Origin of the sequence: Mesorhizobium sp. M1066, from assembly GCF_040318635.1 — a bacterium.
Lineage (GTDB): Bacteria > Pseudomonadota > Alphaproteobacteria > Rhizobiales > Rhizobiaceae > Mesorhizobium.
Window position 1 is genome coordinate 1 of the sequence record NZ_JAMYMR010000041.1, and the last position, 46,929, is coordinate 46,929.

Sequence of the window (46,929 nt, forward strand, 5' to 3'; positions counted from 1 at the left end):
GAGCACAAGAAGCTCGCTCTACGCCAAGCCGCATGACCAGCTTCATGATCGCCCATTTTGCAGAACTTGACGCACACAACCCGGGACGGATGAGAAGCCTGGGCGATTGGCGCAGGCTTCTCATCGTTGTCAGCGAGACGCCGCGCAGATCTCCCGCACACAGTCGCGCAACCAGCGTTGCGCCGGATCGGCATCCAGGCGCGGGTGCCACAGCATGGAGATGGTGACCCCAGCGGTGGCAACAGGCAGGGCAAAACTGTGCATGCCGGCGCGTGCGCCCTCGGTGTGCCGCTCCGGAACGCTGGCGATCAGGTCCGATGTGCGGGCCATGGCAAGGGCTGCCGAGAAACCGGAAACCATGCACACGACTGTCCGCTGCAGCCCGAGCCGGTTCAGAGCCTCGTCGATCGGCCCTTTCTCGCGGCCACGCCGTGAAACGCTGATGTGCCGGCCTGCGGCATAGCGCTCTGGCGTCACCGCACCCTCGCTCAACGGATGGCCCATTCGCACGGCGCCGATGAAGCGGTCGCGAAGCAATGCCTGGATGCGCACCTCCGGTCCGGTCTCGCCAGCGACGCCTATGTCCAGGTCGATCGCCGCATCGCGCAGCGACATGACGTCTCTATCGGACTTCGGTGCAAAGCGGAGCCGCACGCCGGGCGCATCGGCCTGGATGCGGGCGACGAGACGAGGTGCGAACTCTTCGACGAAGCTCTCATTGGTGCGCAGCGTGAAGACCCTGTCCAGGCTCCGGAGATCAAGCAAGGTGGCAGGACGCAGCAGCGCCTCCGCATCCTGGACGACACGACCAGCCTGTTGTCGCAGTTCTTCCGCACGCGGCGTCGCCACCAGGCCTCGACCGGCGCGAACCAGCAGCGGATCGCCCGTAGCCTGGCGCAGCCGCGCCAGCGTCCGGCTCATCGCCGAGGGGCTGAGGCGCAGGCGGCTGGCGGCACGCGCCACGCTGCCTTCGGTCAGCAGGACGTCGAGAGCGAACAGTAAGTTGAGATCGGGCGATGTCATCGGCAGATCATGGCATGATATGGCGCCGAACGCACGAATAAGATGCAAATGCTGCGCCTTCCGCCACATTGGCCAAGGAACTAGATCTCCAGCAGTTCCGGTTGTGGGACTGATGGAAGGAGATCGCCGTGGCAATCGCTGAGCAAAATCGGAATGAGTACGTGTCGGCGCAGCCACAAACCCAATCTGCCCGATGGGCGCTGGCAAGCCTGTCGCTCGCCACGCTGCTGTCGTCGCTGGGAACCAGCATTGCCAGCGTCGGGCTGCCGTCGCTGATGCAGAATTTCGGCGCGACGTTCCAGGCCGTGCAATGGGTTGTTCTGGCCTATCTCCTCGCCATCACCACACTGATCGTCAGCGCCGGTCGGCTGGCCGACATGTTCGGGCGCCGACCGTTGCTGCTTGGCGGCATCGCGCTGTTCACGTCCGCATCGGTGTTCTGCGGCCTGGCGCCGACACTCTGGCTGCTGATTGCCGCGCGCGCCGTGCAGGGACTTGGCGCAGCGCTGATGATGGCGCTGACGCTGGCCTTCGTCGCCGAAACCGTGACCAAAGTCAGAATCGGCGGCGCCATGGGCCTGCTCGGCGCAATGTCCGCGATCGGCACGACACTTGGTCCCTCGCTCGGCGGCCTTTTGATCGCCGGTTTTGGCTGGCGCGCGATCTTCCTCGTCAATGTCCCGCTGGGTGTGCTCACCTTCGCTCTCGCTTGGCAGGCCTTGCCGGCACACAGCAAGACAGCGCAGCAGGTCGACCGAGGCACATTCGATGTCGCGGGCACCGCCTTGCTGGCCTTGACGCTGGCCGCCTATGCACTGGCCATGACGCTTGGCAAAGGCAATTTCGGCGCACTCAACATCAGCCTGCTGATCGCTGCCGGCACCGGCGTTCTTCTGTTCGCCGCCGTGCAGGCGAGGGTGAACAACCCCTTGATCCAGCTTGCCAGCTTCCGAGATCTTCAGCTGAGCGCCAGCCTGGCCATGACCCTGATCATCGCCACGGTGATGATGGCGACCCTTGTGGTTGCCCCGTTCTACCTGTCACGCGGGTTTGGGCTGGATGCCGCAATGGTCGGCATCGTGCTGTCGACCGGGCCGCTTGTCTCGGCCCTGTCGGCGCTGATGGCCGGGCGCCTGACCGACCGCTTCGGCGCCCACAAGATGATGGTCGCCGGCCTGCTCAGCCTCACGACAGGCACGTTCTTGCTGTCGCTCGCCGTGGTGACGCTCGGTATTGCCGGCTATGTCGTTGCGATCACCGTCACCTGCATCGGCTACGCCCTGTTCCAGACATCCAACAATGCAGCCGTCATGGCCGGCATCAGTGCCGGCCAGCGCGGCGTCGTTTCCGGCCTGCTCAATCTTTCGCGCAATCTCGGGCTGATCACCGGCGCATCGGTGATGGGCGCCATATTCGCCGTCGCATCGGCCAAAGGGCACGTTGGCATTGGTCTTCTGAGTTCAGAGGCCGCCGCCCGGGGAATGCAGGTCACATTTCAGACGGCGACGGTGCTGGCGCTGGCTGCGCTGTTCCTCGCACTGCTCTCGGCCCGCGCCGAGTTCAAGCGGCAGAGGCTGGTGGAAGTATCACAAGACCTCTGATTTGCGCTCCAGGTGAACAGCCTCTCAGGCGCCTGCCCGCTTGCGGCGCTCATAGAGCATGACCAGCGTTTCCGCCATCAAAGCAGGCTTTTCCTCGCCTTCGATCTCGACCGTGTTGGCGGCCTTCATCAGATACTGGCCGGGGCCCCTGTCCTCCATGGACAGCAGCGTGATGCGCAGTCTGATGCGGGCACCGACCCTGACCGGAGCCAGGAAGCGTACCTTGTCGAAGCCATAATTGAAGGCGGCCTGCGTGTTCTCGGGCACGATGCCCATGCCGAGCGCCAGTGCGCCGATGATCGACAGCGTCAGATAGCCATGCGCGATCGTCGTACGGAACGGGCTTTGCCGCCGCGCCCTTTCAGGGTCGACATGAATCCATTGATGGTCGCCGGTGCATTCAGCGAACTGGTCGATGCGGTTCTGGTCGACCGTCGTCCACTCCGACACGCCGAGTTCCAGCCCGGCCATCGTCCTCAACTGCTCGTAGGTAGGCGGCGTTTTAGGCCGTATTTCGTTCATTCCTGGTTTCCCGATCGCTTCCAGAGCCTCCGGACCACGAACTGACGGCCTCTGTCAATTCGCTCTGCGCGAATCCGTTCCGTCGATTTCGGCCGCAATCGTGCCACGCCGCCGGCGCAGTCGCAGGTCAAATCGGGCTTTCCGGGCTTCAGGGCGCTGCCGGCAGCAATGAGCCGGCCCCGGCCACATCCGCTACTTCTTCTCGTAGCCGGCGCGGATTTCCTCCATCGCCTCCTTGATGCGGGTGCGCAGGATGTCGACCGATTCGGCGCCGGATTTCTTGACCAGTTCAGCCACTTCGCCTGCATTCTTCAATGCGACTTCGAAAGACTTTCTGGCAAACTCCGTCTGTTTGGCCATCAGTTCCTGCGGATTGCCCGGCGCCCTGTAGCTTTGCGCCATGTCGGTGACCTCGCGCAGCGTATCCTGCAGCATCTCGCGCTGCCGGGACAACAGCGAGGTCGCGCCGGCGGAACCGGCTCGTGCCGATTTCTCCAGCGCTTCGATGTTCTTGCGATGATGGGCGAGGATCGCCTCGACATCGACATTGGGCACCTTCAGGTCGCGGCCGAACCTGCCGAACATGTCCACGAAGGAATCGGATTCCGGTTGTTTTGCCATGCTCGTCTGCTCCCCTTTGCCGCGGATGCGGGCAACCTCGGATGGAGAATAACACTCGCATTCCGTGAGTCCATTCGGACGCGGTGGAATGAGCACCAGCCTCACCGCGCATCAATTCACGAGGAACAGCCGCTCTACCACATAGAGCACGACACCGGCGAGGCCGCCGATGATCATGCCGTTGAAGCGGATGTATTGGAGGTCCTTGCCGATGTTCATCTCGATCAGCCGCGTCAGCTGCGCAAGATCCCAGCGCTTGACCTGGTCGGCGATGAATGTCGACACGCCGGCCTTCTGGCTCTCCACGAACGACGCCAGCGCCACCACGAACCCCTGGTTCATGTCGGCCCGGATCTGCGCATCGCTGGCAAGATGCCGCCCGACCTCGACGAACATGTTGGCAAGATGCGCGCGAATGACCGAATTCGGCGCCTTGGCGTCCTGCTCGATGAACTGGCTGAGGCTTGCCCACATGTCGCCGGCCAGTCCCCTGACTTCCGGCCGGGCCAGGAAATCGCGCTTCAGCTTCTCGGCACGTTTGGCATATTGCTTCGATGTCCTCAGCTTTTCGATGAAGCCTTGAGCGAAATGGTCGAATTCGGCGCGCATCGGGTGATCGGGATCGGCCCTCACCTCGTCGAGCAGCGAACCGGCCGAGGCGACGATCTTCTTCAGGAGATAGGCGTCGGCGCGGAACAGGTTGAACAGCGACGGCAGTTCCTCGCGGATCTTCTCGCGCATCGTCGCCAGCGCCTGTTCGTCATTGAGGAACCTGCCGATCACCTTGGTGAACTCGTCGAACAGTTTCTGGTGGCGGCGGTCGTCGGTAAGCGCTGACAACAGTTCGGCGGCCAGCGGCGCCAGCGGCACCTTTTCGATCTGTTCGAGCATGCGGCTGGTGACGAAGCCGCGCAGGCCGGATTGCTCGACAGCAGCCAGCGTCTGCGGCACCAGCCGCACGACGAAGCGCGACAGGCCGGCGGCGCGCTCCGCATCGGCCAGCCAGTCGGCGACGAGTGCCGAGAAATCCACCTCGGCGAGCTTTTCGCGCACCGGTTCAGGCGCCAGGAAGTTGACCTCGATGAAGCGGCCGAGATTGTCGGCGATGCGGTTCTGGTTCTCGGGGATGATGGCGGTGTGCGGGATCGGCAGCCCCAGCGGTCGCCTGAACAGCGCCACCACCGCGTACCAGTCGGCGAGGCCGCCGATGGTCGCCGCCTCGGCAAAGGCAGCGACGAAGCCGAGCCAGGGATGGATGTGCTCGAACGACTTGGCGAGCGCAAACACCAGCACGCAAAGCGCCAGTGCGGCCGCCGCGACGAATTTTGTCCGCCGCAACGCGGAAAGCTTGGCATCCGCTTCGGCATCGAAACGGACAGGCGCCAGGGACGAAGCCGATTGTGACATGGGTGAGCCGCTCCTCGTCGATCTCAGGCTATTTAGTGGTTTGACAGCCAAAATACCCGCGACAGCCGGTTTCGCGCCGAATCTTGCTCGGCCGCGCACACAAAGTTGAGGAGAAAATTCATCTATCGCGCGAAGCTAGTCTGGAATTATTCCAAGGTATAGGCCATATTCCGCCGAGGCCAATGTGGCGAATCCGGAAATTCGGGTCAAAGCCGCATCAGCAAAAATTTCCAGATCTGGCGTGGTTGCACCGCACCAGTGCCTTGTGAGGACAAAATGCGGCTTACGCGCCAGACCAACTATGCCATGCGCATCTTGATGTATTGCGCGGCCAATGATGACCGATTGAGCCGCATCCCCGAGATCGCGGCCGCGTATTCGGTGTCGGAGCTTTTCCTGTTCAAGATCCTGCAGCCCCTGGTCGAGCACGGCCTTGTCCAGACCGTGCGAGGCAGGAATGGCGGCGTCAAGCTTGGCCGGGCGGCCGAAGCCATCAGCCTGTTCGATGTCGTGCGCGTGACGGAAGAGAGCTTCGCCATGGCCGAATGCTTCGAGAACGATGCCGCCGAATGCCCGCTGGTCGACAGCTGCGCGCTGAACTCGGCGCTGCGCGAGGCGCTGAACGCGTTCTTCGCGGTGCTGGAGCGCTACACGATCGCGGATCTGGTGGCGGCGCGGCCGAATGTGCGCAACCTGCTCGGCATCGACATGTTGGAGCGCCGCGCCCCGGCTGCCTAGCCCAGCCAGGTACGCGGGCTAAGTTTGCAATAAATTAAGTTGCTGACTGAGGCAGCACGAACGGCATATTGCCGGCCGGCAGCACGCCGACCCTGAGCCGGCAGTCGAACACTTTTTCGATCAGGTCATCGCTCAGCACGTCCTGCGGCGACCCGGTGGCGGCGAGCCGGCCGCGATGCATGACGAAGATCCGGTCGGCATACATGGCCGTCAGATTGAGGTCGTGCAGGATGGCGACCACGCCGCCGCCCCTTCTGGCGAAGTCGCGGGCAATGTTCATGATGATCAGCTGGTGCTTGATGTCCAGACTGGAAACCGGCTCGTCGAGGAACAGAAAGCGCGGCGTGTCGAGCACTGGCGCCCAGACCTGGCACAGCACGCGCGCGAGCTGAACGCGCTGCTGCTCGCCGCCGGAAAGCTCCTGGTAGAAACGGCCGGCAAAGCCGTCGAGATCGACACGCGCCAATGCCCGGTCCGGCAGCCGCGCATCCTCGCCCGGCAAGACGCCCGAGCGGCCGCCGACAAGACCAAGCTTGACCACTTCCCGCACCGTGAACGGGAACGACAGCGTCGTCGCCTGCGGCAGCACCGCGCGATGGACCGCAACCTCTACCGGCTTCATCGTCGAGAGATCTCGGCCGTTGAGGGCAACGCGCCCCGTATAGGCGAGTTCGCCGGAGAGCGCTTTGAGGAAGGTCGTCTTGCCCGAACCATTGGGGCCGACGATGGCGGCGATCTCGCCGGGCCGCGCGTGGAAATCGACACCACTGACGATAGGCTTGCCGGCGATATCAACCGAAACGTCCCTTGCCTCGATCATCCAAGCCTCACAGGTCCCAATTCTCGCAAATCAACCACTGTCACAGATCAACGACGCCGCGCTTGCGCAGCAGGATCCAAAGGAAAAACGGCGCGCCCGCTATCGCGGTAACGATGCCTATCGGCAGTTCGGCCGGCGCAACGATGGTGCGTGCGACCGCATCGGCCAGAAGCAGCAGCGAGGCACCGAGCAGCGCCGACGCCGGCAGCAGATAGCGATTGTCCGGACCAATCAGCAGGCGCAGCAGATGCGGCACCACGATGCCGACGAAGCCGATGCCGCCGCTGACGGCGACGGATGCGCCGACCGCGGCGGAGACGCCGACGATGGCCGTGTATTTCAGCCGCTGCACCGGAATGCCGAGATGGCCGGCGGTCGCCTCGCCCAGCGCCAGCGCGTTGAGGCCGCGTGCCAGGAACGGCATCGCCGCCAGCGCCAGCACGATGATCGGCCCGACGGAAGCAATCTTCGCCCAGGTCGCGCCACCGAGCGATCCGAGTTGCCAGAAGGTCAGGTCGCGCAACTGGCGATCGTCGGCCATGAAGATGAGGATGCCGGTCAGCGCCATGGCGAGCGCCGTCAGCGCGATGCCGGCAAGCAGCATTGTGGCAACCGAGGTTTGCCCCCGCCGCGTCGCGACCTGATAAAGCACCAGCGTGGTGGCGAGCCCGCCACAGAAGGCCGCCAGCGGCAGTGCGAGCGTGCCGAGCAAGACGGTCGCCGGAGCCAATATCGTGGCGCCGAGCACGATGACGGCAACCGCTCCAAGGCTGGACCCGGCCGAAACGCCGATCAGGCCGGGGTCGGCCAGCGGATTGCGGAACAGTCCCTGCATGACCGCGCCGGAGACCGCGAGCGCCGCGCCGACCAGCATGCCGAGGATGATGCGCGGCAGGCGGATGTCATAGACGATCAGGCTGTCGCGGGCGCGCACCGCGGCGTCATCAGGCACTGTGCCGAACAGCCAGCCGCCAATGACGTTGACGGCCGAAGCGTCCGAAGCCCCCGATGCCAGCGACAGAAAAATGGCAGCCGCGAGCCCCAGGCACAGCAGAAGGATGACGATGCGGGCGCGGCCCGACCGGTCGCCTTCGGATACGCTTGTCATCACCGGGCCGGCGATCGATTGATCGACCATGATCCGCCCGTTCAGTCCGTGACCTGCCCGCCATAAAGCGAGACAGCGAGGTCGTGGATGGCATCGGCTGTGCGTGGCCCGAAGCCGAGCAGATAGGCACCGTCGATGCGGATCAGCTTGCGCGCCGTTCCGGCCGGCGTCGAGGCGATAGACGGGTTGCCGAACAGTTCGTCGTCCGACACCGGAGGCCCGGCATTGCTCATTATCAGGATCACGTCCGGTCTAGCGGTTATGATCGCCTCGTCGGACATTTGCTTGTACCCGGAAAAGCCCTCGACCGCGTTGACGCCGCCAGCCAGCTTGACCATACCGTCGGCCGCGGTCTCGCTGCCGGCCGCCAGGATCTTGCCGCCCTGTATCGACAGCACGAACAGGATGCGCTTGCGCTCCTTGATCGACGCCGTCTGCTTCTCGGCTGCCGTAAGCTTGGCATCGAGTTCCCCGGCGAGCACCTCGGCCTTGGCGTCGACGCCGAGCGCCTTGCCGACGATACGGACCTTTTCGAGGATGCCTTCGTGGCTATAGTGTTCGGGCACTTCGATGAACGGGACGCTCGTCTTCTTCAAGACATCGACGGCTTGCTTGGGACCGCTGCCGTGCAGCGCCAGGATGCCGGTCGGGTTGACCGACAGCACCCCCTCCGGCGACAGCGCGCGCATGTAGCCGACATCGGGCAGCTCAAGCGCCGCCTTTGGGTACCGGCTGGTGGAATCGCGAGCCACCAGATGCTTTTCCTCGCCGAGCGCATAGACGATCTCGGTGATCGAGCCGCCAACGGCCACGATTTTCGAAGGATCGGCAAACACGGCCGTGCCTTCCATGGCGCTGGCGGATTGCAGTGCGATAACAGCCATGGAAAGACCGATCACCGGCCCGAAAATAGATCCGCGCACGGTCGACAATCTTGGGAAAAAACGCATCGCATTTTCCTCAGGCTGCGGTCGGGTTTGGGATGCGCGGCAGGTTTTCCGCCAGGAAGCGCCAGTCGTCCCGCTCGCTTTCGCCTTCATGACGCTTGCCGAAGAACTGGATGAACATCTTGCCGTCGACGTCATAGACCTCAAGCGAGGTGACATGACCGTCCTTGGTCGGCTTGCGCACCGCCCAGACCTCCTGGATGTGGTCGGTGCGCAGGTGCAGGTGGAAGGTTTCGTCCAGCACGTTGATCCATGGCCCCATCGGCTTGATGGATTTGATCGGACCGGAATGGATCTGGATGCATCCGCGGTTTCCCACAAAGCACATGATCGGCATCTCGCCCTCCGCAGCGTGATGAAACATGGCACGGACGGCATCATTGTCGAGCTGCCAGGCATAGTCTTGCCCGACCAGGCGCACCGCCTGCCGGCGGCTGAGCTTCAGCGTCTTCAGCATGCCGAAGAACTGGTGCACGTCGGTGAGCCGGCTCCAGCGGTCGCGCAGGTCGTCGAGGTTGGCGGCCGTTTCGTCGCCATGGATCTCGTCATCGGGGAGTGGTCCTGAAATGTCGACCGTCGGCTCCTGATTGGACGATTCGAGCGCGGCAACCAGTTTCTGATAGGCATAGAGGCTGGAGGCCGGACGCAAATGCACCTTGTGCACGGCCTCGCCCGCCGCATCGAAAAACTGCAGGCTGCGGCGGATTTCGTCGCCGTCTCGCTTCTCGACGGCAAAGCCGTGTGCCCAGACCTTCGGGAAGATGCGCAGGTCGATGTTTTCGCCAAGCACCATGGCATTGTGGTTGCCGGTGACGACCTTGTCATAGACGCCGATCTTTTCGTGCACCGCGCTTTCATTGCGGGTCAGCGCCATGACCTCGCCGACGGCTTCGAGACCGGTCAAAAGATCGTTGACGCGTGGCTCGACACGGACGACGCCGTCGCCGCAATGCGCGGCGACCAGTTCGGCTTCCGAAATGCCGAGCTGGGCAGCCAGATCACGCTCGCGCGTCTTCGGATTGTCTGTCCGTGCCCGCCGGATTTCATGCGGGGCGGGTTTTACGCGCTGGTCCATGTTTCGTCCCTGCTGCCTAGAGCAATTCCAGGAAAAGTGTGAAACGGTTTTCCGTCCGGAATTGCGTTAAAACAAAGAGATAGAGTGGTTCGGGGTTCCGTGAAACGGTGAACCGCTCTAGCCTTACTTGTTGAGAATGAGCTTGCCCTGGCGGGTGATCTTCAGCCGGTAGAGCGCGCCGTGATGCTCGATGCCTATCTCATGCTCGCCCTGGAACAGGGTGTTGCTGGACAGGGTTCGTACCGCCAGCGGAACCCGGTCGAAACGGGCGGAGGCATCGTCGGAGCGGCGGACGCGATAGCGAAAATCGTTGGGATTGTGGGTGTTCATCTGGATGGATCCCTTTCCTGTGCCGGGCGTCTGGCTAGGCGTTGCGTAATCCGATTCATTTCTTGACTTGAATAATCATGTTTACTAGTCAGTGCAATACCGGATTAAATGAGTCAACATTTAAGACGCCGGACATGATCAAAAATGCCAGCCAGCCCCGGGCCAGCCAGCATGAAACCTGGACTTTGGAGTTGGGGCATGGGGTTTGTGATTTGGGAATGGCGCGGCCGGTCGGCGGCGAACGGCGCAGCGGCTTTGCTGACAAGCGTGGTGGCGATCGCCTTGTCGGCGCAGCCGGCCAACGCTCAGCAGGCGGCGCAGCCAGCGGACCAGCAGACAGATCAAACGAAGAAGGCCGACGAAGAAAAGGCGGCACAAGCGGGCGCAACGCTGCTCGACAAGATCCTCGTCATCAGCCGCACCGGCGAAACGGCGATCGAATCGCTGGCATCGACCAGCCATGTCGGCCAGGAACAGCTCGACCGCCGCATGGCGACGACGCCGAACGAGATGCTGCTCGGCGTGCCCGGCGTCGCCGCGCAGGCCGACGCCAGGCGTGTCAGCACCAGCATCAACATCCGCGGATTGCAGGATTTCGGCCGCGTCGCGGTGATCGTCGACGGCGCGCGCCAGAATTTCCAGCGCTCAGACCACGGCACGCAGTCGACCTTCTACATCGACCCCGAACTCGTCAAATCCGTCGACGTGATCCGCGGTCCTGTCGCCAACACCTACGGCTCGGGCGCCATCGGCGGCGTTGTCTTCTTCGATACCAAGGACGCCGGGGATTTCCTCAAGCCGGAAGAAACATGGGCCGGCTCCGTCACGGGACGCTATGAGAGCAACGGCAAGGGCTGGACAACAAGCGCATCCGGTGCCTACCGCCTCAACGAGAACTGGGATGTGCTCGGCAACATCGTCTACCGCAACTATGACGACTACAAGGATGGCGGTGGCGACACGGTCAAGGGCACCGGCTTCGATGTGCTGAGCGGTCTGCTCAAGACCACCATCCGCCCGACCGACAACAGCGAACTGAAGCTCGGTTGGGTCGGCTCAAGCGACGGCTGGAACGAGATCAGCGGCGGCGTGCCGGTCAATGACGTCGACCTGAAGTCGAACACCTTCACTGCCCGCTACAACATTACGGATGAGGACAAGAGCTGGCTCGATCTCCATATCAACACCTCCTACAACAAGACCAATCTCGATCTGACCAGCCTCGTGCCTCTCAACCGGTTTGATCCGAGCACCGGCCTTCCAGTTGTTTTGCCGGCTGGCTCGACATCGACATTCGACATCGGCACGACCAGCATCGACATTTGGAACACGTCCAGATTCGAGACCGCGGGAATCGCGCACGAACTGACCTATGGCGGCGACTGGGCCGGCGATAACGTCGAGACCGGCGGCACGGCCGGTGGCGACAGCTTCTATACGCCTTCCGGTAAGCGGAACGTCTCCGGCGCCTATGTCCAGGACAAGCTCACCTGGGAGTGGCTCGAAGTCATCGCCGGGCTGCGTTACGACAATTACAGCCTCAAGGATGACACACACGAAACGTCGGGGGACCGGTTGTCGCCGCGCATCACCGTCGGCGTCTCGCCTTTCGACAGCGCCAGCCTTGCCGGCCTGCAATTCTACGGCACCTATGCGGAAGGATACCGGTCACCCTCCCTGTCGGAAACACTGATCAGCGGTCGCCATCCGGCGGGTGTCACCTTCCCGTTCCTGCCCAATCCCAATCTGCGGCCGGAAACCGGAAAGACCGTCGAATTCGGCGTCAACTACAAGCAGAATGACATCCTCGAAGCCGGCGATGCGCTGCGCATCAAGGCAGCCTATTTCAACAACGATGTCGAAGACTACATCGATGGCGTTACCCTGTCGCGGTTTGACCCGACAGCCGGCTGCCCGAGCGGACCCGGTATCCCGATATGCTTCCAGTACCAGAATTTTGCCAAGGCCAAGATCGACGGCTTCGAACTTGAGGGCGTCTATGATGCCGGATGGGGCTATGCCGGGCTTTCGGCCTCAATCACCAATGGTCATACCATTTCCTACAAGGACGTTCGGGCCGACCTGCTGACAATCCCCTCATCCCAGATCACCGCGCAGCTCGGCTTGCGCTTCCTCGAGGACAAGCTAACCGTGGGCGGCGAAGTGCAATACAATGGCAAGCCAAAGGGCAACCCGATCGCCGAGGACTACACGCTGGTCAATGCTTTTGCCAGCTACCAGGCGACGGACAATTTGAAGATTGATTTCCGCGCCGACAATCTGTTCGATGTCAAATACGCCAACCCGCTCAACCTGACCACGGCCGGCCAGCCGCCGCAGCCGGTCTTCGCGGCCTACGAGCCCGGCGTCACCCTGAAGCTGGCGGCGACGATGCGATTTGGAGGCTGATGACCATGACGAGCTTGATGACATCCCTTCGTCTGCTGACCTCGATGCTGGCGATGTCGCTTGCGATGGTTGCGGCGTGGGCACAAGAGTCCGCGCCGGTCCCCGCACTCACCCTAGAACTCAATGGTGCGCAACCTTCCGACAAGGGTTGCCGCCTGACGTTCGTGGTCAACAACAATCTCGGCGCCGACCTGTCCAAGGCTGCGTTCGAGATCGCCTTGTTCAACGAGGCAGGCGTCGTCGACCGGCTGACCGTGCTCGATTTCAAGGAATTGCCGGCGGGCAAGACCAAGGTGACGCGTTTCGATCTGGCCGGCACCGAGTGCTCGAAAGTCAGCCGCGTGCTGATCAACAGCGCGACCGAATGCACCGGTACCGGCGTCGAACCGAACGCCTGCATGCGCAAGCTGAAGACGGACACCAAGACCGGTATCGCTTTCGGCGTCTGAGGTGGGACTGCATCCCGCATTCACGCGAAACACAGTGGCATGGCCTGTGGCCGGCCACTGCCGACTGCCGTTACGAGCGAACGATCTTGATTGACAATTCTGCTCTTGTCGCTGCAGGTCTCGCGGCGAGACATGCAGGATATCAGTCCCCTCCCCGAAGCCAGCGCCGAGCTGGCGATAGAGCCAACCGAGCCGCTCGCGCTACCGCGGCCATCGGCCTGGAACCGCAAGTGGACGGCGGCGATCGTCGTCTCCTGCCTGCTCCATGCCGCGGTGGCAGCGGCCTTTCTGATCTCCCCTACGGGGATTTCCAGTTTCCAAGATGCCGAGCAGCCGGAAGGCAGTGAACAGTCGGGCACCAACGTGGTCGGCAACGCGCTGGACAAGGACCCGACGGAAATAAACGTTGCACTGGTGCCGAACCCGCAACCCGCCAAACCACAGCCAGCAACGCCACCCAAGCCAACCCCGCCAACAGAGCCTTCGCAACCCGCGAAGGACGCAGCAAAGCCGCTCAAGCCTTTGCCGGAACCTGCCAAACAGCAGACGGTGACGCCCGACATATTGGTGGCCGGCGCCCCTCGCCCCGATGACCAGAGCGTGGCTCCCAAGGCCGAAACGCCGGCGCAGCCGACCGTGCAGGCCGAGAGCGCCGAAGTGCCTGTCGCCGTTCCAGAGCAGCCACCGATCCCCAGCGCCAGGCCAACGTCGGCAGCTGCCCCTTCAAAGACGGCGGATGAGAAGCGCGGCACGGCGAATGGCGAGGACCGGTCGGCGCAAGCAGCCAGCAAGGGCAAAAGGCAAAAAGAGGCAGGCACGGCCGCGGAAGACAACTACCGCGGCGATGTTTTTAGAAAACTCGGCAGCGTCAATCGCACCCTCCCGCCTTCCCTACAGCTGGCGGCACGCAACAATGCGGTTGTCACATTCGTCATAGGCAGGAAGGGCAACATAAACGAGTTGCGCATCCTGGAGACCTCAGGGTCGGCGGCTTTCGATCAGGCGGCGCTTGGCATTGTCCGCAAGGCAGCCCCCTTCCCTCCGATTCCACCACAGGCCGCAAGCGCAAATTTGGAGTTCGAGACCGAAATCGGCCCATTTTGAATGTGCGCAGAACAAACGCTGCAGCCGCCAATCATCAACATCCGCACGAAAGGAACCGCCATGTACATCGCCATGAACCGCTTTGCAGACCGGCTCGGAGAACGACTTCGAAGCCGTCTGGAAGAACCGCGATTCCAGCCTCGCTGAGATGAAGGGTTTTCGGGAATTCCACCTGCTGCGTGGCCCGGTCAACGAGACCGAAGGCTACACGCTGTTTGCGTCGCACACGGTGTGGGCGAGCCACGAGGATTTCATCGCCTGGACCAAGTCGGAGAATTTCCGCGCCGCCCATCGAAATGTCGGCACGACAAAGGTCCACTATCTCGGTCACCCCCAGTTCGAGGGTTTTTCGGTCGTCGAAGGCGCTTAAATACTGGCCGGGATCAAGCTCCGGCCAGCAGGCTCGCATTGCCGCCGGCGGCGGTGGTGTCGACGCAGACAGCCCGTTCATGTGCATAGGCCGCCGGGTTCAGTACCTCGCTGACCAGCGGCACGATCGGGCCGGAGCGGTCGGCGATGACCTTGCGCACGATGCGTGCAGCCTCCGGCGTGCCCGAAAAGGCGACGACATCGACGCGCAGTGAACGTGCTTCGACCGGATCCGGCCGACCATCGATGGCGGCCAGCGGCAAGCCCTTGCCGGTCAATGGGGAAAGGGCAGCCGGTGCGCCGGGCGCCACGGCCAGCACCGCATTGCCGGCGGCGAGCGCCTGGATCGTCTGCGCGAGCAGCGTATCGCCATCGGGACCGAGGCACAGCACCCGTCCGCGTGGCGAGAGCGAGAGCGTGTTGGCCTCGCCGGTCGGCCCGGGCAGGTCGATCTGGCCGAAATCGATGCCGGCGGCCGCACCTATGGCCGCAGCACCCTTGCCGCGCAGATGCTTCCGCAGAATGGCGATCCGGTCCGGACGCGTCGACCAGCCGCCAAGTGTGGGATCAGGCAGATTGTCGGCAAGCTCGGTCGCCGTGACCTTATGGCCATCCTGCAAATGGGTGCCAGCCTCCGGCCCTTTGCGGAACCGGCGGAGGTAGTGCGGGCCGCCGGCCTTCGGCCCGGTGCCTGAAAGCCCCTCGCCACCAAACGGCTGCGAGCCGACCACGGCGCCGATCTGGTTGCGGTTGACATAGATGTTGCCGGCATGAATGCCGTCGACGAAATGCTGGACGCGACCCTCGATCCGGGTGTGCAGGCCGAAGGTCAGGCCATAGCCCTTGCGGTTGATGGCGGCGATGACCGCGTCGATTTCGTCGGCGTCGAAGGTGGCGACATGCAGCACCGGCCCGAACACCTCGCGCTCCATGTCCTCGATGCCCTTGACCCGGAAGACGTGCGGCGGGACGAAGCGCCCCTCCTTGGGTGCTTCGAGCTTGGCGATCAGCCGGCCCTGCAAGCCCATTTTCGTGCAGTACTCGCGGATAGAGCTTTGCGCCTCGTCGTCGATGACAGGGCCGACATCGGTCGAAATCCGCCAGGGATCGCCGATGCTGAGCGCCTCCATGGCGCCCTTCAGCATCTCCAGCATCTTCTTCTCCACGTCCTTCTGCACATAGAGCACGCGCAGTGCCGAGCAACGCTGGCCGGCACTCTGGAATGCCGAGGCGAGGATGTCGCGCACCGCCTGTTCGGGCAGCGCGGTGGAATCAACGATCATGGCGTTGAGGCCGCCCGTCTCGGCGATCAGCATGGCGTTGGGCGCGGCCGTCTCGGCCAGTTGCTTCTCGATCAGCTTGGCGACCTCGGTCGAGCCGGTAAAGCAGACGCCGGCGATGCGCGGATCTGATGTAAGCGGCCCGCCGACCGATGGGCCGTCGCCAGGGAGCAACTGGATGACGTCTTCCGGCACACCGGCCTCGCGCAACAGCTCGACAGCCCGGAAGGCGATCAGCGGCGTCTGCTCGGCCGGCTTGGCGATGACCGAATTGCCGGTGACAAGTGCGGCCGCGATCTGGCCGGTGAAGATGGCGAGCGGGAAATTCCACGGCGAAATGCACACGATGGCGCCGCGCGCTTGCGTGCCCGCCTCCGCATTGGCCGCCTCGGTGGCGTAGTAGCGCAGGAAGTCGACCGCCTCGCGCACTTCGGCGACGCCGTCGGCCAGCGATTTGCCGGCCTCGCGGGTGGCGAGTGCAAAGAACTCGACGGCATTGGCTTCATAGAGATCGGCGGCACGGTTGAGGATGGCAGCGCGCTCGGCGACGGAACGTTTTGCCCATGCCGGCTGCGCTTCCACCGCAAAGCGCACGGCGGTCGCGACTTGCTTGGCGGCGGCTTCACTGACCGTACCGACCACTTCGGAAGGCTTTGCTGGGTTGACTATGGGACGCTGCTTGCCGTAGCCGGCGGCACGGGTGATCGGCTTGGCATGCCAACGATCCGGCCCAGCGAAGGCCGCCCTGGCCTTGTCGATCGCCGCCAGCGTCACCGTGTCGGTGATATCAAAACCCTTCGAGTTGCGACGGCCGGCCCCAAAAATCTGGGAAGGCCGGGCAATCGCCGGATTGGCGGCCGGACCCTGGCTCTCGACCGTTTCGAGCGGATCGCGCGCAATGTCCTCCGGCTCGACGTCCTCGTCGGTCAGCTGGTGCACGAAGGAGGAATTGGCGCCGTTCTCCAGCAACCGGCGGACCAGATAGGCCAGCAGATCGGAATGCGCACCGACCGGCGCGTAGATGCGGCAGCGCGTGCCTTCGGACCGGCGCACCGTCTCGTGCAGCGCCTCGCCCATGCCGTGCAGGCGCTGGAACTCGAAGGAATCGCGATTATCCGCCATCGCCAAGATGGCGGCGACGGTGTGGGCATTGTGGGTGGCGAATTGCGGATAGATGCGGTCGGTCATCGATAGCAGCTTTTTCGCGCAAGCCATGTAGGAAACGTCGGTGTTGGTCTTGCGGGTGAAGACGGGATAGCCTGACAGTCCGAGCGTCTGCGCCCGCTTGATCTCGGTGTCCCAATAGGCACCCTTGACCAGCCGCACCATGATGTTGCGGTCGTATTTCCTGGCCAGCGCATAGAGCCAATCGATGGCGAAAGCCGCGCGTGGCCCATACGCTTGCACCACCACGCCGAAGCCGTTCCAGCCGGCGAGCTCCGGCTCGGCCAGCACCCGCTCGATGACGTCGAGCGACAGATCGAGGCGATCGGCCTCCTCGGCATCGATGTTGAGGCCCATACGCGAATGGCGCGCGGCAAGCGCCAGCGACAAGAGCCGCTCGGCCATCACAGGCAGCATCTCGTCCTTCTGCGCCACCTCGTAGCGCGGATGCAGCGCCGAAAGCTTGACCGAGATGCCGTGGTTCTGCCTGATGTCAGGACCGTTGGAGCCGGAATCGAGCGACGAAATCGCGTCGGCATAGGCCTTGTGGTAGCGCAAGGCGTCGGCCTCGGTGCGGGCCGCCTCGCCCAGCATGTCGAAGGAATAGAGATAGCCCTTCTGCGTCATCGGCCGGCCGCGCTTGACGGCTTCCGTGATGGTGCGGCCGAGCACGAACTGCTCGCCCATCTCGCGCATGGCGGCGGCCACCGCCTTGCGGATGACCGGCTCGCCCAACCGCCGCACCATAGAGCGCAGCGTGCCCTCGATGCCGCCCTCGCCCTCATCGAGGACGCGGCCGGTCAGCATCAGCGCCCAAGTCGAGGCGTTGACGAAGATGGAGCTCGAACCGCCCGAATGCGCCGACCAGTCGTGCGGCGCGATCTTGTCGGCGATGAGGTCGTCCATCGTTTCGGTATCGGGCACGCGCAACAGTGCCTCGGCTAGGCACATCAGCGCGACGCCTTCCTTGGTGGAGAGACCATAGGCCGAGAGGAAGACTTCCATCAGCCGGGGATCGGACGAACCGCGCACCGCCCGCACCAGATCGGCGGCGCGGGCCGAGATCGCCTTGCGGTCTTTCCCGGAGAGCGCCGTCGCGTCGGCAAGCCGCTTCACGGCCTCGTCTTCATCGGGCAGGTAGTTGGCGCGGATCTGCTGGCGGATGGCATCGAGCGCTGGCATGGCGGTCCCATGGATCGAGCAAAGGGATCGGGCCGGCGGTCACCGGACCGAATGGTGCAAGCTAGCACAGATGCGAATTTTCAATCGGTCCGAAGAAATCGACATTGCAGGTCGTTCGATCTATCGTAGCAGCTCAAAACCGACATATGGACTGCATTTTCGATGACAGAAGACCAATTGGACCGCATCGACAGGAATATCCTGGCGGCGCTGGCAAGCGATGGCCGGCTTTCGATGTCAGAACTGGCGGCAAAGGTCGGCCTGTCGAAGACGCCGGTGCAGGCGCGGGTGAAGCGGCTGGAGAAGGACGGCTACATCAGAGGCTACCAGGCGATCATCGACCGCGAGCGCATGGGCGAAGGCCATGTTGCATTCGTCCAGGTGAAATTGTCCGACACCAGGTCCGCCGCGCTCGATGCCTTCAACCGATCCGTGCAGGCCGTGCCGGAAATCGAGCAGTGCCACATGATGGCGTCGAGCTTCGACTATCTGCTGAAAGTCCGCACCAGGGACATCGCCGCCTACCGCCGCGTCCTCGGCGAGCGCATCTCGGCCCTGCCCCATGTCGCCCAGACCTCGACCTTCGTGGCGATGGAGACGGTCAAGGATCGGTGACCATGATCCCGAAAAGTGGACGCCGATTTTCGGACAAGATCATGGTCAAACAAAAAGAAAAATAGAGCTCCATCCCGATACATCGGGATGGGTCGAGCTCTAACTCACTCCGAAAGCGTCTTCAGGAAAGCCACCAGCGCCGCACGTTCACGATCCGACAGCCCCAGCGGATGAACTTCGGACGTACCCTCCACGCTGGGTGCAGCCTTGGCGTAGTGCGCCACGACCTCGTCGAGCGACGAAAACTGCCCGGCATGCATGTAGGGCGGCCGCGTTGCCGCACCGCGCAGCGACGGCGTCTTGTAGGCGCGGATCAGTTGCGGGCCATCCTTGACCATGAAGCGCAACTCGCCACAGGCGCCGGCGTCGCCATCGCGATAGGCGCCGAAACAGTTGAACGGGTCGGCTTCGACTTGGCGAACCGCATCGATGCGGCCGCGGTCCGGCGGCAGGCCCGCAATGGGTGGCACGCCGGTGTTGTGAAAGCTGTTGTCGGTGAAGCGCGGGCCGTTGTGACAGGTCACGCAATTGGCCTTGCCGATGAACAGTTTCAGCCCAAGGATTTCTTGCTTGGAAAAGACCGCATCGCCCTTCGGCTCGGCACCGGTGGCGACGTCCAGCGCAAAGCGGTCGAAGCGCGTTGGCGCCGGCGCGATCGAGCGTTCGAAGGCGGCAATCGCCTTGCCTATATTGGCAAAGACGCCGTTGATGGCGTCACGCTGCGGGCCGCTCATCGCGTTCCAGGCAGCCTTCTCGGCATCGTTTCCCAAAGGGCTGGCATTCGACGGCATGCCCGAAAGATCGGGCAGCGGCCCGAAGATGCGCTCATAGCGTTCGCCGAAGCGCGCCTTGATGTAATGCGCGTAGGCGGCGCGGTTTCCTGCCTGCTCCAGCGGGTTTTCGAGCGGCGTCAGCGCTTGCGCCCACAGGCTGTCACGGCGGCCGTCCCAGAAGAACCAGGGATCGCGCACCACGCCGGCCAGCGGCATGGTGCGCCGGTTGGTACGGCCGACCCCGACCGCCTGCGACAGGTCGTCCTGGAACTGGCGGTCGATCTTGTGGCATGTCGAACAGGATATCGACCCGTCACCGCTCATGCCCTGGTCGAAGAACAGCGTCGAGCCGAGTGCGGCAGCCGCCGACACGTCGGCAAAGCGGTTGGTGGTGTCGGGCTTCAGCGGCGGCAGTGCCGACAGCGCCAACGAAGCGATGGTCTTCTTCTCGGCGTCGGAAAAGTCGGGTTTGCCGCAACCGGCAAGGATAACGGCAACCATCAGCGCCAGAAAACGTGAAAGCCGCCTCATGTCCTGCTCACAGCACCACGTTGAAGAGCACCGTGTCGGACCCGGCGGTGGCCGAGATGGCGAAATGCAACTGCCACCAGCCGCTCATGGTGAATTTCACCCCTTCGATCCGGTAACGCCCGTCGCCGAGATAGTCGGTCGCTTGCGGGCTGGTCGGTAGGCCGTGACTGTGCAGTGGCATGCCGCCGGAAATCGCGATCGCGGCACCTTCCACCGGAACACCTGCCTTTGTCTTCAAGGTCAGCAGCCAGGATTGCAGTTCGCCCTGCCGCACGACACCCCGTTCCGGCACGAAGCTGGCTACGAACAGCGCATTGGCGGTGTTCTTCGTCCGCGAGACATCCGGGCCGGCAGGCAGCGACGACCGCGGCGCCGTCAGGAAGACGACCGCGAGAATGCCGACCAGCAAGGCAGCCAGACCAAGACCCGCCAGAAGATAACGCCATATCGATGCCAAACCGGTTCCTCTTCCGCAGACAACGCTCTGCCGGACGGATCGCATCCCGCCAGCCTGTGGGAAAACGCTGTGACGGAAAAAACCCTGCTTGCCAAGCATGGCGCTGCCGGTGGCAAAAAGCTACAGCACCGGGATCACTGGAGGATTGCAGATGGCGGGAAACGGCGTCGCCTCGATCGGCGAATGCATGCTCGAACTGTCGGGCCAGACGGGACCGAACTGGCGCATGGGCTTTGCCGGCGACACGTTCAACACGCTGTGGGCGCTGCATGCACTGAGCGCTGAGCGGCCGGCAACCTATGTCTCGGCCTTCGGCGACGATCCGTTCTCGCAAGGCCAGATCGATTTCTTGGGCCAGAACGGCATCGGCATCGGCTCCAGCCCGGTCATAGCGGGCGCACGGCCCGGCCTCTATGCCATCACGCTGACCGGGGCCGAGCGTTCCTTTACCTATTGGCGTGGCGACGCCGCCGCGCGGCAGCTCGCCTCGAACCCGGCCGCATTGTCGAAAAACCTGGAAAATCAGGCGCTTGTCTATTTTTCCGGAATCACTTTGGCAATTCTGGACGAGGCCGCGCGCGCCACGCTGCTGGCGGCCGTCGGCAAGGCGCGGGCGGCTGGTTCACTTGTCGCCTTCGACCCCAACTACCGGCCACGGCTCTGGCGCAATCGCGAGGATGCGCAGGCAGCGATCGTCGAAGCCCTTGCCGTCACCGACATCGCATTGCCTACCTTTCCCGACGAACAGATGCTGTTCGGCGATCCAACACCGCAAGCCACAGCGAAGCGGCTCGGGCAACTCGTCAGCGAGGTCGTCGTCAAGAACGGCGAAGCACCGGCACTGATTGCCCAAGCAGGAACGCTGCGCGAAGTCCCGGCAATCCATGTCGCCGCTCCCGCCGATACGACGGGCGCCGGCGATTCCTTCAACGGCGGCTATCTTGCGGCTCGACTTGCCGGCCACGGCCCGCTGGAAGCCGCACGCCGTGCGCATCGCGTCGCCGCCGCCGTGGTGCAGGTGCGCGGCGCGCTGGCGCCGTTCGAGATACTGCGAACCGCTTTCGAAGGCTAAGCTAAGGTCTGTCGAGATTCAGGTCAGGCCGAGCCGAAAACAGTAGGTTCCGAGAACCGGAGCGGAGCGTACTTTTGAGTACGTGAGCACCGGAAGCGCAGGAAACTGCTGTTTGCAGGCCGGCCTCACCTGAATATCGGCGGACCTTAAGGCCGGCGGAACCTATATTCCGTGACGTGGTGGTAGATCGCGCCCGGCCACAGCGTCGCCTGCGGGAAATAAGGCCGGTTCGGCGCGTCCGGCCAAATCTGCGGCTCCAGGCAGAAGCCGCAAAAGGCCTTGTAGTTCCGCCCTTCCAGCCCGGTGCGCGGCGTCACATATTGGCCGGTATAAAGCTGGACGCCGGGCTCGGTGGTCCAGACCTCCATCTCGACACCGGAACTGGCGCCTTGCGCCCATGCCGCCTGCTTGAGTGGCCCGCGCGTCGAAGCGAGGCAGAAATTCTGGTCGTAGGGCAGCTGTTCACCCTCGGTCTCCATGCGCAGCGGCCGCGCCTGGCGGAAATCGAACGGCGTACCGTCAACCGGCTTGACCACACCGGTCGGGATCATGTCGCCATCGACCGGCAGGTAGGCGCCGGCATTCAGCATCATCCTGTGGTCGAGAATGTCGCCGGCGCCGCCATCATCCAGATTGAAATAAGAGTGCTGGGTGAGATTGCACAGCGTCGGCTCCTCGCAGGTGGCGGTCAGTTCGACGCTGAGCGTGCCGGGAATCTTCAGCCGGTAGGTGCAAGTGACGTCGAGCGCGCCGGGAAAGCCCATCGTGCCGTCGGGATCATGCAGCGTCAGCGTGACGAAATCCCTGCCATGCAAGGAAACCGTCCATGGCCGGTGGGAATAGCCTTGCGAGCCGCCATGCAGCGTATGCTTGTCGAGGAAGTTTTGCTCGGTCTGGTAGCGGCTGCCGGCGATGGTAAAGCGGCCGTCGCGGATGCGGTTGGCATAGCGGCCGACAACCGCTCCAAAGAAGCCCGTATCCGTCTCATAGGCTTCCAGATTGTCGTAGCCAAGCACCAGCGGCGCATCGTGCCCGGTCAGGCGCAGATCCTGGATGATCGCGCCCAGACCGATGATGTTGGCGGTGATACCGCCGCCTCTGATCGTGAAGCGACGCACCGACTCGCCTGCCTGCGTCGTGCCGAAAACCTCGCCGTCCTTCATCGCCATGCCCGTAAATGCCAGTTGATCCAGAAGACTTCGGCTGGTTTTCCCATGAGAGACAGGCAGGCCATCGGCCTCTCCATCTCAGGGAATATCCTATCAGAGGCCGAGGCCGCCGATGCAGACATATTTGGTGTCGAGATAATCCTCGATGCCCTGATGTCCGCCTTCTTTGCCGAGACCCGATTCCTTGACGCCGCCGAACGGCGCCTCCGGCGTGGTGATGAGGCCTTCATTGACGCCGACCATGCCGTATTTCAGCCCTTCCATGACGCGGAAGGCGCGGCCGAGATCGCCGGTGTAGAAATAGCAGGCGAGGCCGAATTCGGTGTCGTTGGCGAGTGCGACGGCTTCTTCTTCGGTCTCGAACTTGAACACCGGTGCGACCGGGCCAAAGATCTCTTCCTTCATGAAGCGCATCTTAGGTGTCGCGTTGGCGATGACCGTCGGCTGGAAGAACGAACCGCCGAGCGCATGGCGCTTGCCGCCGGCGACGATCTTGCCGCCCTTGGATGTGGCGTCGGCGATCAGTTCCTCGACCTTCTCGACCGCCTTCTCGTCAATCAGCGGTCCCTGCTGCACGCCGTCCTCAAGGCCGGAGCCGACCTTCAGCCCGTTGCTCGCCGCAGCGAGCTTCTCGACGAACTTGTCATAGACACCGGCCTGAACCAGGAAGCGGTTGGTGCAGACGCAGGTCTGGCCGGAATTGCGATACTTGGCGGTGATCGCACCGGCAACCGCACGCTCGAGATCGGCGTCGTCGAAAACGATGAACGGCGCGTTGCCGCCGAGCTCCATCGATACCTTCTTGACGGTGACCGACGACTTCTGGATGAGAAGCTTGCCGACCTCGGTCGACCCGGTGAAGGTGATCTTCGACACCAGCGGATTGGCGCAAATCTCGTCGCCGATCTCGCTGGCCGAACCGGTCAGGATGTTGACGACGCCCTTGGGGAAGCCGACTTCCTCGGCAAGCGCGCCCCAGGCGAGACCCGAGTAAGGTGTCTGCGAGGCCGGCTTGACCACGGCGGTGCAGCCGGCGGCGAGCGCCGGGCCGAGCTTGCGGGCCAGCATCGAGGATGGGAAATTCCACGGCGTGATGGCGGCAATGACGCCGACCGGCTCCTTGGTCACCAGGATGCGGCGGTCTGCCCACGGCGAAGGCACGACGTCGCCATAGGTGCGGCGGCCTTCCTCGGCGAACCACAGGATGTAGGCCGCGGCAGAGCCGATCTCGCCCTTTGATTCGAACAGCGACTTGCCCTGTTCGATGGTCAGCAGTTCGGCCAGCACGTCCTGATTGTCCATCATTGCGTCATGCAGCTTGCGCAGCAGCTTCGAGCGCTCGAGCGCGGTCGTCTTGCGCCAGGTCTTGAAAGCTTCTGCGGCGGCTTCGATGGCGCGGCGGGTCTCGGCTTTGCCCGACTTCGGCACGGTGCCGATCTTGAGACCGGTGGCCGGGTTGTTGACGTCGACCGTCTGGCCGCTGTCGGCCTGCACCCATTCGCCATTGATGAGATTGGCCTGCCGCATGAAATGGCTGGTTTTCTGAAGCATGGTCTATCCTCCGTTCGGCGCGCTGACGGGCCGGTCTGTGAAATCTTCGGTGAGCGTGCGCCATGGACTGAAGCCGGCACGCCGGAGCCACTGCTCTTTACCGAGGGCAAGGCCCGCAAGCAATCGCAAGATGGCATATAGGGGTTGGACCAGCCCGAGGCGAGAGCAGGCCGGACATATGCCGTGCCGATCGCTGGCCGCACCATCTGACTATCGACATATCCTATCCGAAAACGTGGAGCACCACCGTCAGCCAGAAGGCGGTTGTAACAACCGCGCTCGCCGTGGCGATTGTCATCTGGTTCGACGCCAGCGCCTGGCCGGTGTTGAACTGCACGGCGATGAGATAGGAATTGATGCCGGATGGTAGCGCCGCCACCACCACCGCCACTTTGGCCGTCAATGGCGGCAGGCCAAGCAGCCAGACCAGACCGAGAACCAGAGCCGGCATCAGGAACAATTTCAGCACCGAAAGCGCCAGAGCCGGCCGGACACTGCCGGAGATCCCGAAGCGGCGCAGGCTGAGGCCCATGGCGAACAGCGCCACTGGCCCGGCAGTGTCAGCCAGCGCATCGACCAGCCGCGTGGCAAGGTTCGGCAGCGGCGCGCCGGTTAGGCGCCATGCCAGCCCGGCCAGGATGCCGATGATCAGGGGATTGGTGAACAGTCTTCTCAGAAAGCTCTGGATGATGCGCAGCGGGTGTACGGGCTCGCTGCCACCGCGGCCAAATATCTCGAACATGATGATCGACGCCATCATCATGGTCGGCAGATGCACGGAAACGAGCAGCGACAGCACTTCGAATCCGCTGGACCCGAATACGCCGAGAACGAAGGGAATGCCCAGCAACACCACATTCGAGAAGGACGACGACACTCCGCCGACGATGCCTGTGCGTGCGTCCCGCCCGAACATTCGCGTCGTCACCAGATGGCCGGCAGCCCATGTCATTGCAACCGCGGTGAAGTAAGCGCCCCACAGCGACCATGGCGCCACGCCATGGAAATCGGAATTCACCATCGTCCGAAACAGCAGCAGCGGCATCGCCACGTTGATGGCGAATTCGGAGATGCCGTCCCCGCTGGCCGGCTTCAGATAGCCGGTGAGCCCGGTGAGATAGCCGAGCGCGACGAGGCTGAAGACGAAAAGAACGGTTTCGGTGAGCGGCGACATTTTTCAGGGATAGGCGAGCCACGGCCGCGGCGCAATCGCGCCCGAATTTGATCATGCCCTAATTTGATCCTGGCCAAATTTGATCATGGTCCATTGGCAGCGTTATAGAGGGCCTGGATCATCAGGGCGGATGCGAACGACAAATGACCTTTGTCGAAACCTCGAAGCTTAATCTTTTGCGGCAGGCGTGGCTGACGGCTTTCGTCGCCGTACTGCTTTGCCTGGCCGCGACGGCGCTTGCAGTTGCCGAGACGAAAAGCCTCAAGGGCGTGGCGCTGATCATCGGCCAGTCGAATTACCTGCACATCGCCGCCCTGCCCAACCCCGCCAACGACGCCCGCGACATGGCCAAGATGCTGACCGACCTTGGCTTCGACGCGCGCAGCGTCACCGACCGCGACGCCACCAAGCTGAAGCGCGACCTGGAGCGGTTCACCGAAGATGCCGACGGCGCCGATGTCGCCTTCATCTACTACTCCGGTCATGGCATCGAGGCCGGCGGCGAAAACTATCTGGTTCCGGTCGATGCCGACGTCCCGTCGCTGAAGGATGCCGGCACCAGCCTTGTGCCGATATCGGCCGTCATGGAGGCATTGAAAAAGACAGTGCCGGTGACGATCATGCTGCTCGACGCCTGCCGCACCAATCCATTCCCCGCGGATGCCATGGTCCGGCGCTCACCGACCGCTTCCGCCTCGCCCATAGGCGCCGGCGGCTTGGAGCCGGTGCGCGGCGCAAAGGCGCTCGGCAATGCGCCCGCGGCCGACGCGAGCCTGGGTACGGTGGTCGGCTTTGCCGCAGAACCGGGTCATCCGGCGCTCGATGGCGCCGCCGGCGAAAACAGCCCTTATGCGTCCGCTTTGCTGCGCCACCTCGCGGCAATGAAGGGTACCGAGTTCGGCTCGGTCATGCGCATGGTGACCGAGGAGGTCTATCTCGACACAAAGGCAAAGCAGCGCCCCTGGGTCAATGAAAGCCTGCGCCGGCTGCTCTATTTCGGCGTCGCGCCGGCGGAGCCGACCGGCGACGACGGGCTGATCACCGGCGAGCGGCGCCAACTCCTGCTGACGATTTCCGACCTGCCCGACCCGAAACGGGCGCAGGTGGAACTGGCCTCGCTGCAGGAAGGCGTGCCGCTCGATGCGCTTTATGGCGTGCTGAAAGCGCTCGGCACGGAAAAGATCCCGGAAGATCCGACCGACCTGCAAAAGGTGCTCGACGCCCAGGCCGAGCGCCTGAAGAAGATGATGTCCGAGCGTGCAGCGCTTCGCACCGACGATCCGGAGATCAAACGGCTTGTCGCCTCCGCCGACAAGGCGATCGGCCAGGGCGCCGTCGTGACGGCGCGTAAATTCCTCGACGATGCCGTCGGCCGGATCGAACAGACCAACGACGCGGTCGATCAAGCCGAGGATCTCGTCAAGCAGAAGCGTCTTGCCGATGCCGCGATCTATGCCAGGCGCGCCGATGCTTCGGCGCTGGTCTTCGACTACAGATCCGCCGCCGGCGATTACGCCAAGGCCTTCTCGCTGGCCGAGAAATGGGACGACAAGCTGCGCTGGAACTACAAGAACCAGGAAGCCGAGGCGCTCAACGCCTACGGCTACGCCACCGGCGACCTCGATGCGCTGCAGCACGCCATCGAGGCCTATCGCACTATCCTGAACTTCATCCCAAATGGCGAACAAAACCGCGATTGGGCCATCACTCGCAACAACATGGCGGTAGTGCTGCAGACCATCGGCGAGCGCGAGACGGAGACCGCGCGCCTTGAAGAGGCAGCGCGGATCTTTCGCGATTCCCTTGTCGTGTTCGAGCGCGTGAAGGACGATCTCAACTGGGCCGCCGCGCAGAACAATCTGGCCAATGTGCTGTTGAAGATCGGCGAACGCGAGAGCGACCCGAAGCGTCTGAACGAGGCGGTGGTGGCGATGCGCGCGACGCTCCAGAAACGCCCGCGCGAAAAAGTGCCGCTCGACTGGGCCGCTTCGCAGAACAATCTCGGCCTGGCGCTCTATGCGCTGTCCGAGCGCGAGGCCGCCGGCGAACATCTGACGCAAGCCGAGGCGGCCTACCGGCTGGCACTTGAGGAATACACACGCGAAAAGGCGCCGGTTGAATGGGCGATGGTCGAGAACAATCTCGGCAACACGCTGGTGTCGCTCGGCATTCAGCTCAACGACAAAGCGAAGATAAACGAGGCGGCCAACGCGTTCCGTGCCGCGCTCGAGGTGCGAACCCGTGAAACCTTCCCCGTCTCATGGGCGACCAGCAGGCTCAACCTCGGCAATGCGCTGAGCGGTGTCGCCCGCTTCGATATGGGCACCGGCGCGCTTGAAGAGGCCGCGGCCGCCTATGATGATGCACTGACGGTCTTTACCCGGCAGCGTTTCCCGATGGACTGGGCGTCGGCGCAGAACAATCTCGGTTCGATCTACCAGACGCTTGGCCAGCGCACCCGCGACGCGGCCAAGCTGGAGCAGTCGGCCGCGGCCTTCCGGGCGGCCCGGCAGGTCTATGTCAGACGGAAATTCCCTCTCGACTGGGCAATGAGCCACTACAATCTCGGCAACACGCTGCAGCTCCTCGGCGGCGTCACCGACAAGCCGGAACATTATGGTGAAGCCATTGCCGCCTACCGCGATGCGTTGCGCGAGTACAAGCGCGAGACGAACCCCCGCCAATGGGCGCTGGCCCAGGCCGGCCTCGGCTCGACGCTGCACTGGCTGAGCATGAGCAATGCCGACCCGAAGACCTTGCTGGAGTCCATCGCGGCCCGCCGGGCAGCCCTCGAAGTACTCACCGTCGACGCGGCACCGGTCGACTGGGCTAACGCCCAGAACGGCATCGGCATGAGCCTGCTCAACCTCGGCAATCTCGAACGCACCGACAAATACCTCGGTGATGCCGAGGCCGCCTTCGCGGCCACGCTGAAGGTATTCACCAGGGAAAGCCTGCCCATGCAATGGGCCTTCGCGCAGAACAATCTCGGTGACGTCAGCTGGAACCGAGCCAGCTATGGCGGGGGCAAGGCCGAATATCAAAAGGCGATCGAATTCTTCGAGAACGCCAAGCAGGGCTTTACCGAAGCCGGCTACACGATCCCGATCCCGCTCACCGACCAGAAGATCGATCTGGTGAAGAAGCAGATGGCGAAGAAGTAAGTCTACGCATCCCGCCGACCGCGCCTTGTCTTTCGGCTGGCTTTACCGTCCCTATATGTCCGTCACCGGAACCCATTGCCGGGAACCGGAGAAGGATAGCGGATGATTCGATTTGCCTTGGCGTTGTTCCTGTTTCTTATTCCCGGCGTGGCCCACGCCACGGATGCAGGCTGGGCGCTGCTGCGCGATGGCGGACATGTCGTGCTGCTGCGCCATGCCATGGTCACCGGCACCACCGACCCGGCCAATTTCGACATCGACAGTTGCGCCACCCAGATGAACCTGTCGGCCCGTGGCAAGCAACAGGCGAGCAAGATCGGCGCTCTGTTTGCCGCCCGTGCGGCACCGATCGAGCGCGTGTTGTCCAGCCGCTATTGCCGCTGCCTCGACACTGCCCGCATCGCCTTCGAGGCCGAGCCGGAGCTGTTTGCGCCGCTTGATCTCCTGAAGAGCGATCCGGCCGAGAAGGCAGCACAACTCGACGCGATCATGAAGGAGATCCGCGCCTATTCCGGCTCCGACAATCTGGTCATGGTCACCCATCTGGAAGACATCGTGGCGCTGACCGGCATCTCACCGCGCGAAGGCGAGGCCGTGGTGGTGGAGCCGCAGGGCGATGGCCTGCGCGTGCTCGGCCGCGTCACCTTCTGAGCTCCCTGCGCGCGATCGCTGACGTCGAAAGCGGTGTTGCCGAAATGCCACCGCCGCAAGAAGCCGCGAATTCGCCACGACAATGCCGCTTGCGACAACCCGTCGCAGGGGCTATAGGCGCGCTCCCGGTCACGAGAACCGAAGTGAGCACAACGGTTGGAGCTTTCGCCTCCGCCCGTGCAGGCGGCTTTGCCGCCCTGTATACGGCGCCGCTTTGGGGATTGGGATCGCGGATGTAGCTCAACTGGGAGAGCGCCGGATTTAATCCGGAGGTTGTGGGTTCGAGTCCCGTCGTCTGCACCACGGATAGCTCAGCTGGAAGAGCATCAGACTTTTAATCTGACTGTCGAAGGTTCGATTCCTTCTCCATTGGCCTCCAAGCCATCCGAAAAACGGTCCGGGGACTGGAATGCGAAAGACTGGACGGATGGCCCAAGCCCTCGGGCGCGGATCATCCCAAAGCGTCTTTCGCCATCGGCTCGCGGCCAGGCCCGCGGTGACGATCAAGGCGCAGTGTCGCCGGCAAAGGAAGCTTCGGCCTCCGGCGCCCGCTTCGCTGCCCCGCGATCCGCTCCCGAAGGCCCGCCACGGATTGATGCCACCAGTCCCCGGATCATTCGTGCCCGGACGATGACGCAAGACGATGATGTGAAACGAGAAACGAAAGGAACGATCGACGCATGACTTGACGCCTCGCATGGGGCCATGCCCGACAGGAGTGAAACAATGACAATTCTCGACAAGGTTCTTGGACGCGAGCGCGTCCTCGTAAAGGAAAACGAACGTGCCCTCACCCTCCACAAGGGTGAGATCAAGACTGTCCTGCTGCCGGGCGAACATTGGCTCGCCAACCGGCGCGGCAGCCTTGAAGTGTCCCGGCACGATCTGAAGAACCCGGAATTCGTTTCGGCATACGAGAAGGCGTTGTTCGACAAGCTCCCGGATGTGGCCGCGCGTCATTTCACCGTCGTTCGCACCGGGCGCACGGATGTCGCCATCATCGAGCGTGACGGCAATCTGCACGCCGTTCTGGCGCCGGACCGCAAGCTCGTGCTGTGGACGGATGCCGGTCCGTGGAAGGTGACGCTGATCGACACATCGGTCGATCTCGCCATCGATGCGGCGGTCATGCGCCGGCTCGGCCAGGCCCGGAAGGCGGAATTGATGTCCGTCCATCCGGTCGTCGACGGTCAGGCCGGACTGCTGTTCATCGACGGCGTCCTGGTCAGGACGCTGACGGCGGGCGTGCATGGCTTCTGGAACGTCGGACGCATGGTGCAGATCAAGGTCGTCGACCTCAAGCGCCAGTCGCTCGACGTTGCCGGGCAGGAAGTGCTGACCAAGGATCGCGTGACGATCCGCGTCAACATCGCAGCCGAATACCGGGTCGCCGATCCTGTCAAGGCGGTGAGCATGGTGAAGGACTTCTCCGAAGCCCTTTACCGCGCCCTACAGTACGCCTTCCGCAAGACCCTTGGCGCGCTGACACTCGATCAGATCCTTGAAAAGAAGGTGACGATCGACGAGGAAGCCGCTGGCAAGGTCCGCGCCGATATGGCCGAGATCGGGGTGGAGGTCAGCGATATCGCCCTCAAGGATGTCATCCTGCCGGGCGAGATGCGCGAGATCCTCAACCAGGTGGTGTCGGCCGAAAAGCAGGCCGAGGCCAACATCATCCGTCGCCGCGAGGAGACGAACGCGACGCGTTCCCTCCTCAACACGGCCAGGGTGATGGCGGAAAACCCGGTGATGCTGCGGTTGAAGGAGCTTGAGGCTCTGGAAACCATCGCCGGCAAGGTCGAGCGGCTGACCGTCCACAACGGAACGGGCGGGCTGCTGAACGATCTGGTCAAGCTCCGCGACAGCTGATGCATGTCGCCCAAAGTGATTCCGGTTTTGGGGAAACGACATGCATCGAGACAAAGGCTGACGTAACGTCAAAGGGAAGGGCCGCCGGTCAGCCGACGTCCCTTCTTGCCTTTACAGAGCAGGCTTCCCATCTGCGCCCGGCGTATGAGGCCTTTTCCTGCAGGGAAAAACCGATTAGACAGCGCCCAAACCAGATGCGGACAGATTCCGCCCGCAACCGAAGGAAAAGCCCCTTGTCCACCACGTTCGACAAAGTCGCCAAGATCATTGCCGACACCAGCGAGATCGATATCGAAACCATCACGCCCGAGAGCCACACGATCGACGATCTCGGCATCGACAGCCTCGATTTCCTCGACATCGTCTTCGCCATCGACAAGGAATTCGGCATCAAGGTGCCGCTGGAAAAGTGGACCCAGGAAGTTAACGACGGCAAGGCTTCGACCGACGATTACTTCGTCATGAAGAACCTGTGCGCCAAGATCGACGCACTGGTTGCCGCCAAGACCGCCTGACTTCGGTTGAGCGCGTGATCTTGACGCGCCCTGCCGCCTGACCCACAAAGCCGCTCATGAGCAGCCCCCGCGACGTCGTCATCACTGGTATCGGCCTTGTCTCCTCGCTGGGGGAAGGTCCGGACGCCCATTGGCAGAAGCTCGCGCAGCCGGGCCTGGAACCGGTGCTCGAAGCGGCGCGCTTTGCACCCTATACCGTCCATCCATTGCCGGAGATCGACTGGAACCTGCAGATCGCCAAACGCGGCGATCAGCGCCAGATGGAAACCTGGCAGAGGCTCGGCACCTATGCCGCAGGCCTGGCGCTGGACGACGCCGGCATCAAGGGCAATGACGAACTCTGCACGACCATGGACATGGTTGTGGCCGCAGGCGGCGGCGAACGCGACGAGGCGGTCGATGCCGCCATTCTCGCCGCTTCGGAAAGCCGCAACGACCGCGACGTGCTGCTCAACGAGAAGCTGACCACCGAATTGCGGCCGACTTTGTTTCTGGCCCAGCTTTCCAATCTGCTGGCCGGCAACATCTCCATCGTCCACAAGGTGACGGGATCGTCCAGAACCTTCATGGGCGAGGAAGGTGCCGGCGTCGCCGCCGTCGAGACCGCCGCCGCGCGCATCCGCTCGGGCCAGTCGACTCACATCCTGGTCGGCGGCGCCTTTCAGACCGAACATTCCGACATGCTGCTCGGCTATGAACTCGCCGGCTATCTGCATCGCGGCCCCTGGAAGCCAGTCTGGCAAAGACACGGTGCTGAGGGCGGCGGCGTCGTGACCGGTTCCGGCGGTGCCTTCCTGGTGCTGGAGCAACGCGAGCATGCAACAAGCCGGGGCCGAAAGATCTATGCCGAGCTTGGGCCGGTCGTCTCCGGCCGCGCCAGGCGGCCACGGGGAGAACTCGACGTCGAGATCGCCGCGCTGCTCAAGCAGGCTGCAATGCCGAACGGCAAATTGCTGGCCCTGTCGGGCGCGTCGGGCGCCCATACGGCAACCATCGCCGAGAAAGCCGCGCTCGACGCCAATCCGGCGATTGCCGCGCGCGGCTTCTCGACGCTGACCGGGCACATGAAGGAAGCACAGTTTCCCTTCGCCGTGGCACTGGCGGCGCTGGCCGTCGATCGCAAGGCCGCCTACCCCGTTTTTGATGCCGCAGCCGAGAAGCCGTTCGAAGGGGTTCCCGCAACCGTCCTTGCAACGGCGATCGGCTATCACCAATTCGAGGGCATGGCGCTGATCAACGCCGCCTGAGGCGGTGTTCCACGATCCATGCTGCAACGATAAACGCTCGAGGGCTCCCGCATGGCCAATCTGAACGATCATATGGGCAGGCCGATCGTCGCCGTCACCGGCATCGGCGTGGTGACCTCGCTTGGCGTCGGCAAGGCCGACAATTGGGCGGCGCTGACCTCGGGCAAGTCGGGCATCCACCCGATCACCCGTTTTCCGGTCGATCATCTCAACACCCGCATCTCCGGCATGGTCGACTTCCTGCCATCAAGCTCGAAGGGCTCCAGCCACCTCACCTATGAACTGGCGGAAACCGCCGCGCGGGAGGCCGTGGCCGAATCCGGCCTCGATTCCGGTGATTTCGGTGGTCCTCTCTTCCTCGCTTCACCGCCGGTCGAACTCGACTGGCACGACCGCTTCGCGCTCTACAATTCCGACAAACTGGACTCCGGCGGCGAACGGCTGCTGCGGGTGGCGCGCGGATTGAAGGAACTCGACATTTTCGAGACCACGCAGTTCGGCTCGATCGCGGACCGGCTTGCCGACCGTTTCGGCACACGCGGGCTGCCGATCACGCTGTCGACCGCTTGCGCTTCCGGCGCCACCGCCATCCAGCTCGGCGTCGAGGCGATCCGCCGCGGCGAATGCGACCGGGCGCTGTCGATCGGCGCCGACGGTTCGGCAACCGCCGAGGCGCTGATCCGCTTCTCGCTGCTGTCGGCGCTGTCGACCCACAACGACATACCCGAAAAGGCGTCAAAACCCTTCTCCAAGGAGCGCGACGGCTTTGTGCTGGCCGAGGGCTCCGGCGCTCTCGTGCTGGAATCGCTGGAAGCCGCGATGGCGCGCGGCGCCACGATTCTTGGCATCCTGCGCGGCTGCGGCGAAAAGGCGGACGATTTCCACCGCACCCGCTCGAAGCCGGACGCTTCGCCGGCGATCGCGGCGGTCCGTGCTGTGCTTGCCGATGCCGGCTTGAGCGAAGACGAGATCGACTACGTGAACGCTCACGGCACTTCGACGCCCGAAAACGACAAGATGGAGCATCTGTCGCTGTCGACCGTGTTCGGCGAGCGGATCGGCTCGATGCCGGTCTCGTCGAACAAATCGATGATCGGCCACACGCTGTCGGCGGCGGGCGCCGTCGAGGCGGCGTTCTCGCTGATGACGATGCGCGAAAGCGTCATTCCGCCGACCATCAACTATGACAATCCCGACCCCGCGATCGTGCTCGACGTGGTGCCGAACAAGAAGCGCAATGCCGAGGTCCGCACCGTTCTGTCGAACTCCTTCGGCTTCGGCGGCCAGAACACTTGCCTTGTCATGGCGCGGGAACCGGTCTAAGCGACCTTTTTCAGCCAGACCGAAACCGACAGGCCCAATGCGCGCATTGCAACTTATCGAGGACCGCCGTCTTGAAACGGTGGACCTGCCGCCACCCTCACCGCCGGCACTTGGCGAAGTCACGCTGCGCATCAAGGCGGTGGCGCTGAACCATATCGACGTCTGGGGCTGGCGCGGCATGGCCTTCGCCAAGCGCAAGCTGCCTCTGGTCGTCGGCGCCGAAGCCTCCGGGGAGGTCGAGGCGGTAGGCCCCGGCGTTTCCAGCCTGCTGCCCGGACAATTGGTATCGATCTACGGCGCGCGCACCTGCGGCCTCTGCCGAGCCTGCCGCGAAGGCCGCGACAACCTCTGTGAACATGTTTCGGGTGTGCACGGTTTCCATCTCGACGGTTTCGCGCAAGAGAAGATCAACCTGCCGGCTCGCCTGCTGGTCCCTGCCCCGCCCGGCGTGACCGACATCGGCGCGGCGGTCGCGCCCGTCACCTTCGGCACGGTCGAGCACATGCTGTTCGACAACGCCAGGCTACAGCCCGGCGAGACGATCCTTATCCATGCCGGCGGATCCGGCATCGGCTCGGCGGCCATCCAGCTGGCCAAGCGGATGGGCTGCACCATCATCACCACGGTCGGCTCCAACGACAAGATCGACAAGGCCAAGGCGCTCGGCGCCGACCATGTCATCAACTACCGCGACGACCGTTTCGAGGGCGTCGTGCGCAAGCTGACCAAGAAGAAGGGCGTCGATGTCGTCTTCGAACATGTCGGCGCCGACACTTTTGCCGCCTCGATGTTGTGCCTGAAGCGTGGCGGCCGCTTGGTGACCTGCGGTTCGACTTCCGGCGTGTCGACGCAGATCAACCTCATGCAGCTGTTCCAGCAGCAATTGAAACTGCTTGGCTCCTTTGGCTGCCGCATGGAGAACATGGCAAACGCCATGCAGAAAATGGCGGCGGGACAGGTCGCACCTGTCATCGATACCGAAGTCGACTTCGACGGTATAGATGCCGCGCTGAAGCGCATGGAAGGCCGCGACGTGTTCGGCAAGATCATCCTGCGCGTCGGCTAGAGCCTTGACCTCTGTGTTCAAGAAGTTCCGCCGGGATCTAAAATTTCGTTACGGCAGGCAACTGCGCCAGCTCAATTACTGGCTGGTGGCGCGGGCGGCGATGATGATCATCTCCGTCCTGCGTCTGCTGCCGGCCGACAGTGCGCTGAATTTCGCCGACCGCGTCGCACGCCTGGTCGGCCCCCGGGTGGGACGCCATCAGGTCGCCGTCGACAATCTGCGCAAGGCCTATCCGAAAAAGAGCGAGGCCGAAATCCAGGAGATCGCCTCCGACATGTGGGGCAACATGGCCCGTCTTGCCGCGGAATACATCTTTCTCGACGCCCTCTTCGACTATGACCCCACGGCCAGCAAGCCCGGCCGCATCGAGGTCAAGGGAGCGGACCACTTCCTCGAAATCGCTGCCGAACAGAAGCCGCATATCGTCTTTACCGGCCATCTCGGCAATTTCGAATTGCTGCCTGTGGCGGCGGCGACCTTCGGCATGAACATCACGGCGCTGTTTCGGCCGCCCAACAATCCTTATCTTGCCGACTACATCCTCTCGACGCGCCGCTCGACCATGGGCTCGTTGCTGCCATCGATGGCCGGTGCCTCATTCGCCTTGGCCGGGGTCCTGGAGAACGGCGGCAACATCGGCATACTTGTCGACCAGAAATTCTCCAATGGACTTGATACAACGTTCTTCGGCCGTCCGTGCCAGAGCAATCGGGTGCTGGCCACCCTTGCCCGACACTACGACTGCGATGTCTATCCGGCGCGCTGCATCAGGCTGCCAGGCAACCGCTTCCGGCTCGAAATCGAGGACAAGCTGACATTGCCGCGCACCGCTGACGGCAGCGTCGATGTCCACGCCACCACCCAGCGTCTCAACGATGTCGTCGAACGCTGGGTGCGAGAAGATCCCGGCCAGTGGATGTGGTTCCACAAAAGGTGGGAGATCAGCGGCGGGCGTCGAAAGCGGCCCTCGCAGGCAAAAGCGGTCCCAAACGCTTAAACAGAACTGCTGGCGAGGGTGTTAGCCCTGCGCCAGCCGAAACAGCGAACCTGAATCTCTTCAGTTCGTCACGACAATCCGCGTATTGCCGAAGCCGGCTTGCCGAACCATCGCATAGAAGGCGGCGGCGTTGGTCGGGTGCAAGCGCACACAGCCATGCGATGCCGGGCGCCCGAGCTGCCTCACCGCGCCGGTGCCGTGAATGGCATAGCCGCCGCGGAAGAACACGGAATGAGGCATCGGCGACATGTCGTATTTGCGCGAATACCACATCCGCGCCGTCCGTTGCGGCCGATAGCTGCCGCGCGGGGTAATGTAGCCTTTGCGCGCGGTGGAGACGCTCCACCGGTAAACCGACGCACCATATCTGACGGTCATCGTCTGCGACGACACGTCAATATTTGCAACGAGGCTGGCTGCCCAGCCCTGCCCCGAAGCACCGAACAGCATCGCAACAAACACGGCTGCCATGAGAACTGTCTTTTTCATGCGATCAAACCCCTTTGATTGCCCCTAACCTGTCTGCCCTCAAATTGTCTTTCATCTTTTTAATGGCAGATGAACGGGCTAACACACACACCTTGACCAATTCGCCAATCCAAAGCAGCGAATTTGAACGATTTCCCGCAATAGTTGCCGCAACGACACGCCGCCCAGGCTCGATCACCAACGGGCTTGCAAAACCGCTGAGATCGCTGCTCAACTCTGGGCATGAACGAGCGACTCCTCCGGGCAATCGATGACAGGCGCGACGATGTCGTCGCGCTGACCACTGAGCTGATCCGTTTTCCGACCATCAATCCACCCGGCGAGGCCTATCGGCCATGCGCCGAATATCTCGGCGCGCGGCTGAAGAAGAGCGGTTTCGAGACCGAATTCATCCGCGCCGAAGGCACGCCCGGCGACACCGACCGCTACCCGCGCGTCAATGTCGTTGCCCGTTTCGACGGAAGATCGTCAGGCGCCTGCGTCCACTTCAACTCGCATATCGACGTGGTCGAAGCCGGCGACGGCTGGACCGTCGATCCCTTTGCCGGCATCGTCAAGGACGGCAAGGTCTATGGTCGCGGCGCCTGCGACATGAAGGGCGGCCTGGCCGCTTCGATCATCGCCGCCGAAGCCTTCCTGGAAGTCTTCCCCGACTTTCCCGGCGCCATCGAAATATCCGGCACCGTCGACGAGGAGTCCGGCGGCTTCGGCGGCGTCGCCCATCTGGCCAGCCTCGGCTATTTCTCAAAACCCAGGGTCGACCACGTCATCATTCCCGAGCCGCTGAACAAGGACCGCATCTGCCTCGGTCATCGCGGCGTCTGGTGGGCGGAGATCGAGACCAAGGGCGAGATCGCGCATGGCTCGATGCCGTTCCTCGGCGACAATGCCGTGCGCCATATGGGCGCTGTGCTGAGGGCATTCGAGGACGAACTGTTCCCCGCACTCGACCGCAAGATGACGCGCATGCCGGTCGTGCCCGAAGGAGCAAAACGCTCGACCATGAACATCAATTCGATCCATGGCGGCCAGACCGAGGATTTCCGGCCAGGCCTGCCCTCGCCCAACGTGCCCGATTCCTGCCGGCTGACCATCGATCGTCGCTTCCTGCTCGAGGAAGATCTCGACACCGTCAAAGGTGAAGTGACCGGCATTCTCGACCGGTTGAAGCGCGAGCGGAACAAATTCGACTATGAAATCCGCGACCTGATGGAAGTGCTGCCGCTGATGACCGAGCGCGACGCGCCGGTGGTCAAGGCGGTGGCGCAAGGCATCATGGCGATCTTCGACCGCGAACCCGACTATGTCATTTCGCCCGGCACCTACGACCAGAAGCACATTGCGCGCATCGGCCATATCTATGATTGCATCGCCTATGGGCCGGGCATTCTCGACCTCGCCCATCGGCCGGACGAATGGGTCGGCATATCGGACATGGTGGAATCGGCCAAGGTGATGGCGATAGGGCTCAACGTGCTGCTGCGCGGCACAGCCGCGGAATAAGGTGCGCACCGCGACAAGCTTCGACCTGCCGATGCGGTCGCCAGGACAAAAACATTCCCGGCCACGCCAACGGGCAGAACGAAACGCAATTTACTCCGTGGCGAAATCACGCTTCTATCGCCCGGGTTCGAGCACGTGTCTGAACGCATGGGGAGTTGCACGATGAAACTGTGGAAAACCATTCTGGCGGCCGCGGTGCTGTCGCTGGCCGCCGGCACCTCTGCGTTTGCCGCGCGAACCGACCTGGTCATCGGCATGGCGCTCGAACCCCCGCATCTCGATCCGACCGCCGGGGCGGCCGCGGCGATCGACGAGGTTCTCTACGCCAATGTGTTCGAAGGCCTGACGCGCATCGGGCCGAATGGCGAGGTGCTGCCGGATCTGGCCGAAAGCTGGACCATTTCCGATGATGGAAAGGTCTACACCTTCAAGCTGCACACCGGCGTGAAATTCCATGACGGCACCGACTTCGACGCCAGCGACGTGAAATTCTCGCTCGATCGAGCCCGCGCCGAAAATTCCGTCAACGCACAAAAGGGCCTGTTCGCCGCCATCGACAAAGTCGACGTGGTCGACCCGGCAACCGTCAAGGTCACGCTGAAAAACCCGCAGGGCTCGTTCCTCTACAATATGGGCTGGGGCGACGCGGTAATCGTGGCGCCGGAATCTGCCGATACCAACAAGGAGAAACCGATCGGCACCGGCCCGTTCAAGTTCCAGAGCTGGGCCAAGGGATCGTCGATCACCTTGGTCAAATCGGATAACTACTGGGGTACGCCGGCGTCCCTCGACAAGGCCGAGTTCCGCATCGTGCCGGATGCAGCCGCCTATGTGCCGGCGCTGCTCTCGGGCGACATCCAGGCTTTCCCGTTCTTCGATGCCGACAGCGTCGCCCAGGTCAAGGACGACCCGCGCTTCAAGGTTGTGATCGGCGCGACCGAGGGTGAGACCATCCTGTCGATCAACAACAAGAAGCCGCCTTTCGACAAGCTGCAGGTAAGACAGGCGATCTCCTACGCGCTCGACCGCAAGGCGATCATCGACGGCGCCTCGGCCGGCCTCGGCCAGCCGATCGGCTCGCATATGTCGCCGGCCAACAAGGACTATGTCGACCTCACCGGCCGCTACCCGCATGATGTCGCCAAGGCCAAGGAACTGCTGAAGGAGGCAGGCCTCGAGAACGGCTTCAAGGCGACGCTGAAACTGCCGCCGCCCGCCTATGCGCGGCTCGGCGGCGAGATCATCGCTTCACAACTTCGCGACGTCGGCATCGATCTGGAAATCATTCCGGTCGAATGGGCACAGTGGCTGGATCAGGTGTTCACCAAGAAGGATTACGACCTGACCATCGTCTCCCACACCGAGCCCAACGACATCGATATCTATTCGCGCAAAGACTATTATTTCAACTACGACAATCCAGCCTTCGACAAGGTGATTGCCGACCTCGGTGTCACCTCCGACGAAGCCAAGCGCAAGGAATTGCTGGGGCAGGCACAGAAGATCCTGGCCGACGATGCCGTGGTCGGCTTCCTCTACGAATTGCCGAAGGTCGGAGTCTGGGACGCCAAGCTGCAAGGGCTGTGGGAAAACGCGCCGATCCAGGCCAATGATTTGACCAAGGTGAAGTGGTCGGATTGAAGACTCAGGCTGCCTGGCGGAACTTGCGCTCCGTCACACCCCCCTCTGCCCTGCCGGGCATCTCCCCCGCAAGGGGGGAGATCGGCAGTTTGGCCGATGGTGCACCCTTTGCAACCTTCTTGGTCTGCGCACCGTCAACGATTGGCGAAAGCCTCGATGAGAGCACAATCTCCCCCCTTGCGGGGGAGATGTCCGGCAGGACAGAGGGGGGTGTGCGGGAACGCAACCTTTGCCCGGTGGACAAAATAACAGTGCCTCCGCTTCCATGACCGCCTATCTCCTAAAACGCATCGCCGTCGCCATCGCCACGCTGCTGCTGGCTTCCATGGTGGTGTTCGCCGTGCTGGAGATCCTGCCCGGCGATCCGGCACGGCTGATGCTGGGCATGAACGCAAGCGCCGACCAGATCGAACTTCTCCGCAACCAGATGGGCCTCAACGCGCCACTGGCCTTGCGCTATCTGCACTGGGCCGGCGGCCTGCTCAGCCTCGATTTCGGCCGTTCCTACACCTATTCGGTGCCGGTCATCGACCTGGTGAGCGAGCGGCTTGCCGTCTCGCTGCCGCTGGCGCTGATTGCACTTGCGCTCTCCACCATCATCGCGATTCCCGTTGGCCTGTTTTCCGCCAGCCGGCGTGGACGCGCCGGTGATACGATTTCGATGGGTGCCGCACAGCTTGGCGTCGCCGTGCCCAATTTCTGGTTCGCGCTGATGCTGATCTATGTGTTCGCCGTCTGGCTGCGGCTGGTCCCGGCCGGTGGGTTTCCCGGCTGGAGTGCCGGCGTCTGGCCAGCCCTGAAATCGCTGTTGCTGCCGGCGGTGGCTCTCGCCTTGCCGCAAGCGGCGATCCTGGCGCGCGTCACCCGCTCGGCGTTGATCGAGGTGCTGAGCGAAGACTATATCCGCACCGCCCGCGCCAAGGGGCTGCCCTATCGCGCCGTGCTGTGGCGGCACGCGCTGCGCAACGCCATGATCCCGGTGCTGACCATTCTTGGCCTGCAATTCGCCTTCCTGCTCGCCGGCACCATCATCATCGAGAATGTCTTTTACCTGCCCGGCCTCGGCCGGCTGGTGTTCCAGGCAATCACCCAGCGCGACCTGATCGTCGTCGAAAGCGTCGTCATGCTGCTGGTCGCCGCCGTCATCGCCGTCAACCTCCTCGTCGACCTTTCCTATGCGGTCATCGATCCGCGCCTGAGAAGCCGGCAATGACACTGCACATCGACATCTCCGAGGAGACGCTCAGTAGCATCCTGGCCAAGGCATTCAGGAACACCGCCTTCGTTGCCGGTTTCGTCATCACCTTGCTGATCCTGGCAATGGCAATCGTCTCCTATGCGTGGACGCCCTACGACGTCACGAAACTGGTGATATCCGACAAGACGCAGGCACCCTCGCTGGCGCACTGGTTCGGCACCGACCATTTCGGTCGCGACATCCTGTCGATGGTCATGGTCGGCGCCCGCAATTCGATCGCCGTGGCGCTGGTCGCTGTCGGCATCGGCATGGGGGTCGGCGTGCCGCTCGGCGCCTTTGCGGCCGCACGCGGCGGCCTCGTTGACGAGGCGCTGATGCGGCTGAACGACCTCGTCTTCGCCTTTCCGGCGCTGTTATCGGCGATCATGATCACCGCCATCTTCGGGCCGGGCGCCGTCAACGCCATCATCGCCATCGGCATCTTCAACATCCCGGTCTTCGCCCGGGTCGCTCGGGCCGGCGCATTGGCGATCTGGCCGCGCGAATTCATTCTTGCCGCGCGCGCCGCCGGCAAGAGCAGCACGCAGATATCCATCGAACATGTACTGCCCAACATCGCCACGCTGCTTCTGGTGCAAGGTACCATCCAGTTCGCGCTGGGCATCCTGGCCGAGGCCGGGCTTTCCTATCTGGGCCTGGGCGCCCAGCCGCCAATGCCGAGCTGGGGCCGCATGCTGTTCGACGCGCAGACCCGCATGGTGGTGGCGCCATGGATGGCAATCTTTCCCGGCATGGCGATCGTCGTCACCGTGCTCGGCCTGAACCTCCTGGGCGACGGCATCGCCGATATCCTCGATCCGAAATCGCGGCGGCAGCGATGAGCCTGCTCGACATCGAGAACCTGTCGTTGACCATCGGCGACACACCGATCCTCAAGCATGTGGAGCTTTCCGTCGCGCCCGGTGAGGTAATGGGGCTGGTCGGCGAATCCGGTTCGGGCAAATCGATGACCGCGCTGACGGTGATGCAGCTTCTGCCCCATGCCGCGCGCGCCACCGGACATGTCACATTCGACGGCATCGACATCCTGGCAGCAACCGAGGACCAGATGTGCGCGCTGCGCGGCGACGACATCGGCATGGTCTTCCAGGAGCCGATGACGGCGCTCAACCCGGTCAAGACCATCGGCGAACAGGTTGCCGAAGGCATACGCTGGCACACCAAGGCCAGCCGCGCCGAGGCCGAAGACCGGGCGCGAAAAATGCTCGACCGTGTCGGCTTGCCCTCGGCGAAATTCCCGATGTCGCGCTATCCGCATGAACTGTCCGGCGGCCAGCGCCAGCGCGTCGTCATCGCCATCGCCTGCGCGCTGAAGCCGAAGCTGCTGATCGCCGACGAGCCGACGACGGCGCTCGACGTGGTGCTGCAGGCGCAGATCCTCGACCTCTTGCGCGACCTCGTCGCCGAAAGCCGCATGGGCCTGCTCCTGATCTCGCATGACCTCGCCGTGGTCACCGAGATGGCCGACCGCATCACCATCCTGCGCGGCGGCGAGGTGATGGAAGCCGGCGACACGGCGCGCACGCTGTCCGAACAGCTCCATCCCTATACGCGCCAGCTGGCGCAGGCCTCGATGCATGTGCCGGCGCGCGCCAGGCCGCATGGCATCGAGGCGGGCCATCCCCTGCTTCTGGTCGAGGGCGTGACGCGCGACTATCCCGGCCGGCGCACTTCGCTGTTCAAGCGTGCGCCTGGTATCCGAGCCGTCGACGACGTGTCCCTGTCGATGGCGCCGGGTCAGTCAGTGGCGCTGGTCGGCCGCTCCGGTTGCGGCAAGTCAACGCTCGCCCGCATGATCCTGGCGCTGGACCAGCCAAGCTCGGGCACGATCCGGTTCCGAGGCGAGACCGTCACCGGCAAGAGCGAAGCCGAGCTGAAGCCGGCCCGCCGTGACATGCAGGTCGTCTTCCAGGATCCCTACGGCTCCTTCGACCCGCGCCAGAAGGTCGAAAAACTGGTCGCCGAACCCCTGCATGTACTGGAGAAAAAGCCGACACGCGCCGAGCGCCGCGAGATGGTGGCGCATGCGCTGCACGAAGTCGGTCTCGGCATCAGCGACATGGACAAATACCCGCACGAATTTTCCGGCGGCCAACGCCAGCGCCTGTCGATCGCCCGCGCCATCATCACCCGCCCGAAACTGGTCGTCGCCGACGAGCCGGTCTCGGCGCTCGACGTCTCGATCCGCGCCCAAATCCTCGATTTGTTCGCCGAACTCAACCAGAAGCTCGGCATCGCCTATCTCTTCATCACCCACGACCTGACCGTCGCCCGGGCCATCACGGACGAGGTGCTGGTCATGCATGACGGCAAGATCGTCGAGCGCGGCAAGACAAACGAGGTGCTGGATCACCCGCAGTCGGAGGCGGCCAAGGCACTTGTCACCGCAGCCCCTGATTTACACCGGGCGATCGCCAAGCGGCTGCGAGAGCAAGGCTGATCAGGAGAGAAGGCGGCCCAATCACTCCTGCGGCTTCACCACATCGACCGGGCTGATATCGAGCAGGTCGAGCGTGCGGCGCAGCAGGCGTATCTCGCTCTCGGCCAGTTGCGAATCCGCCTTGGCAATCTCCGCCATATGTTTGGCCAATTGCCGGCGCCGCTCGACATCGAGGTCGCGGAACAGTGCGATCGCCTGCGAACCATTGGTCTCGTAGCCGAACTCGTTGAGATATTCGATGACGCTGTCGATACTGCTTTCCGCAATGCCGAAGGCGTCCTTGCAGATGCGCCGGAAGGCAACCATCTCGCTCTCGCTGACAGATCCATCGGCCAGGATCATGCGAAACAACATCAGCAGTTCCGCCGACAGGACCGGATCGTCCGCCACCTTGCGCACACCCGGGTCGCCGTCGAATATCTGACGTATCTGGTCCAGCAATGCGAATGCCATCAGGAGCCTCTTTCCGGGTTAACCACACAAATACAAATCCAAGCGCGATGCGCTTGGATAGAGGTAGCGCGGAATCGACCTTGCGCAAACAGGGCGGCCGTGGTCGAACGCCCGATATTTCAGCCGGCCGGACACCCCCATACATCAGATGATCGACCTTAGCATCCAGACCGTCGCCATGCTCGCCTTCGCCGCCTTTGCCGCGGGCTTTGTCGATTCGATCGCCGGCGGCGGCGGGCTGATCACGGTGCCGGCGCTGCTGCTTGCCGGCTTCACGCCGGTCCAGGCGCTCGCCACCAACAAACTGCAGGGCATGTTCGGTTCGGGCTCGGCGACCATCCACTACGCATCGAAGGGTCATGTCGACCTCCGCCGGCAATTGCCGTCGGCGCTTCTGGCCCTTGTCGGAAGCGCCATCGGCGCCTTGCTGGCAACGATCGTGCCGGGTGACATTCTGCGGGCTGCCCTGCCTATTGTGCTGATCGCCATCGCGCTCTACTTCGCGTTTAAGCCCAACATGAACGACATCGACCGCGCCGAGCGGCTGTCGCCCTTCCTGTTCGGACTGATCCTTGTGCCCGCCATCGGCTTCTACGATGGCCTGTTTGGACCGGGCGCAGGCTCCTTCTACATGCTGGCGTTCGTGGCGCTTGCCGGCTATGGCGTGCTCAAGGCGACGGCGCATACCAAGCTGCTCAACTTCGCCTCCAACGTCGGCGGCTTCATCGTCTTCGCGGCCTTCGGCGTCGTCTACTGGAAGATCGGCCTGATGATGGGCGTTGCCCAGTTCCTCGGCGCCCGCGTCGGCGCCAGCCTGGCCATGCGCATCGGCGCAAAACTGATCAAGCCGCTGCTGGTAATCGTGTGCCTGGCGCTGGCGGTGAAGCTGCTGGCCGACCCTGCGAACCCGCTGCGGGCCTTGATTGGTGTGTGATCACGCGCCCTGATAGAATGCCGCTGTTCGAATCATGTTGGAGAGGCAGACATGAATCTTAGCGCACCTACCCAGATCGTTTTTATCATCTCCGTTGTTATCGCCATCATCGGCGTTCTCGCCGCGCTTGGCGTTCTTGCGTTCATTCCACTCGCATCGGTGTGGATCGTGCTTATTGCTTTCATCGTGCTTGCCGGCGGCTGCTTGATGCGCGGCGCCTGACACGTTCTCTTGAAGTGGGGACGAGGAGCGCCCGGCCAAAAGCCGGGCGCTTTTGATTCCGGCCAAGGGTCTGCTAGATTTCTTTCTACGGAAGGATGGCCGATGCCAGTCGAGATGCAACCCCGGCAAGAGCAGGACCGATCTGTCGCCGGGCGGTTCGAGATGCGCCGGCGCCTGCCCGATCCTCGACTTCAGGGCATGGTGTCGGACATTTGCGGCTATCGCGAAACAGCGCCCGGCCATCTGCGCAACGTCGAATACGCGTCGCTCACCGTACCGCTGGTCATCAGCTTCGCCGAACCCTTCGCCATCGGCCTCGGCAAGGCGCCCGGCGACAATGACCGCTTCGCCAGTTTCGCCGCCGGCCTCTTTGCCGGACCGGTGGTGATCGAATCCTTCGGCGGTGCCTGCTGCGTCCAGGTCAACTTCACGCCGCTTGGCGCACGCCGTTTCTTCCGCCTGCCGATGAGCGAACTGACAGACAGCATGGTCGTCCTCGACGACGTGCTTGGCGCGCAAGGCTTGGCGCTGCGTGAAAAGCTTGGCAACACGCCGGACTGGACGACGCGTTTCGATATGGCCGAAGCCTTCGTCACCGCCCGTCTCGAGAATGCCAGCGAGACGCCGCTCGAAATAGCCTGGGCCTATGACCGCATCATCACATCCGGCGGCCGGACCCGCATTGGATCGATCGCCGAAAGGCTGGGCTGGAGCCGCAAACATCTCGCCGGCAGTTTTTCCAACGCCATCGGCATCGGCCCCAAGACGCTGTCGCGCATCGTCCGCTTCAACCGGGCGCTCGGCCTGTCGAGACAGCCGGCAGCCGACTGGGCTGGCATAGCCGCCGATTGCGGCTATGCCGACCAGGCGCATCTGGTGCGCGAGTTTCGCGACCTCGCCGGCGAGACGCCAACCGCGCTTTCAATCAGGTAACATTTCTTCAAGACCTTGGGACGGCCTTCGACGACAGTGGGCATCGACCAACCCAACTGAAGGAGTTCCCATGCCCACCACCGCTGAAGCGCCGCGGCTTTACCCCGCTTTGCGCTACAAGAACGCTGCAAAAATGATCGACTGGCTGGGCGAAGCCTTCGGCTTCAGCGTTCGTGCCCGCTATGGCGAAGGCGATGTCGTACACCATGCCGAATTGGTCTTCGGCTCCTCGATGATCATGCTGGGCACGGTGCGCGACGACGACTACGGCAAGATGGTCGGCGAGCCCGGCTCAGGCGGCGGCAAGTCGATCTACATTGCCGTCGACGATGCCGATGCCGCCTATGCCAAGGCCAGGAAGGCCGGCGCCACCATCATCCAGGAATTGACCAACCGCGACTATGGCAGCCGCGAATTCATCTGCCGCGACCCGGAAGGCAATGTCTGGTCCTTCGGCACCTACTGGCCGAAGGCAAGCGAAAGGGCCTGAACGACCATCGCCAGCGCTTGAAGTTGGCGAAAGCGTCCAAACTTCGTCATACCAGGGCGAAGCAGGAGCGAAGCTCCGTCGCGGAGACCCTGGTATCCATGCCGTGACCTCGACCAAAGAGTGCAACGGAGCAGAATTCTGCACCGAAGCAACGCTTCGAAGTCGCGGCATGGCAACTGTGTTCATGCGAAAGCTTTTTTATCACGGATGATGGCGTTTAGGACGACGAGGAGCTTCCTTGCG

General features: G+C 63.2%; 41 protein-coding genes, 1 tRNA gene and 1 pseudogene. 26 read left to right on the plus strand and 17 right to left on the minus strand.

What is annotated here, in order from left to right:
• Nucleotides 1-129: 129 nt before the first annotated feature.
• Nucleotides 130-1,023: a LysR family transcriptional regulator gene (locus NKH52_RS30025; RefSeq protein ID WP_352736050.1), complete on the minus strand. Its 894-nt coding sequence runs from the start codon at nt 1,021-1,023 to the stop codon at nt 130-132.
• Between the two features lie 128 nt (nt 1,024-1,151).
• Between NKH52_RS30025 and NKH52_RS30030 the strand changes: the two genes are divergently transcribed.
• Nucleotides 1,152-2,624: an MFS transporter gene (locus NKH52_RS30030; protein ID WP_352736049.1), complete on the plus strand. Its 1,473-nt coding sequence runs from the start codon at nt 1,152-1,154 to the stop codon at nt 2,622-2,624.
• 24 nt (nt 2,625-2,648) lie between these two features.
• Here NKH52_RS30030 and NKH52_RS30035 read toward each other — a convergent pair whose 3' ends face one another.
• From NKH52_RS30035 to NKH52_RS30045, 3 genes are all read right to left on the minus strand, one after another.
• Nucleotides 2,649-3,146, minus strand: coding sequence for a MaoC family dehydratase (locus NKH52_RS30035; protein ID WP_127291626.1), 498 nt, complete (start codon nt 3,144-3,146; stop codon nt 2,649-2,651).
• Nucleotides 3,147-3,338: 192 nt separating this feature from the next.
• Entirely contained in the window at nt 3,339-3,767 is a 429-nt protein-coding gene (locus NKH52_RS30040; protein WP_352736047.1) for a phasin family protein, read from the minus strand.
• Between the two features lie 111 nt (nt 3,768-3,878).
• The gene (locus NKH52_RS30045; protein WP_352736046.1) at nt 3,879-5,174 is read right to left on the minus strand and encodes a DUF445 domain-containing protein; all 1,296 of its coding nucleotides are present in this window, start codon (nt 5,172-5,174) and stop codon (nt 3,879-3,881) included.
• 276 nt (nt 5,175-5,450) lie between these two features.
• Between NKH52_RS30045 and rirA the strand changes: the two genes are divergently transcribed.
• Nucleotides 5,451-5,912, plus strand: a complete 462-nt coding sequence (gene rirA, locus NKH52_RS30050; protein WP_127267528.1) for an iron-responsive transcriptional regulator RirA — start codon at nt 5,451-5,453, stop codon at nt 5,910-5,912.
• 34 nt (nt 5,913-5,946) lie between these two features.
• On the opposite strand, the gene NKH52_RS30055 is transcribed toward rirA, so the two are convergent.
• The 5 genes from NKH52_RS30055 to hemP form a co-directional block, all read right to left on the minus strand.
• Nucleotides 5,947-6,732 carry a heme ABC transporter ATP-binding protein gene (locus NKH52_RS30055; protein WP_352736044.1) on the minus strand — a complete coding sequence of 262 codons (786 nt, stop codon included), beginning with the start codon at nt 6,730-6,732 and terminating at the stop codon, nt 5,947-5,949.
• 40 nt (nt 6,733-6,772) lie between these two features.
• Nucleotides 6,773-7,870: a FecCD family ABC transporter permease gene (locus NKH52_RS30060; RefSeq protein ID WP_352736042.1), complete on the minus strand. Its 1,098-nt coding sequence runs from the start codon at nt 7,868-7,870 to the stop codon at nt 6,773-6,775.
• Between the two features lie 11 nt (nt 7,871-7,881).
• Nucleotides 7,882-8,790 carry a heme/hemin ABC transporter substrate-binding protein gene (locus NKH52_RS30065; protein ID WP_352736041.1) on the minus strand — a complete coding sequence of 303 codons (909 nt, stop codon included), beginning with the start codon at nt 8,788-8,790 and terminating at the stop codon, nt 7,882-7,884.
• Between the two features lie 10 nt (nt 8,791-8,800).
• The gene (locus NKH52_RS30070) at nt 8,801-9,862 is read right to left on the minus strand and encodes a hemin-degrading factor (protein WP_352736040.1); all 1,062 of its coding nucleotides are present in this window, start codon (nt 9,860-9,862) and stop codon (nt 8,801-8,803) included.
• A 123-nt stretch (nt 9,863-9,985) separates the two neighbouring features.
• Nucleotides 9,986-10,192, minus strand: a complete 207-nt coding sequence (gene hemP, locus NKH52_RS30075) for a hemin uptake protein HemP (RefSeq protein ID WP_023757683.1) — start codon at nt 10,190-10,192, stop codon at nt 9,986-9,988.
• A gap of 198 nt (nt 10,193-10,390) precedes the next feature.
• Here hemP and NKH52_RS30080 point away from each other — a divergent pair, with 198 nt between their 5' ends.
• The 4 genes and pseudogenes from NKH52_RS30080 to hmuQ all read left to right on the plus strand — a co-directional run bounded on the left by NKH52_RS30080 (nt 10,391) and on the right by hmuQ (nt 14,524).
• On the plus strand, nt 10,391-12,601 hold the full coding sequence (locus NKH52_RS30080; protein WP_352736038.1) for a TonB-dependent hemoglobin/transferrin/lactoferrin family receptor: 2,211 nt from the start codon (nt 10,391-10,393) through the stop codon (nt 12,599-12,601).
• Nucleotides 12,602-12,606: 5 nt separating this feature from the next.
• A complete protein-coding gene (locus NKH52_RS30085) occupies nt 12,607-13,050 on the plus strand; it encodes a hypothetical protein (protein WP_352736052.1) in 444 nt (147 codons plus the stop codon).
• Between the two features lie 90 nt (nt 13,051-13,140).
• Nucleotides 13,141-14,154 carry a TonB family protein gene (locus NKH52_RS30090; protein ID WP_352968271.1) on the plus strand — a complete coding sequence of 338 codons (1,014 nt, stop codon included), beginning with the start codon at nt 13,141-13,143 and terminating at the stop codon, nt 14,152-14,154.
• 60 nt (nt 14,155-14,214) lie between these two features.
• Nucleotides 14,215-14,524, plus strand: a pseudogene (gene hmuQ / locus NKH52_RS30095) (heme-degrading protein HmuQ).
• 13 nt (nt 14,525-14,537) lie between these two features.
• Here the strand turns inward: hmuQ and putA are convergent.
• The gene (gene putA / locus NKH52_RS30100) at nt 14,538-18,149 is read right to left on the minus strand and encodes a bifunctional proline dehydrogenase/L-glutamate gamma-semialdehyde dehydrogenase PutA (protein ID WP_352736035.1); all 3,612 of its coding nucleotides are present in this window, start codon (nt 18,147-18,149) and stop codon (nt 14,538-14,540) included.
• Nucleotides 18,150-18,311: 162 nt separating this feature from the next.
• On the opposite strand from putA, the gene NKH52_RS30105 reads away from it, so the two are divergent.
• Nucleotides 18,312-18,764, plus strand: a complete 453-nt coding sequence (locus NKH52_RS30105) for an Lrp/AsnC family transcriptional regulator (protein WP_056596145.1) — start codon at nt 18,312-18,314, stop codon at nt 18,762-18,764.
• A 104-nt stretch (nt 18,765-18,868) separates the two neighbouring features.
• Here the strand turns inward: NKH52_RS30105 and NKH52_RS30110 are convergent, their stop codons facing one another.
• Together NKH52_RS30110 and NKH52_RS30115 are read right to left on the minus strand one after the other, a co-directional pair.
• On the minus strand, nt 18,869-20,068 hold the full coding sequence (locus tag NKH52_RS30110) for a cytochrome-c peroxidase (RefSeq protein WP_352736034.1): 1,200 nt from the start codon (nt 20,066-20,068) through the stop codon (nt 18,869-18,871).
• A gap of 7 nt (nt 20,069-20,075) precedes the next feature.
• Nucleotides 20,076-20,525, minus strand: coding sequence for a FixH family protein (locus NKH52_RS30115; RefSeq protein WP_352736032.1), 450 nt, complete (start codon nt 20,523-20,525; stop codon nt 20,076-20,078).
• Nucleotides 20,526-20,676: 151 nt separating this feature from the next.
• On the opposite strand from NKH52_RS30115, the gene NKH52_RS30120 reads away from it, so the two are divergent.
• Complete coding sequence (locus tag NKH52_RS30120; RefSeq protein WP_352736031.1) at nt 20,677-21,597, plus strand: sugar kinase; 921 nt, start codon at nt 20,677-20,679, stop codon at nt 21,595-21,597.
• Between the two features lie 146 nt (nt 21,598-21,743).
• On the opposite strand, the gene NKH52_RS30125 is transcribed toward NKH52_RS30120, so the two are convergent.
• The 3 genes from NKH52_RS30125 to NKH52_RS30135 all read right to left on the minus strand — a co-directional run bounded on the left by NKH52_RS30125 (nt 21,744) and on the right by NKH52_RS30135 (nt 25,491).
• Nucleotides 21,744-22,766 (minus strand): aldose epimerase family protein, encoded by a 1,023-nt coding sequence (locus NKH52_RS30125; RefSeq protein WP_352736029.1) that lies wholly within the window; start codon nt 22,764-22,766, stop codon nt 21,744-21,746.
• A 93-nt stretch (nt 22,767-22,859) separates the two neighbouring features.
• Nucleotides 22,860-24,317, minus strand: coding sequence for an NAD-dependent succinate-semialdehyde dehydrogenase (locus NKH52_RS30130; protein ID WP_027039039.1), 1,458 nt, complete (start codon nt 24,315-24,317; stop codon nt 22,860-22,862).
• 223 nt (nt 24,318-24,540) lie between these two features.
• Nucleotides 24,541-25,491: an AEC family transporter gene (locus tag NKH52_RS30135; RefSeq protein ID WP_352736027.1), complete on the minus strand. Its 951-nt coding sequence runs from the start codon at nt 25,489-25,491 to the stop codon at nt 24,541-24,543.
• A gap of 143 nt (nt 25,492-25,634) precedes the next feature.
• Between NKH52_RS30135 and NKH52_RS30140 the strand changes: the two genes are divergently transcribed.
• The 9 genes from NKH52_RS30140 to NKH52_RS30180 all read left to right on the plus strand — a co-directional run bounded on the left by NKH52_RS30140 (nt 25,635) and on the right by NKH52_RS30180 (nt 36,323).
• Nucleotides 25,635-28,655 (plus strand): caspase family protein, encoded by a 3,021-nt coding sequence (locus NKH52_RS30140; RefSeq protein WP_352736026.1) that lies wholly within the window; start codon nt 25,635-25,637, stop codon nt 28,653-28,655.
• A gap of 102 nt (nt 28,656-28,757) precedes the next feature.
• Nucleotides 28,758-29,306 (plus strand): histidine phosphatase family protein, encoded by a 549-nt coding sequence (locus NKH52_RS30145; RefSeq protein ID WP_127291669.1) that lies wholly within the window; start codon nt 28,758-28,760, stop codon nt 29,304-29,306.
• A 305-nt stretch (nt 29,307-29,611) separates the two neighbouring features.
• A tRNA-Lys gene (locus NKH52_RS30150) sits at nt 29,612-29,685 on the plus strand.
• A gap of 347 nt (nt 29,686-30,032) precedes the next feature.
• A complete protein-coding gene (locus tag NKH52_RS30155; protein WP_352736025.1) occupies nt 30,033-31,175 on the plus strand; it encodes a slipin family protein in 1,143 nt (380 codons plus the stop codon).
• Nucleotides 31,176-31,369: 194 nt separating this feature from the next.
• Nucleotides 31,370-31,690 carry an acyl carrier protein gene (locus tag NKH52_RS30160; protein WP_352552436.1) on the plus strand — a complete coding sequence of 107 codons (321 nt, stop codon included), beginning with the start codon at nt 31,370-31,372 and terminating at the stop codon, nt 31,688-31,690.
• Between the two features lie 56 nt (nt 31,691-31,746).
• A complete protein-coding gene (locus tag NKH52_RS30165; protein WP_127291672.1) occupies nt 31,747-32,937 on the plus strand; it encodes a beta-ketoacyl-ACP synthase in 1,191 nt (396 codons plus the stop codon).
• 51 nt (nt 32,938-32,988) lie between these two features.
• The gene (locus NKH52_RS30170) at nt 32,989-34,260 is read left to right on the plus strand and encodes a beta-ketoacyl-ACP synthase (protein WP_127291675.1); all 1,272 of its coding nucleotides are present in this window, start codon (nt 32,989-32,991) and stop codon (nt 34,258-34,260) included.
• A 37-nt stretch (nt 34,261-34,297) separates the two neighbouring features.
• On the plus strand, nt 34,298-35,326 hold the full coding sequence (locus tag NKH52_RS30175) for a zinc-binding dehydrogenase (protein WP_127291678.1): 1,029 nt from the start codon (nt 34,298-34,300) through the stop codon (nt 35,324-35,326).
• 13 nt (nt 35,327-35,339) lie between these two features.
• The gene (locus NKH52_RS30180; RefSeq protein ID WP_164780037.1) at nt 35,340-36,323 is read left to right on the plus strand and encodes a lipid A biosynthesis lauroyl acyltransferase; all 984 of its coding nucleotides are present in this window, start codon (nt 35,340-35,342) and stop codon (nt 36,321-36,323) included.
• A gap of 60 nt (nt 36,324-36,383) precedes the next feature.
• On the opposite strand, the gene NKH52_RS30185 is transcribed toward NKH52_RS30180, so the two are convergent.
• Nucleotides 36,384-36,812 (minus strand): L,D-transpeptidase, encoded by a 429-nt coding sequence (locus NKH52_RS30185; protein ID WP_023812266.1) that lies wholly within the window; start codon nt 36,810-36,812, stop codon nt 36,384-36,386.
• 222 nt (nt 36,813-37,034) lie between these two features.
• On the opposite strand from NKH52_RS30185, the gene NKH52_RS30190 reads away from it, so the two are divergent.
• The 5 genes from NKH52_RS30190 (at nt 37,035) to NKH52_RS30210 (ending at nt 43,654) form a co-directional block, all read left to right on the plus strand.
• Complete coding sequence (locus NKH52_RS30190; protein WP_352736023.1) at nt 37,035-38,315, plus strand: acetylornithine deacetylase/succinyl-diaminopimelate desuccinylase family protein; 1,281 nt, start codon at nt 37,035-37,037, stop codon at nt 38,313-38,315.
• Nucleotides 38,316-38,477: 162 nt separating this feature from the next.
• Complete coding sequence (locus tag NKH52_RS30195) at nt 38,478-39,956, plus strand: ABC transporter substrate-binding protein (RefSeq protein WP_352736022.1); 1,479 nt, start codon at nt 38,478-38,480, stop codon at nt 39,954-39,956.
• Between the two features lie 265 nt (nt 39,957-40,221).
• Entirely contained in the window at nt 40,222-41,169 is a 948-nt protein-coding gene (locus tag NKH52_RS30200) for an ABC transporter permease (RefSeq protein WP_352736021.1), read from the plus strand.
• Nucleotides 41,166-42,035 (plus strand): ABC transporter permease, encoded by an 870-nt coding sequence (locus NKH52_RS30205; RefSeq protein ID WP_352736020.1) that lies wholly within the window; start codon nt 41,166-41,168, stop codon nt 42,033-42,035. The genes NKH52_RS30200 and NKH52_RS30205 overlap by 4 nt, the downstream gene beginning before the upstream one ends.
• Entirely contained in the window at nt 42,032-43,654 is a 1,623-nt protein-coding gene (locus tag NKH52_RS30210; RefSeq protein ID WP_352736019.1) for an ABC transporter ATP-binding protein, read from the plus strand. Before NKH52_RS30205 ends, NKH52_RS30210 begins: the two co-directional genes overlap by 4 nt.
• Nucleotides 43,655-43,675: 21 nt before the next feature.
• On the opposite strand, the gene NKH52_RS30215 is transcribed toward NKH52_RS30210, so the two are convergent.
• Nucleotides 43,676-44,107 (minus strand): TerB family tellurite resistance protein, encoded by a 432-nt coding sequence (locus NKH52_RS30215; RefSeq protein ID WP_352609576.1) that lies wholly within the window; start codon nt 44,105-44,107, stop codon nt 43,676-43,678.
• A 148-nt stretch (nt 44,108-44,255) separates the two neighbouring features.
• Between NKH52_RS30215 and NKH52_RS30220 the strand changes: the two genes are divergently transcribed.
• The 4 genes from NKH52_RS30220 (at nt 44,256) to NKH52_RS30235 (ending at nt 46,686) form a co-directional block, all read left to right on the plus strand.
• A complete protein-coding gene (locus NKH52_RS30220; protein ID WP_352736017.1) occupies nt 44,256-45,041 on the plus strand; it encodes a TSUP family transporter in 786 nt (261 codons plus the stop codon).
• Nucleotides 45,042-45,092: 51 nt separating this feature from the next.
• Nucleotides 45,093-45,263, plus strand: coding sequence for a hypothetical protein (locus tag NKH52_RS30225; protein WP_023812274.1), 171 nt, complete (start codon nt 45,093-45,095; stop codon nt 45,261-45,263).
• 102 nt (nt 45,264-45,365) lie between these two features.
• The gene (locus tag NKH52_RS30230; RefSeq protein WP_127291705.1) at nt 45,366-46,196 is read left to right on the plus strand and encodes a helix-turn-helix domain-containing protein; all 831 of its coding nucleotides are present in this window, start codon (nt 45,366-45,368) and stop codon (nt 46,194-46,196) included.
• A 70-nt stretch (nt 46,197-46,266) separates the two neighbouring features.
• The gene (locus NKH52_RS30235; protein WP_128303974.1) at nt 46,267-46,686 is read left to right on the plus strand and encodes a VOC family protein; all 420 of its coding nucleotides are present in this window, start codon (nt 46,267-46,269) and stop codon (nt 46,684-46,686) included.
• Nucleotides 46,687-46,929 lie beyond the last annotated feature (243 nt).

Bases quoted from the DNA above. Each gene is read 5' to 3' on its own strand.
- NKH52_RS30025 (WP_352736050.1), bottom strand. From the start codon at position 1,023: ATGACATCGCCCGATCTCAACTTACTGTTCGCTCTCGACGTCCTGCTG.
- NKH52_RS30035 (WP_127291626.1), bottom strand. From the start codon at position 3,146: ATGAACGAAATACGGCCTAAAACGCCGCCTACCTACGAGCAGTTGAGG.
- NKH52_RS30040 (WP_352736047.1), bottom strand. From the start codon at position 3,767: ATGGCAAAACAACCGGAATCCGATTCCTTCGTGGACATGTTCGGCAGG.
- NKH52_RS30045 (WP_352736046.1), bottom strand. From the start codon at position 5,174: ATGTCACAATCGGCTTCGTCCCTGGCGCCTGTCCGTTTCGATGCCGAA.
- rirA (WP_127267528.1), top strand. From the start codon at position 5,451: ATGCGGCTTACGCGCCAGACCAACTATGCCATGCGCATCTTGATGTAT.
- NKH52_RS30055 (WP_352736044.1), bottom strand. From the start codon at position 6,732: ATGATCGAGGCAAGGGACGTTTCGGTTGATATCGCCGGCAAGCCTATC.
- NKH52_RS30060 (WP_352736042.1), bottom strand. From the start codon at position 7,870: ATGGTCGATCAATCGATCGCCGGCCCGGTGATGACAAGCGTATCCGAA.
- NKH52_RS30065 (WP_352736041.1), bottom strand. From the start codon at position 8,790: ATGCGTTTTTTCCCAAGATTGTCGACCGTGCGCGGATCTATTTTCGGG.
- NKH52_RS30070 (WP_352736040.1), bottom strand. From the start codon at position 9,862: ATGGACCAGCGCGTAAAACCCGCCCCGCATGAAATCCGGCGGGCACGG.
- hemP (WP_023757683.1), bottom strand. From the start codon at position 10,192: ATGAACACCCACAATCCCAACGATTTTCGCTATCGCGTCCGCCGCTCC.
- NKH52_RS30080 (WP_352736038.1), top strand. From the start codon at position 10,391: ATGGGGTTTGTGATTTGGGAATGGCGCGGCCGGTCGGCGGCGAACGGC.
- NKH52_RS30085 (WP_352736052.1), top strand. From the start codon at position 12,607: ATGACGAGCTTGATGACATCCCTTCGTCTGCTGACCTCGATGCTGGCG.
- putA (WP_352736035.1), bottom strand. From the start codon at position 18,149: ATGCCAGCGCTCGATGCCATCCGCCAGCAGATCCGCGCCAACTACCTG.
- NKH52_RS30105 (WP_056596145.1), top strand. From the start codon at position 18,312: ATGACAGAAGACCAATTGGACCGCATCGACAGGAATATCCTGGCGGCG.
- NKH52_RS30110 (WP_352736034.1), bottom strand. From the start codon at position 20,068: ATGAGGCGGCTTTCACGTTTTCTGGCGCTGATGGTTGCCGTTATCCTT.
- NKH52_RS30120 (WP_352736031.1), top strand. From the start codon at position 20,677: ATGGCGGGAAACGGCGTCGCCTCGATCGGCGAATGCATGCTCGAACTG.
- NKH52_RS30125 (WP_352736029.1), bottom strand. From the start codon at position 22,766: ATGGCGATGAAGGACGGCGAGGTTTTCGGCACGACGCAGGCAGGCGAG.
- NKH52_RS30130 (WP_027039039.1), bottom strand. From the start codon at position 24,317: ATGCTTCAGAAAACCAGCCATTTCATGCGGCAGGCCAATCTCATCAAT.
- NKH52_RS30135 (WP_352736027.1), bottom strand. From the start codon at position 25,491: ATGTCGCCGCTCACCGAAACCGTTCTTTTCGTCTTCAGCCTCGTCGCG.
- NKH52_RS30140 (WP_352736026.1), top strand. From the start codon at position 25,635: ATGACCTTTGTCGAAACCTCGAAGCTTAATCTTTTGCGGCAGGCGTGG.
- NKH52_RS30145 (WP_127291669.1), top strand. From the start codon at position 28,758: ATGATTCGATTTGCCTTGGCGTTGTTCCTGTTTCTTATTCCCGGCGTG.
- NKH52_RS30155 (WP_352736025.1), top strand. From the start codon at position 30,033: ATGACAATTCTCGACAAGGTTCTTGGACGCGAGCGCGTCCTCGTAAAG.
- NKH52_RS30160 (WP_352552436.1), top strand. From the start codon at position 31,370: ATGCGGACAGATTCCGCCCGCAACCGAAGGAAAAGCCCCTTGTCCACC.
- NKH52_RS30165 (WP_127291672.1), top strand. From the start codon at position 31,747: ATGAGCAGCCCCCGCGACGTCGTCATCACTGGTATCGGCCTTGTCTCC.
- NKH52_RS30170 (WP_127291675.1), top strand. From the start codon at position 32,989: ATGGCCAATCTGAACGATCATATGGGCAGGCCGATCGTCGCCGTCACC.
- NKH52_RS30175 (WP_127291678.1), top strand. From the start codon at position 34,298: ATGCGCGCATTGCAACTTATCGAGGACCGCCGTCTTGAAACGGTGGAC.
- NKH52_RS30185 (WP_023812266.1), bottom strand. From the start codon at position 36,812: ATGAAAAAGACAGTTCTCATGGCAGCCGTGTTTGTTGCGATGCTGTTC.
- NKH52_RS30190 (WP_352736023.1), top strand. From the start codon at position 37,035: ATGAACGAGCGACTCCTCCGGGCAATCGATGACAGGCGCGACGATGTC.
- NKH52_RS30195 (WP_352736022.1), top strand. From the start codon at position 38,478: ATGAAACTGTGGAAAACCATTCTGGCGGCCGCGGTGCTGTCGCTGGCC.
- NKH52_RS30200 (WP_352736021.1), top strand. From the start codon at position 40,222: ATGACCGCCTATCTCCTAAAACGCATCGCCGTCGCCATCGCCACGCTG.
- NKH52_RS30205 (WP_352736020.1), top strand. From the start codon at position 41,166: ATGACACTGCACATCGACATCTCCGAGGAGACGCTCAGTAGCATCCTG.
- NKH52_RS30210 (WP_352736019.1), top strand. From the start codon at position 42,032: ATGAGCCTGCTCGACATCGAGAACCTGTCGTTGACCATCGGCGACACA.
- NKH52_RS30215 (WP_352609576.1), bottom strand. From the start codon at position 44,107: ATGGCATTCGCATTGCTGGACCAGATACGTCAGATATTCGACGGCGAC.
- NKH52_RS30220 (WP_352736017.1), top strand. From the start codon at position 44,256: ATGATCGACCTTAGCATCCAGACCGTCGCCATGCTCGCCTTCGCCGCC.
- NKH52_RS30225 (WP_023812274.1), top strand. From the start codon at position 45,093: ATGAATCTTAGCGCACCTACCCAGATCGTTTTTATCATCTCCGTTGTT.
- NKH52_RS30230 (WP_127291705.1), top strand. From the start codon at position 45,366: ATGCCAGTCGAGATGCAACCCCGGCAAGAGCAGGACCGATCTGTCGCC.
- NKH52_RS30235 (WP_128303974.1), top strand. From the start codon at position 46,267: ATGCCCACCACCGCTGAAGCGCCGCGGCTTTACCCCGCTTTGCGCTAC.